This is a genomic window from Alcanivorax sediminis (assembly GCF_009601165.1).
GTDB classification, from domain to species: domain Bacteria; phylum Pseudomonadota; class Gammaproteobacteria; order Pseudomonadales; family Alcanivoracaceae; genus Alcanivorax; species Alcanivorax sediminis.
Genome location: NZ_WIRE01000001.1, coordinates 2061143 through 2118813, shown reverse-complemented (window position 1 = coordinate 2118813; position 57671 = coordinate 2061143). Strand labels below are relative to the sequence as shown.

Below are 57671 nucleotides of genomic sequence, written 5' to 3'. Positions count from 1 at the left end.
CAGCATCACTGCGATGAGAACTCTCATGACATTGCTCCCTAATAGTAAATTCGATATTCCAGTGCGGCACGGTAACTGTCTTCATTGCTACCGCCGGTATTCAATTGCCGTTCAAACAAAAGCTTCCAGGCATCGCGGCCAATCAGCGGGCCCTCAATGCCGATTCGTCCATTGATGCCATCTTCAAACAGATTGTTCTCGCTATAGCCAATCTCAGCCCAGGCCTGCAGGCGATGAGGGCGAATATGAAGATCCCCCGCCCCTAACATCAGTACGGCTTCTGTCTGGTAATAGTCCTGCGGAATAGCCGACGTGGACTCCCCTGCCGGAATAAACGCCCTGACCTCCCCCATGCTTTGCCGCACTTCGGTAAAGTCAGCCCGTGTATGGATCACTCGGATGCCGGGAGAAAAGCGGGATAGCCAAGGGCGCCAGCTCGTCTCGATATTGACGATGCGCCCATCACCGAGAATCTGGTCATTGAGGTCACGATACTCGTAATCAGCCACATCCAGGCGGTTCTGCCAGTAGCTGGAGGGGTTCCAGTCCAGGGCAAAACGGCTACCGGTGCGCGAGCCCCCCAGAATCAGCAAGGAGGATTCATCCGCCGGCATATGCCACTGGTAATCCCAGCCCAGCGACCATTCCCGGGCCAGTGTCGCAGTCAGATCCAGCGATGCCATAGTTTCCGTGTTTTCAAGCAGGCTGCGCTGACCAACATACAATGCGTGCTGGTAACGGGCGCGTCGATACTGCCAGAGCACCGCCGCACGACGCTCATCCTCATCAATCACCAGCAGGGTTTCATCATTGCTGCTGAACGCTCTCTGATTGAATTGCAGGGCAAACTGGCTGAAACGGCCCACCGGCTGATACTGGGTGAACGCCCACTCCTCGATGTCCAGTGCGCCAATACGTTGTAAACCCGCATTCACTTGCGATGAGCGGGCAAAGGGCAACAGCAGGTCTTCCTGCATGGGGTGGGCACCCGCCAGTTCGGGAGCGCCCTCCTGCAAAGACGCAAAACGGGCAGCGGCCATGGCGGGTTCATCCAGCTGCAGGTGGGTATCCAGCTGTTCCTGAGTGGAGAGCTTCGGGCCATATTGATCCCTGGCGCGGGCAATACCATCGATATCGTTCTGCAGCGATGCATAGGTCAGCCCAGCACCCGCCTGTAGTTCTCCTTCTGCCTGCATCCTGCGCAAATACCAGCCCAGTGCCAGCTCCTGACTGGTTTGCAGCAATGACCACTGCGCCAGCCAGTCGGATTTATTGCCTTCTTCAAGCTGACCGCGAGACCGCGCAACCGCATTGGCACGGTTGAGTGAGGCATCACCATTTTCAAAGTACTGGCTGAGGGCCTGCATCATGTACAGGTACTCAGCCTTCTGCTCGTTCTCCACCTGCGCGGGCAGATTGGACCAGAGGTGACGCAGCACCGGCCAGGCCTCATCGCTGCGCCCGGCCGAGATCAATGTCTGGGCGTACTGCCACTGACGCGACCAGTCATTGGGCGAGCGTTGCAGCAATGCCTTCTGGTAACGCAGCGCCTCATCGGTATCACCCAGCACCAGGTAAGCCGCCGCACACACTTCCCAGTAGCCGCTGCTGCGGCGTGTGTCTTCTTTCCATGCCAGCAGGCTGCGGCGCAGGATGGCCTTGTTACCCGCAGCCACATGCAGCCATAGCCAGCTGATGCGGGAGTCGCGATCGTTGGGAGCCAGATACAATGCCTGTTGCAGGGAGCGACGCGCCTCACCGTGACGCTTGTTGCGCTGCTGAAAGGCAGCCTGGAATTGCATGAATTGCGGGTACTGCTCCAACTTCTGGCGCTGTTCTGCGCTTAACTGATCCAGGAACACCTGCACCCCGATCGAGTCCCCGCGCTCCTGCAATGCATACAGCACACCCACTGCCAATGCCGGGTCTTCCAGCTTCTTCCAGGCGCGGGACATCAACGCCACCATTTCATCTCGGTCGCGGTAGCGGATCAGGTTGATGTAGGTGTAGAGGTCCGCAATGGTGTCGTCGTCATTGGCGATGAGTTGCTCGTAATGACTCTGGGCCAAGTCCCAGCGCCCCTGCTCTGCCGCCATTACCGCCAGCTGGCGGGTGATCTGGGGGGAATAATCCAGCCCCGTGGCATCGCGCGCCAGGTTGTCCACGGCCGCATTGCGATCACCGTGGAGCCACTGGATGCGTGACGCATGCAGGGCCATGTCATGCTGTGGCCCATAGCGATCCATGTATTGCCGGGCATAGCGCACAGCCTGCAGATCCGCGCCCTGATTGAGTGACAGCAGCATCATCTGCCGCAAAGCAGGCCGGCTCGGATAGCGACGATGCCAGTCACGAAAAAACGACACGCCTTCAGCCGGACGCCCCAGCAACTCGTATTGGCGAGCTATCTTTTCGATCAGGTCCGCATCACGAGGACGGTCTCGCAGGGATTTCTGGTGCGCTTCGAGCACCAGTTCATCGTTGTAAACCGCAGGCGCCAGTGCCATCACTTCATCCCAGGCCTGGCGTGAATCCGACAGCTCTGCCACCTTCTGCCAGGCTTGCAGGGACGTTTCAGCATCGCCCTGCCAGCGCGCCACCTGAGCCAGTCGTTCCCACCAACGTACATCGGACGGACGCCAGTACAAGGCGTTGTCAATTACCTGCCGTGCACGCACCAGATTGCCGGCGCCGACAAACACCTGATAACTATCGTTGTAATAGGACTCTACGTAAGGTTCGGGCTTCGTTTCTGCATGGGCCTGGCCAGCAAACAACAGAACCGCGAACACTGCCCCCTGCCATTTCATCAACTACCATCCTCCGGCAGCCGAAGCAGCAGCACTGCATAGTGTTGTGCCTGGGGCACATCGGCACAGGCCAGTGACAGATTCATCAACCGGTAAAGCACGTCCTTGTCTCCGAGGAAAGCCTGGTCTCGCTCACGCATCACACGTACGGCTTCCGCATAGAGTTCACCAGCCTGGAGCACTTCTAGAGCGGCCAGAAAGGAACGGCGGCGCACAGCATAGCTGTCACTGGCATCCATGGCGGCAAGATGCTCTTCTGCCGCATCCCGGTAACGACCATTACCCAGTAACAATCGCGCGGACAAGGCATGGAACTTTTCCGCACCTTGACCCTGGCCTGTTGCTGCTTGCTGGCGATAGAGACGCACCGCCTGATCCACCAGTCCCATGGCCATGGCCATTTCGGCCGCCTGTTCGCTGTGTTGCGCATCCAGCGAGGCAACATCCAGCGCCTTGAGACGATCACGGGTTTGCGGATACAACGCAGAGCTCGGCCGTTCCGCCGGCTGCAGTGCCATCAGCTGGATGAAATCACGACGCAATTCCAGCCAGGCCAGCTCCGCAGCGAAACCGAATCGCTCGCCACGCGGGATCAATTCCATCTGATAGGCTGCCTGCTGATACTCACCCAACTCAACCAGTTCGCGGGCCAGCAACATGCGCAGCTCATAATCATCCGGCTTGGCCCGCAACCAGGCCTTCATGTAGCTGAGGCTTACCGCATCAAGCCGCGAGTTGCGCAGGGTTTCAGAAAGGTTGCGCGGAAACACCAGCCAGAACGCCACCAGTATCACCACCATCAGGATGGCGAGCTCCGGCAAGCGAGCCACACTCAGGCGCTCAGTGCGAACATTGTAGCCGTAGCTCTTCGAGCCCATGCCGCGCACTCCTGTAGTGATATAGGCCGCCACTGCGTCGGGCGGGAGAAATGACCTTGCCGTTCTGGCGCAACTGACAACCTGTCATGTTGGCCAAGCTGAATGACAAGCCTTCATGGCCCTGCAGGGAAAAACGCCATCCCTCTGGCAATGTCTCAAACGCTGTCAGGCGGGCATTGGCCTGTTGCAGGTAGGGCGCCCGCGGTTGCTCCGTTCCCGTCCAGCTAGCCTGCTTGCCGGTGAGATGCAGATAGCGACCTGGCTTGTCTTCCCGGTAACCGGCAAGGCCTTCGCTGCTGGTCAGATCCGGCAAGGGTAGCGATGAAGGAAGACGCAGGGTGCGCAGCTCGCCACCACCCCGCACCAGCCAGCGATCGCCGTCGCGAGCGATGACCATCTCGTTGAAATCCAGCACCTTGCGCACATACTCCGAGGCAAATACCGGATGCAGGTCCTGCTTGCCGGCCCATCGATACACATCCAGGAGGGACTGCAGGGAGGCATTCTTGCTGGCAATGTAGGTGTGGTAATAGATATCCACCGGCTTGAAGCGATGCGGGCTTTCGGTCAGTTCAAACGTCTCGATGACCCGATTGAATCCATAAAAGGGCCCGGTCCACTCATTGGTATAAATGTTTTCATTCTGGTTGGGCGCATACACCTGATACTCGCCCCCCTTGGGAAGACCGATACCTTTTATAAGCGTCCATGTTGGCTCACTGCGAGTGATGACGGTGTCACTGCCATTCATGTTCAGCAGGCCATGCTCTCGGGCAACCTTCAACGCTTGCGGCGTCGGGATCGTATCGCCACTCCACAGCACCATGCGGGTCTTCTTGCCCGGCGGCAGCAGATTGCTATCAATGTAACGGGCGGAACCGGCCACTTCCCGTTCCGGTGTCATGCTGTAGTTCGGTAATGGCAGGCGCAGCTGCCCTTCCTCACCGATCAGGTCCGCAGGTTGCGCTTCAGCGTCATACCAGAAGAAGGGGTGGGAATAGGTGTGCGTCGCCGCCTCCACATGGGACAGGGCAAAGATCTGACGGGCAATGTGCTCCAGGCGCGGCGCCATTTTCGGGTACAGCCCCTGCGGAGAAACCTCACCTTCGATGATGGAAACCGTCGTCGGGACACTGTACTTCTTGAGAACCTCTTCCAGCAGCACAAGCGCATCCGGCTGCCCCTGATAACCCTCCACTTCGGCCAGGCTGGGAAAGCCATCACCATCAATGTGCGCGAACAGCAGGCGCTTGCCATTCTCGGTGGTGACATCCGGGATCGGCATCTGCGGAAGCTTCAGGGCATCGCTCATGAAGGTCAGCGGATTGAGCATCCAGCGCTCCAGTCCCTTGCCCTGAACAGTAGGCAAGGTGGAACGAATCACGTAAGGGTTGAAGGCATACCCTCCCCACTCTGTCATCGCTACCGGCATATAACGCTGCTGACCGGACATCAGCTCCAGCCAGGGTACGGTGGCCTGACTGTTGTAGAGGGGTTCACCCACGGGCATGTAGGCTGGCAACGGCGCCTCAAACCCCATCGCCGGGTGCTGGGTCACTGCTTCAGGCAGCTGACGGGGATTATTGCGCCCCTCAAAACCGAAGACACTGCCATTGGGTCCCAATGGGTCCACCGCCGGGTAGCCGATCATGGCGATGGGCACCCCGGCTTCACGCTGGGTAACCAGCCAGTCTTCAAACGCCGGCGTGGTGATGTTGTCTTTCTCCAGCCAGATCACGATACCCGCATAACGGCCACGCAGTAGTCCCGACGGCATCGCCTCGTCAATGCTTCTGATCTCCGGCACCAGTCCCTGAAACTGCAGCGGCATCAATCCGTAGCGAACCGCATCAGCCAGCTCCCAGGTCCGCTCGTCATTGCCGCCATGAATGACCAGCACATCCCGTGGCAGGATCTCCCTAAGCCCCAGCCCCATGCCATCGATGGCCGGATTAGTGACCCACGGAATGATCCCGTGGGCGGCAATGCGCCCGGCCAGCTCACGGGCCTGATCACGATTGGCTAAAGGCGCATAGTCAATGGCAATGCTCTCGATACCATAGGTTTCCCGGCTTTTACGTAACTGCTCGATCAACCAGGCGCGATCGGCTTCCGGCACGCTCTGATACGCCTGAGTGTCCGGTTGCCAGCTCTGGTATAGGGACTCGGCCGCGATGGCGTCCACCGTGGCCGACACCATGGGCATCAGCTCAAAGCCACGGTTAAAGATGAAGCGAGCGTCGGGGTAACGCTCGCCCACCGCATTGATCAGCGCCGCCAACCCCTCGCGCTGGGCCTGCCGGCCGGCCTCGTCCGTCACTGCCAGCTGATAACTGTCCAGAGTATCCAGAAAGAAACCGCGGTAGCCCTGCTCCCACAACGGAGCAAACACCAGATCCAGGAAAAGGTCGCGAAGCGGCTGAGAGGATTGATCCAGAATGAAGGAGCCCCAGTTGGGGTTCTTGCCCAGTCTCCACTCCGGCTGGATACGGGAGAAATAAGAGCGAGAAGCGAGCACCTCACCCAGGCTCACGTAGGCATAAAAGGTTTGATCACGAAAGTCAGTCGGCACCCCATTCGCCTGCCCGGGTTCCACCACCGGATACTCGTATAGGGATAGTTCAGCCCAGGGAATGGCTGCCCCATAGTAGAAAGCGGCTGCGGAAGGAGGAGCTTGTGCAGCGAGCCCCCTGCCCGCAAGTGCAAGAAGCACTCCCGCTATTAGAATAGCAAACCGATACAAACGTGCATTCCTTCACATTATTTGTGTGACGTGACCGGCTTTATACATGATGTAACAGAAATACTGCAGTGGCACTTGTAGAACAAAAGCAAAAAGTTGTTTAAGCATGAAGAAAATTCATGCTTTCTTCTTACGCTAATCGACTCTCTTTGCCAAACTGAGGCCGCAGGAAGTCCATCTGATCCCCGCGAATGCGGTGGCTGTTAATCAACGCCAGATATTCCGCCATGTTGGGCACATAAGGCAGTGCCAGCAAATCCATATCGATCTCTTCCAGTCGCCGACTCCCCTTGCGCTGATTGCAGCGCCGGCAGGCCGACACCACATTCGACCAATGATCCCGACCGCCCCGGGAAGTCGGCACAATATGATCACGGGTCAGAGCACTTTCGGGGAAGGGCTTGCCGCAGTAGAGACAAAGTTGCTGATCACGCCGAAACAGGGCCCGGTTGGTAAGTGGTGGCGCGATACGTCTGTGGGTGTGAATCGCCCCATCACAGGCAATAATGGAGTGCAGCGCCAGGGTCGAACGCTTACCGGTGTGGCGACAGATTCCGCCCTTGGGGCGATAGATCACCTCCCCCAGCGTCCAGGTGACCAGATCGCGGGCATACAGCGTGGCCGCCATTTGCCAGTCCAGCCATTCAATCGGGGTTCCCCCCTTGTCCAGCCGCAGGATCCGTTCACTCATGGGCATGTTCTCCAGTGCAATCGTGTAATGAGGTAAGAGTAATCACGAAGCGATGACGGTTCGGCGACAAACCAGAACGGATGAAGAGACGCAAGAAACGGGGGACAAGGGCGCTGGCAGACGGTGTCTGAAGAGTGAAACACTGGTTTCCGGGTACCCAAGAACACAATCACCCTGCCCTGGCTATGAGATCTTTGCTTAACCTGCCTCAACAGGCTAAGCAAAGATGCTCAAATAATAACCAGCAGAGACGGCAAGCCGCAACCCGAGCCCTATGGCGGCGTCTGAAAGGTCGGCAGACGGTAACAGGCGGACACTGTTGCCCCGGTGTTATCGCCATCCGTCATGATCGCAACCGCATCGACCTCCTCCACATCCAGCTGGTGATAGCGGCGAAAATCGTCGCGCACATTACGTGAAAAGGATTGCCACCCCGTCACGGGATCCGGGCCTTGTACCACCACCATATGTGCCTGACTGGCAAACGGGTTTGGCCAGTGAGCACCAACGGGATACTGTCGAGACCACACATAATTGATGGCCCGGGTTTGCCAGGGCATCCACCCCTTCTTGATCACATAGACCCGAGCGACAAAATCGTCTCCCTCCTTGCTCTTTTCTTCTTTGCCGGGCCAATCCGGCTGTTGATCTGACCGCCATTGCCAACGCAGCACCGGTGTTGCTCTCAGATCGACCGAATGCTTCCTTGCCAACCCGGAAGCGGTTCCTTTGGCCAGTGCGTGCCAACAATCTGATTCAAGCCGATACTCCGTTTTCCCCTCGAAATACACAGGCTCCCAACCCTCCGGGACCTGTGAAACCGCCGCTTGCGGCCAGAAAGCCAACGACAAGCAAGCTGCAATTAGTAAACATTCGACCACCGGGTCGGTCACAAGCCTCGTGTTCATCGGCTTTTTTCCTAAAATAGACATACTGTTTACGCGGAACAGGACTCCTGTCATCTCGCCAGGGCCTTGTGTTTTCCGTAAGTCACACTGTTTGAGGGCTATCCATGGAGTTTGATTACATCATTGTCGGTGCCGGATCTGCCGGCTGCGTACTGGCCAACCGCCTTTCCGAAAACCCGGATAACCGGGTTTGCCTGCTGGAAGCCGGGCCTGCGGACAACAGCCTTTTTATCCGTATCCCCGCCGGCATCATCCTGATGATGCGCTCCAATGCCCGCAACTGGCGTTATTACACCGTACCGCAAAAAGCGCTCAACAACCGCCAGATCTACATTCCCCGCGGCAAGACCCTTGGCGGCTCTTCTGCCGTCAACGCCATGTGCTACACCCGCGGTCACAAGTGGGATTATGACCACTGGGCAGAGCTGGGTAATGAAGGCTGGAGCTACGATGACGTGCTGCCCGTGTTCAAGCGCTCCGAACACTACGAAGATGGTGAAAACGCGTTTCACGGCACCGGCGGCAAGCTCAACATTGCCAACCTGCGCTATTCCCACCCTGTGAGTAATGCCTTTATCAAAGCCGGAGTTGAAGCCGGTCATCCGCAGACAGATGACTTTAACAATGACGTTCAGGAAGGCGTTGGCCTGTACAAGGTCAATCAGAAAGACGGAGAGCGCTGCGGCGTGTCTCGCGCATTCCTGCACCCGGTGATGGACCGCCCCAACCTGACGGTGATGACGAACTGCCTGGCCAACCGCGTGTTGTTCGAAGGCAAACGTGCCGTCGGCGTCGAAGTCGAACACAACGGCCAGATCCGCACGCTCAAGGCCAGCCGGGAAGTCATTCTCTCCGGCGGTTCCATTAACTCTCCACAGCTGCTGAAACTGTCCGGTGTGGGCCCGGCGGCAGAGCTGGCAGAGCACAATATCCCTCTGGTGCATGAATTGCCCGGCGTCGGTGAGAACCTGCAGGATCACCCGGACGTGTTGGTCGTTCACAAGAGCCTCAAAAAAGACACGCTCAGCCTCGATCCCGTCGCCCTGTTGATGACCGGCCTGAAAGGGATCTTTGATTTCTTTTATCGTCGCACGGGTCAGCTGACTTCCAACGTGGCGGAAGCGGGCGGCTTCATCAAGTCCCGTCCCGAAGAACCCATTCCGGATCTGCAGCTGCACCTGACTGCCGCCCGTCTTGATAACCATGGTCTTAATCTGGGCTTCAGCATGGGCCATGGTTACTCCGGCCATGTCTGTATCCTGCGCCCGAAAAGCCGCGGCAGCATCACTCTGCGTGATGCCAACCCTCGCTCACCAGCACTCATCGACCCTCGCTTCCTTGAGCACCCGGAAGACATGGAAGGCATGCTGCGTGGCCTCAAGGAAGTTCGACGAATCATGGGCCAGGATGCTCTCGCCCCATGGCGAGGAGAGGAAATCTTCCCTGGAGCCCATGTGCAGACTGACGACCAGCTGCGTGACTTCCTGCGCCAGAAGTGCGACAACATCTATCATCCCGTAGGCACCTGCAAAATGGGTAGCGACGATATGGCCGTAGTGGATAGCCAGTTACGTGTTCATGGCCTTGAAGGCCTGCGCGTCATCGACGCCTCCATCATGCCAACCCTGGTAGGCGGCAACACCAATGCCCCCACCGTGATGATTGCCGAGAAGGGCGCAGATTTCATTCTCGCCGACGCTGGCTGATCCCACCCCCTTCGTTGTCAGCGACATTGCTCCCGCAATTCGCTGGCAACGTTCACTCTTCTGTCATATTTATTTTCCACACTCCCCGCTCAATTCGAATTTTCGCCTACGGCGCCGCCACATCAGGAGGGCCGTAATCCAGGGGGGATTTATGGTGGATGCAGTATCATCTCCGCGCGCGCAACTGGTTGAGCTTCTGTGGCAACTCAAGCAGAACTTTGATCAGGAAAATGACAGCAGTCTGCGCTTTGTTCATTTCAATACATTACTCAACGACCCGGTCTATCGGGCCGAGATCATCAAGCGCGCAACGCAGAGCGAGAATCGCAAGATTCGCGCGCTGGGCAACAAGCTACAACAGGCGAATCGTGACGGTGTTCTGCTCAACAAAAAACCGGGCAGCAAAACAGTCAGTCCGTCGGTAACCAATCCAGATATTGCGGAAACGCTCAAGCAGCACAGCCCCATTGAGCAGCGCCGGCAGAGCCATCGCGGCACCTACACATGGCTGGCACTGGCCGCCGTTATGCTGGGCGTAATTGGTTTCTTCGGTTACAAGCCCCTTCACGAAGCCCTTGCCGGGCGGCATGTGGTCCAAGGCTCCTTGACCGGCAGCCACACCTGGACAGCGAACACGACATGGATCCTGGATGGCATCGTCTATCTGGAAGGGAACAGCAGTCTCACCATCGAACCCGGTACGCTCATAGAAGGCCGACCCGGGTCAGCGCTGGTCGTCACCCGCGACGCCACCCTGTTTGCCCGTGGCCAGGAAGGAGCCCCCATTGTGTTCACCAGCAACCAGGCTCCTGGCACCCGTACTCCGGGCGACTGGGGAGGTGTGGTACTGCTGGGAAGCGCCCCGGTTAATGTCGCCAACGCCCAAATTGAAGGGGTACCTTACGGCGACACCCGCGGACAGTTTGGTGGGCGCGATGCAGAATCCTCCTGCGGCGTAATGGAGTACACACGCATTGAGTACGCCGGCTTTGAGGTGTATGCCAATAATGAGCTCAACGGTCTGACGCTGGGTGGCTGTGGCAGCAACACCATCATCCGTCATGTTCAGGTTCACCGAGCCCTGGATGATGGTATCGAAGTGTTTGGCGGTACCGTCAACCTCAAGCATATCGTGATTACCGGAGCCGGCGACGACTCCCTCGATTGGGATATGGGTTGGCGTGGCAACGTGCAGTTTTTGATCGCCCAACAACATCCCAATCTGGGTGACAATGCGTTCGAGGGCGACAACCTCAAGGCCAACCCGGACGCCACCCCGATTTCCGAACCCACGCTTTACAACGTCACGCTGATCAGCCCGCGCAGCCATGAAAAACATCACCGGGCCATGACCCTGAAAGTCGGCACCGGAGGACACTTCCACAACATCATCATCGACGGTTTTTCAGGTGAAACCATCGACATCAAGGACACAGAAACGGTACAGCGCATCAGCAACGGGCAACTGACGTTCAACAGCATGATGGTGCACAAGATAGGCAGCCGCGGGCTGACGTTTTTTGAAACGGAAAATCTGGACGGGGATGACGATGGCGGCTTTGATGAGAGGCGCTATTTTCAGAGCAGCGCAGTGAATGCCCAGTTTGGCACCGACCCCCTGCTCACCCGAGATGCCTACAGCCTGTCACACCCTGACTTTGCGCCCAGCGCCCGCTCACCGGCACGCAATGGCGCAAGCAGTATTCCTCAGGGTGAATTCTGGGATGAGGCCGCCAGCTACCTGGGCGCCATTCGCCCTGGCAGCGTACAGAACTGGACGGATGGCTGGACGAGTTATCCGTTGAATTAATTCAGTGGCGAGGTACGGGTAACGAGTTTCGAAAGACAATTAAAACCATGGCAAAGTGATCCCTGTTTTGCTCTTCGAAACTCGTTACTCGAAACTCGCTTCTGATTTTAAACCCGCACCTGCGTCTGAACTCTCTTGGCTGCCTGCCCCATCATGTTAATGATGCGGTCACGTTCGCGTTTCTTGATGGCGCCACTGTCCACATGCAGGCTGAAACCTTCCGCTTCATAATCCACGGAAACGGCACTGTCCTTCTTCAGTTCGGTGGCTGAACGGGCCAGTGTCTTGAGGATGGTGTTCTTGTCGAAATTACGGACACGTTCCACATCCAGGTGAATGCCAAAACCTGCAGTCTGGGCGGACACATAGCGGTTCTTGGCGCCGCTATCCTTCTTCGCACCCATCGCCTCAAACACCGGGATCGGGCGGTTGAAACCCTTTACCTGGATATCGCCCATATTGCGACACTGGATTCGGTCTTTGACCAACTCCTGAGTTGCCTCGGAAATCAGCACCCCACCGGGTCGGCAGGCAGACTCCAGTCGGCTGGCCAGGTTCACATCGGTACCGAGGATGGTGTAGTCCATTCGTGAATCGGTACCAAAATTCCCCACCGTCACGTACCCGGTGTTGATACCGATACGGATTTCCAGCTTGTGCTCAATCCCTTCCCGCTTCCAGCGCTGGCGCAACAGCTTCATCTGCTCCTGCATCTCGATACCCATCAACACACACCGGTAGGCATCCTCGATGGCCCCTTCACTATTGGGGTCACCGAAGAACACCATCACCGCATCCCCGATGAACTTGTCGATGGTACCGCCGTGACGCAACGCAATCCGGGTCATCTCGCTAAGGTAGGTATTGAGCATGCTGGTCAACGTCTCCAGCGGCAGCTCTTCGGAGATGGCACTGAAGCCCTTGATATCAGAGAAAAAAACCGTGAGCCGCTTGCGGCGGGTTTCCAGTTTGGCATCCCGCTTGCCGGAAAAGATGGAGCCCCAGATCTGGGGAGGAAGGTACTTGGCCAGCTTGCGGGACAATTCCACCGCCTGTTGCTGCTGGCGGCGTACCAGTTCCTGAGCCTCGCGGAGGTATCGGGCCTGGTAATGCGCAAAGGCAGAGGACGCCCCCACATAAATTCCCAGGCCCAGCAGCGATACCACGATCATCACCACTGGAACCGGTTCGCCCAAGGGGATATAGGCAAAGCCGAGGATGGCCCCCATGACAACGGCGCCAATGGTGGTCATGAGCTGGTTCAGGAGCCAGGGCTTGAGACCGCCACTAGTGACGGCATTGGCATGGACGATGATCAGCAGCACCAGCGAAGGGACCAGGGCGAAGTGTAATAGCGCACAGGTCATGCCAATCAGCATGGCATCCAGTTGCATCAGGAACTGGTGAGCGGCCTTTTCTCGAATATCTCTGCGGTTGGCAATCACCAGAATGGTCTGGGCAATCAGTGGGTAGGCAAGCAGGCCAGCCACGCCCAGCAGATAGATTTCCGGATAGAGCCCCAGTTTCAGACCCACGATCAACATCATCACCGCCACCAGGAAGGCAAGCAGACGAATATAGTTGGCCTGTCGGCGTGCCCGCTCCATAGGACCGATCAGCGGCCGGCGAGCTTTCTTTTTGGACGTGGAGGTCATGTGAACCGATTCACGGGATTTTTGCGAAGCTTAGCGTTTTCCCATCTAAGAAAAAAGACTGGCCTGACAGACGCGAGCGAATTTGCCTCGGAATGTGGCGGGTGGGACTCATTTGCAATTCAAGCTACCATTGCCGCCACGTTACAGGAGCCTTGAATGGACACCATCACCGCCCTTACCACCCGCGTCTCCAGCCCCAGACTGCAGGAACCCGGCCCCAGCGATGAGCAACTCGACCTGCTGCTGCGCGCCGCCATCCGGGCGCCGGATCATGGCCTGCTGCGGCCGTGGCGCTTTATTGTATTGCGTGGTGACCAGCGTGAGCGTCTTGCCGATATCATGGAAGCCCAGCTGCTTGAAGAACAGCCGGAGGCAGATCAGCGCACCCGTGAGAACGCCCGCAACAAGGCGTTCCGCGCACCCACCATCATTGTCGCGGTAGCGGAGATTACCGAAAATCACAAAATTCCGGCCTGGGAACAGATGCTGGCCGTGGGCGCGTCGGTTCAGAACATGATGCTGGCAGCCTACGAACTGGGCATTGGCGCCATGTGGCGTACCGGAGCCATGGCCAACTCCGATCTGGCCAAAGGCATGCTGGGTTTTGCCTCCAAGGATCAAGTCATTGCCTATCTATACCTTGGCACCCCTGCCAGCAGCCTGAAAAGCCTGCCTGACGAGTCGCCGGCTGACTTTGTCCGCGAGCTGCCATGATCAATCTGGAAACCCTGGCCGAGCAGGTCCGCGAAGCCATCCCGCTTACTCGGCATCTGCACTTCCAGTTTGCCCGCTTTGATGGAGACAGCCTCACTGTCATCGCTCCCCTCGGACCAAACCACAACGATAAGGGTACCTTCTTTGCCGGCAGTCAGTCGGCCCTGCTCACCCTGGCAGGCTGGAGCCTGACAACACTGCTGAGTCATCAGTGCGGCCACCCCGCCGATGTGGTCGCCGTGGAGACACAGCTCAAGTACACCCTGCCTCTGGACACCGATCTGCGCATCACCGTCACTACCGAGCAACGACAGCGCTTTGAAGAGCGACTGGGGGCCCGCGGCAAGGCCTCCCTTCGTATCCGTGCCATCGGCTGTGGCGATGACGGCAAGACCGTCTGCGAGTTCGACGGCGCTTATCTGGCGAGAACCTGAGCCTGCCAGCAACCCCGGCGAGGCTCCCGGGCCCTGTATTGGTCAAACCCTGAGCAACCGTAACAGCAACACTTGCCAGCACCCCCACCCTCCGGTACTCTACGCGCCCTCAATAGTGAGCAAGCATTCGGCCCACAGGCTTGCTCCATCACTGCCCGCAGTGAAACCCGTTTTAAGGTGAGGTGTCCGAGTGGCCGAAGGAGCACGCCTGGAAAGTGTGTATACGGAAACGTATCGAGGGTTCGAATCCCTCCCTCACCGCCAATACGAAAAGCCCCGCTAATGCGGGGCTTTTTTTATGGCCGCTTGGCGGCACACTCGTGCAATGCATGGGTATCACTTCTGTCCGGTATTGCCATGCATCGCTGGCGGCTCAACGATTCTTCCAGATCCTGGCTACCGCCTGATCGCTTCCCAGCCACGCAACGATGACGCACACCAGCCCCGCACCACCAAAGAACAGGGTAGGAATCAGGCCACCCATCAATCCTGAGGACAACGTCATTGCCAGTGAGCCTGACGCCAATATCAGGAACAGGATCGCCACTGCCACAAGAATCTTTCGGTAGGATGGCCGATAGACGAAACCATGGTCATCGCCCCCCTCAAACAAATCGAGGATCGGTGAGCAGATTTTTCTCATCAATGTTTTCAAGCATATCTCCAGTGAAAGACGGTTTCCCTCAGGATGCCGAACAGCAAAAAGGCGCTGAGTGCGCCCTTTAGCCTTAGCAAATTTTGAGCCGAAAACGGCCAGCGGGGTTAGCCAGCTGCCGCGTCTTCTTCCGCTTTCAGCTTGCGATACTCTATCGGGGTCATCCCTACCCAGCGTTTAAACGCGCGATAAAAGGTAGAGGGCTCGGAAAAGCCGGTAAGATAAACGATCTCGTCGATGGATTCGTCAGTCCCCGCCAGCAGACGTTTGGCCAGGCGACAGCGGTAATCCGCCACCAGCTGATTGAAGTTGGTTCCGGCATCGGCAAGACGGGTGCGTAACTGACGCGCCTTGATGCCCAACCGCTCCGCCACTTCTTCCAGGTTGGCGTGCCCGGATTCCAGTAACTCGCCAATCAGACGATTCACCTGGGCGACCAGATCCTGCTTCTCCAGTCGTGCCACCTGCTCGCTGGCCAACTGCTCATGGAGCTGCAGCAGCTCCGGCTCATGGTGCGCGGAGGGCAGGCTCATGACATTGGCATCGAAATACATGCCCACACTGGGCATGTCGAACTTCACGCTGCAATCGAACAGCCGTTGGTATTCGCTGAGATTGGCGTGCGGCGAATGACCGAAATGGATTTCCAGTGGCTCGAACGCCCCATCCGTCACGAAGCGGAAAAACTTGATGATTCCCATCATCATGCATTCGTTAAGATGACTGAGCCGCTTGCTCCAGATCATTTGCTTGAGGAAGACACGCTCCCCCTCTTCAAACAATTCACCCTGAGCGGCATCCGAAAGCAAGCGCTGGTAATCCAGAGCCCGCTTGATGCCCTCCCCGAAGGTTGGACTGGAAAGGAACAGGTACTCAAGCACCTGGCCTTTATAAACAGGAATATGTTCACCCAGATGCAGCCCGATGAGCTCATCGCCAGACACCTTTTCCAGTGCCTGCCAGAACCACTCCTGAGCATCGTGGGGGGTGCGCAGATCCGGCACCTGAAGAATCGATTTGTCGAGCCCTACTTCTGCCAAAACGGCATCGGCATCAATACCGGCGTTGACCATGGCTTTATAGGCCATGCGTAACAGCACACCGGAATCCGTCATTTCTGCCATGCGTTCGCCTGTTCCCCTCAGGAAAACCGGATCATGCCACGACGAACCGCAAAGCACCGGTTTCCAAATAAAAAAAGCTACTCTCGAATGGATCGAGAGTAGCATAAGGATGGCAGGGCCGGAACCAGCTAACCGGCCGCTACCGGGTGCTCGGGGGTGCTGACTGGCAGGTCACGCGGCCTGACGTGCTTCTGATTTGGATTCAGAGATCAGAGACACAACTTTTCCGCGCAACCCTTTCTTGTTGGCGCCACCTTTACCGGGCAGGGAAAGCTTGAAGATTCGCTTCCACACACTCGCAGACTGGCGCAAGAAAGAACCCGTGTTATAAGGCAGGCCATACTTTTCACAGATCGCCTTCACCTCTGGCGAAATGTTCGCGTAACGATGCGCCGGGATATCGGGGAACAGGTGATGCTCGATCTGGAAACTCAGATTACCGCTCATGATGTGCATCAGGCGGCCACCTTCGAAGTTGGCTGAACCCAGCATCTGGCGTACATACCAGTGACCACGGGTCTCGTTTTCCAACACGGATTCCGGGAACTGCTCCACTTCTTCAGGGAAGTGACCGTTAAAGATCACCTGGGATGACCACAGGTTACGCGCCAGGTTGGCCGTCACATTACCGGCGAACACAAACGGAGCAAACGGGCCTGCCAGTGCCGGGAACAGCAGGTAATCCTTCACCAGCTGCTTGCGCATCTTCTTCCAGGTAGGCTTGAACTCTTCCTTCAGTTCTTCCTTGGTTTTGGTCTTGTAGATCAGGTAGTCCTCAAGCTTGAGGCTCTGAATTGCTACAAAATGCTGGAAGAAAGTGGCCAGAATGGCGGCCTGAATCGGGTTGAGAAGGAAACGAGGCTCCCATTCCTGCTCTTCAGACATGCGCAGTATGCCGTAACCAATATCGTGGTCCTTATCGAGCACATTGGTAAAAGTATGATGCTCGAAGTTATGAGTCTGCTTCCACGCGGTATTGGTACAGGTGTTATCCCAGTCAAACTGCTGTGAGCTGATTTTCTTGTCGCCCATCCAGTCGTACTGGCCATGCATGACGTTGTGGCCAATTTCCATGTTGTCGAGAATCTTGGCAGCGGACAGACACGCCACACCCGCCAACCACGCCGGTGGCAGGAAACCTGCCATGAGCAAGCCTCGGCCAGCCACTTCGAGCTGACGCTGACGCTTGATCAGGGTGCGAATGTACTTCTCGTCTTTTTCACCCAGGTCTGCGATCTCGCGGTTGCGGATGGCATCCAGCTCCTGGCCAATAGATTCGATCTGTTCGGGGGTCAGATTACGGTAAATACTCATGGTGCTGACTCCTATCCTTTAGATGTCGAGGGCCACCGTGCCTACCGGCACGCTGACGCAAAGTTGAATGTCTTCTTCATCGCCGCTGCTGATCACGCCGGTTCGCAGGTCCCTGACCTTGCCGGCGGTCTTCTTGCAGGTGCAGCTGTAGCAAATGCCCATACGACAGCCAGATTGCGGATTCAGACCGGCCGCTTCTGCCTGCTCGAGCAAAGTCTTGCCATCATTGGTCACCTGGGCTTCGCTGCGTACAAAGCGCACTTCGCCTTCCGCAGACTCGCCGTCATCTACAGCCGCAGTAGCGAGGGTGAACTGCTCCTTGTGAAGCTGATCCGTAATACCCTGCTCTTCCCAGACCTTCTCGACGGCAGCCATCATCGGCGGCGGCCCACACAGAAAAGTCGTTGCCTGTGCAAAATCCGGGACAGAATTGAACAGATGTTCACTAGAAAACAGGCCGCTCAGCTCGCCGCCTTCCTGCTCGTCAGCGAAAGCGCGCAGCAGGGTGACATTGCCAAATCGAGCGGCGATGTCAGCGACTTCCTCAGCATAGATCATGTCTTGCGCACGGTTGGCGTAATGCAGGAAGGTGATCTCGCCCTTGAAACCTTCATCACACAGGGTGCGCAGCATGGACATCACCGGGGTGATACCACTACCACCACTGATCAGCAAAACACGCTCGGGACGCTGTTCCGGCAGGGCAAACTCACCGCCGGCCTGTGACAGGGTCACCACATCACCAACTCGTACGCAGTCACGCAGATATCGGGAAACAAAGCCGTCAGCATGGGCCTTGGCGGTCAACTCAATTGTGCCGTCTTCACGATGCAAGGAGTTGGCCGGAGAGTAACAACGGGTGTGAAGCTTGCCATTGATGCTGACAGTCAGCTGCACAAACTGGCCAGGGACAAAGCCCTGCCAGTTGCTATTCGGCTTCAGCGTCAGCGTGACGCTGTCAGCAGTAAGGTGCTGAACGTTTTCCACTTTGGCGCGTACTTCCTTTACGGACCACAGCGGGTTAAACACTTCCAGGTAACGGTCTACGCCGTGCGGGTAGCCAAGCACCTCGGCAACACGGGACTGCAGCAGGCTATTCAGGCCCTGCTGAAAACGTCTAGGAGTCGAAGTTGTTGCGCTCATGGGATAATCCCTTAAAGTGAACAGGTGTGCTCATTTTTATTCGAACCGACTTTTTTGTCAACACTTGTTCACTATAAAAATAAAGCCCTTCATTTTCATGTGGTTACAAGTGCGTCTCAGGAATTTGTTGCATCACCGGCTGACAAAAGAGAGAATTTACGGCGTATTTTTGGAGAATCGCCTACATGACCAGAGAAGCCACCAGCAAAACCCGCAAGCCAAAACGGGGGCAAACCCGCGAGGCATTGATGGCGGCAGCGCTGGATCTGGTGGTCAAGAAGGCCCCCTTCTCCAGCCTCAGCCTGCGTGAAGTCACCAAGCGGGCAGGCGTGGTACCCACCGCCTTTTATCGTCACTTCCCCGACATGAGCGCCCTGGGCCTCACTCTTCTGGATGAATCCTTCCGCACCCTGCGCCAGATGATGCGCCAGGTACGCCAGGAGCAGAGCCCCGGCGAGAACATGCTGCGCGGTTCCATTGAGACCTACTTCAATTATGTCCGCGAGAATCGTGCCCATTTCCTGTTCGTGGCCAAGGAGCTGTTTGGTGGCACCCCCACCATGCGCAACGCCATCCGCCGTGAAATCCGCATGTTCACCAATGAGCTGGCCATGGACATGGCCCGTTTTCCTTTCCTGAACCATTTCAGCTCTGAAGACCTGCAAATGATGGCCGCCCTGGTGGTAAACAACGTCACCGCCCTGACCCAGGAAATGCTGGAGCTGGAAGAGACCGATGAGTTCGGCCAACAGCAAGTGCTGATCGCTGCCGAGAAGCAGCTACGGCTGATCTTTCTTGGTGTTGCGCACTGGAAATCCAACAAGTCCTCCAGCTGACTCTCTGCAGTCCAGCCATGTGATTACCCTGCCGTGGAGCGTGGCTGCACGGCCAATAGCAGCCCTATTCCCCTGCTCTATACTGCCTTCAATTCAGACTTCAACGTCTGGCCGCTACTTTCGTCCACTACGAAATGTGAAAGGAACAAGTAATGAGCGAGGTCACCTTCCGCGAACTGCGCAACCCGCCCCCCATGGTCGTTAATTTTGCCAAGGCCGTGCTGCGCGCTACCGTCAAACCGGGCAAGAACCCGACCCTGCCCGATGTAGGACTGCGTCTGAATGACGTCGCGCTGGACGAAAAGCACCTGGCGGCCTACCGCAAGGTGTGTGGCTTCGCCGCGGACGGCAAATTGCCAGTGACTTACCCCCATATGCACGCCTTCCCGCTGCACATGGCACTGATGATGACCGACGGCTTCCCGTTCCCGGCCATGGGCCTGGTTCATGTTCGCAACAGCATCACCCAGTACCGTCCGATCAGCGAAAAAGAGCAACTGAACGTGAAGTGCTACCTGGGCAATCTGACCAAGGTAGATAAAGGCTACGAGTTTTCCATCTTCACCAGCATCAGTACTGGCGGTGAGCGGGTGTGGGAAAGCGAGTCCGTGAACTTCTTCCGTACTGGCGGAGGTGGCGGCAGCAAGAAGAAAGAAGCGCCGAAGCCCGAGCCCGCGGTGAATACGGTTGAGTGGAAAGTGCCAGGCGACACTGGCCGACGCTACGGCGCCGTTTCCGGTGACCGCAACCCGATTCACCTTTACCCGCTGTCCGCCAAGCTGTTTGGCTTCAAGCGCCAGATCGCCCACGGCATGTGGTCCAAGGCCCGCTGTCTGGCAGAGCTGCAAAACCAGCTACCGGATACCGCGTACACCGTGGATGTGCAGTTCAAACTGCCCATGTTCATCCCGGCCACCGTGAAGTTCGAGAACACCGAAGTAAAAGGCGGAAGCGACTTCCGGCTGCTGGCCAAAGACGGCATCAAGCCCCATTTGGCAGGCCAGATCCGCAAGGTTGAAGGCTGATTGACCAATACCTGACGCAGGATGTCAGGTGCCAAAGGCCCGCCCGGGTAACCCGGCGGGCCTTTTTTGATCCCGGCCGCCCCTGTGGTTGCGTGAGCTTGCCCGCAAAAGGGCCTCACCGCGCTACAACTTGCCCCTGAAACTCGCTCACGATGCCCGGATCACCGCCACTGGAGGAGCGCCAACAGATCGCTTCATGGCCATGAAGGAGGCCCCAACTGGCGAAATAACGTGCAATTCTCACCTCGTGAGCGTATGATCTGCGCTCTTCGCCGGCACTGCCCGGCACCCTCCCCCCAAATCATAGGTACACCATGTCAGATTCCCGTGCCGGGTTCGCCAATCTTGGCCTGCCCGAGGTTTTGCTCTCTGCGATTGCCCGACAGGGCTTCGAAGAGCCCTCGCCGATTCAGGCGAAAGCCATCCCGCTGTTGCTCGATGGTCATGATCTGCTGGGTCAGGCCCAGACAGGTACCGGTAAAACCGCTGCCTTCGCCCTGCCCTTGCTTGCCCGGCTGGACCCTAGTCTGCGTGAACCGCAGATGTTGATCCTTGCCCCCACCCGCGAACTGGCTATCCAGGTCGCCACCGCATGCGAAGAATTTGCTGCCGACATCAAGGGCCTGCAGGTCCTGCCTATCTATGGTGGCGGTGAATACCGCACCCAGCTCAAAGGCCTTCGTGGCGGAGCCCAGGTCATTGTCGGCACCCCCGGTCGCGTTATGGATCACATGGAACGCGGCTCTCTGAAACTGAACAATCTAAGAGCCCTGGTTCTGGATGAAGCCGACGAAATGCTGCGCATGGGCTTTATCGACGACGTAAAATGGGTTCTCGAACGCACCCCTGACGACTGTCAGCTGGCGCTGTTCTCCGCAACCATGCCCCCGGTGATTCGCAAGGTGGCTGACCAGCACCTGAAGAACCCTCAACGGGTGCAGATCGACAGCGGCAATGCCACTACCTCGACCACCATTCGCCAGCGCTACTGGCCTGTTGCCGGGCTGAACAAGCTCGACGCCCTTAGCCGCATTCTTGAAGCCGAAGACCACGATGCCGTTATCATATTCGTGCGCACCAAGCAGGCGACCCTGGAACTGGCCGAGCAGCTGAACCGTCGTAACCTGCGCGCTGACGCTCTCAATGGTGACATTCAGCAGCAGCAACGCGAGAAGACAGTCCAGCGCCTGAAAGACAAGCGTTTCGACCTTCTCGTGGCTACCGATGTAGTCGCTCGAGGTCTGGATGTGGCGCGTATCACCCATGTCATCAACTACGACATGCCCGGTGATCCGGAAGCCTATGTCCACCGTATCGGTCGTACCGGCCGTGCGGGTCGTCAGGGTGATGCCATCCTGTTCGTCAGCCGTCGCGAGCAACACGTACTGCGCCAGATCGAGCGCACCACCCGCCAGAGCATCGAAAAGATGGATCTGCCCTCCGTGGATGATCTCAATGCCAAGCGCGTTGCGGCCTTCCAGGAGCAGCTTGCTGCGCGTCTCAACGATGGCGACATCGAAGAAACCCGGGCGCTGGTCAAGCAGATCTCGGAAAGCATGGAGCTGTCCGGTGAAGACATGGCCGTTGCCCTGGCTGCCGCCATGTTCCAGCGCGAACCGCTGATCCTCAAGGAACCCAAGTTCGTCAAGCAGGTACGTGAGCCTCGCGAACCGCGTGAACGTCGTGAGCGTCGCGCCAACGGCAGTGGTCGAGATGACCGCGCGCCCCGAGGCAAGCGCAACGACAAGCCCATGCGCGAGTACCGCATTCAGGTTGGCCACGACCACGGCGTCAAGCCGGGCAACATCGTTGGCGCCATCGCCAACGAAGCAAAACTGCCCAGCCGCCTGATCGGCCCGATCAAGATCCACCAGGACCACAGCACTGTGGAACTGCCGGACGATCTGTCCCCGAAACAGCTGCACACCATCCGCACCGCGCGGGTATGTCAGCGGTCCCTGGGGCTTGAAGCGGTGTAACGGCATCAAGCTACACGCTGCAACGCGAAGCCAGGCTAGCAACATGCCCACAGGCTGATGCCTCGCGCTGCAGGCTTTAAGAAAACCGCGTCATTTGGCGCGGTTTTTTTTATTCCTTGTAGCTTGCGGCTTGAAGCTTGTTGCTGCTATTTCAGGATCCCGAAATCCGGAAACCCACCTTCAGGCACACCTGATAGTGGCCCACCTTCCCGTCAACGATATGCCCACGGGTCTCGGTCACTTCAAACCACTCGGTGAGTTCCAGGCTTTCACTGGCCGTGGTCAGGGCATTTTGAATGGCGTCCTCAATACTCTCCTTTGAGGAGCCCACCAGTTCCACTTTCTTGTAAACATGATGATCAGACATGAGCGCTCTCCTTATCGCTGATTGGTCAGCCATGTTTCCATCCTGCGCCTGCAAAGCCCCGCTTGCACCCTCGCCTTCCCGCTTCATGACGCTGATCAAAAAACAGACGAAAAAGCATTGAAACTCTCACCCCAGAAGCTCACAAAGGGAGGGCGACTGCCTCATTCTGGGAGCCAATACAGGAGGAAATGCGATGGATATGCACAAAATGACACCATGGAACTGGCTGAGCGACGAGAGCAACCGGGACCGCCCACTACCTCAACGGCAACCACGCCACCCCCTGTTGCGCTGGGAAAGAGAGTTCGACAACTGGTTCGAGCAAATGCTGGGCGACATGGCCTGGACCACCCCTGCCCCCCAGGCTCAGCCCAGCGCTCCCTTCCGCCCGAATCTGGATATTCTTGAACGGGAAGACCACTACCTGATCACCGCAGAACTGGCGGGTGTCGAGAAGCAGGATCTGGAGATCACCCTCGACAACGAACGCCTGCAAATCAGTGGCCACAAGCAGGACATCCAGGAATCAGAGCGGGATGGCTACCACTACAGCGAACGCCGATATGGTCAGTTTCAGCGCATGCTGTCCTTGCCGGCAGACGCGGATGGCGAGCAAATGAACGCGGTCTTTCACAACGGGGTGCTGTCCCTGACCATACCCCGCCATGAGCAACATGGTCACGGCCGCAGGAAAATCGAGATCCATTGAAAACAGGAACCGGGTAACTCGTCCGCCCCGGATGAAATCGCTACCATGGGCCTCCCTCTGGAGGCCTGTTATGCGATCCGTACTCGTTTACCTGACCCTGCTGCTGTTATCTGCCTGCCACCATTTCGATTCTGGCGGTCATGACTTTACCTTGCAGACTGAAGACCTCCAGGTTTACCCCCTGAATGACCACGTTTGGGTGCATCGCTCATGGGCGCGGGTGGAGGGGGAACGCTACCCGGCCAATGGGCTGATTATCCTTGACGACGATCAGCTCATCCTGGTCGATACCGCTTGGGGGAATGCCCTCACAAGCGAGCTACTCACCTGGATCGAAGACTATTTTGGCAGGAAACCGGACATGGCCATTCTGACTCACGCCCATGCGGACAGAATCGGTGGGCTGCCTGCTTTGGCTGAGCAGCACATTGCGGCCTATGTGCACCCCATGACGCGAACCCTTGCCGCGGCAAAGTACCCTCGCGAGCAGCTTCCCAAGGCCATCGACGAACTGGAGCAAGATACCTCCGCCCAGCTCGGATCACTGGAAGTCTTCTACCCCGGCCCGGCCCACAGCCCTGACAACATCGTCGTGTGGTATGACGACATGAAGCTGCTTTTCGGCGGCTGCGCGGTGAAGTCTTCCAGCGCCGTTGATATTCACTACGTGGAGGGTTCCAGCCCGGCAGGCTGGGGGGCCGCCATCAGCCGTATCCAGACACGCTATCCCTCCGCAGAGATAGTGGTGCCTGGCCATGGCCCGGTAGGTGAAGACCCGCTACTGAATCACACCCTTGAACTGGCCCGGCAGGGATACCGTCCGTGACGCTGCCGGCCGGGTGACAAACCTTTATTTCAACGGCACCAGCAGCTCCTCCAGCGGAGCACGCTCAGGCTTGAACCGGTTGATGGTCTCATCTGCTTCATAGCCCAGCGACAGACCGCACAGCAGTTTGTAATGCTTCGGAATGTTGAAGTGTTTTTCCAGCGGCGAACGCCACAGCGCCAGAGCCCCCTGCGCACAGGTTCCCAAACCGGCATCGGTGGCCGCCAGCATCAGGCTTTGCAGGAAGATGCCGGCGTCCAGCGGGCTGTACACATCCAGCCCCTCATGGACAAAGATGAACAGCGCCACCGGGGCGTTGAAGAAACGGAAGTTCTCGCGCATCTGCTGGTGGCGGCCCGACTTGTCAGCGCGGTCGATGCCCAGCAATTTGTATAGTTCATGCCCCGTGGCATTGCGTCGCGGCTGCAGGTCTCTGGGGTAATCGGTCACCGGCCGGAAATCCCCATCGGGAATGCCGTCATTGGTGAGCTTCGCCTTGATCTGCTTGATCTTTGACCCCTTTGCCAACGCTATCAGCTCATCAAACATGGGCGGCAGGGTTTCACGGAGATCTTCCAGTACCGCGCCTTTGGCAACAGCAATCATGTACGGTTGGGTATTGGACCAGCTTGGGGACGTGGTCGCGGTGGTCAATAACTCCGTGAGCAGCTCGTCGCTCACCGGCTTGTCAGAAAAGGCTCGCACACTGTGGCGCTGGGCCATCGCGTCCTTGAATTCCATGGGATCACTCCACTGTTAGTGAAACGACTATGCCAAACTCTGGCTGCCCCCGGCCATGACCAAGACCTCCGATAGACTGAAACCCAACGCCAGTTGATCCCCTGCAGGCACCTCCGCCACGCCCTGACAAGGCCCAGCGCGGGCAGGGCCACTCTCAGGCTGCGGGCCAGGTCAGGTAAACTGACAAACCGCCTTGTCCCAACCTTCACTTCCGCAGCGGATAATAAGAGGTTCTTGATTAAGGAATTGCCGTGTCCAAACCCCATATTGACAACGTGCGCCGCACCCGCACCCTCACTCTGGCCAGCCTTGCCCCGATGTTTGTCCTGGCAGCGTTGGCCTGGGCCGAGCCCTGGCGCGATATCGCATTGTCGGGACTGGTAGGCTACGCCGCCATTTCGCTCACCTTTGCCGGTGCCATACACTGGGGTCGAGTGCTCAGCGAGTTCCATCAATCCAATCAGTTTCCCACCCAGCTGTTTGGAGTGCTGGCCGCTTTCCTCGGCTGGACCGGGTTATTGCTGCCCCGCGAACTGGCCTTACCCATGTTGGCCGCAGGCTTGATGTTCCTGTGGGGAACGGAACAGATGCTCTTCAATGAAGAACTTCCGCGCTGGTACAGAAAGCTTCGCACCTTGCTTACAGCGGGTGCCGTGCTTGCCATGTTGATCGGTTGGGCAGCGGCCATGCTACCAATGTTTTGAAGATTGCGAATGCGTTCTTGCGTCACGCACAGCAAAACTGAACTAACCGATTTTACCCTGTTTTTCCTCAGTCCCTTGTCACCCCATAGCCACTCCAGACTGCGCCCGCTAGACTCATCGGACACTGATCAGGAGGAAGCGACGGATGCGGCTGGCAAAACAATGGATCACCCTGACCCTGATCTTCATGGGCACCTCCGGCCTTGTCATGGCCGCTCCGCCAAGCTACCAGAAAGACATTCGTCCAATTCTTGATCAGAAGTGCCTGGCCTGCCACGGCTGCTACGATGCCCCCTGCCAACTCAAGCTGGAAAGCGTAGACGGTCTGGATCGCGGCGCCAGCAAAATCCCGGTCTACAACGGTGGCCGGGAAGAAAGCATTCCGCCTACCCGCCTCGGCACCGATGCCCAGAGCACCGCCCAGTGGAGGGAAAAAGGCTTCTACTCGGTGATCAACAGCGCCTACGGTATGCGGGGTTCCCTGCTGTTCAAGATGCTGTCGCTCGGCCATGAGTACGACTTCCCCGCCAATCAGAAGCTGCCAAACAAGATCCAGCTCGGGGTGAAACGCGAGAACACCTGTCCGAACCCGGAAGAGTTTGATGACTATGCCGATAATCATCCTATGGAAGGCATGCCACTGGCTGTCACCGGACTCACCGATCAGGAGTTCAATACCCTCAAACAATGGATGCAAAACGGCGCCCCTCTTGAAGAAGAGCCGCTGACGCTGTCTGCCGATGAGCAGCAACAGATCCAGCAATGGGAAAACCTGCTGAACCGCAGGGACAACCGCCATGCCCTGGTGGCACGCTGGCTGTACGAGCATTTGTATCTGGCGCACCTGTATTTCGGCGAAGAAGAAGGGCCACGGCCAGCGCACTTTTTTACTCTGGAGCGCTCATCGACTCCACCGGGACAGCCCCTTGTGCCGGTCGCCACCGTCCGCCCCAATGACGAGCCTGCCCACCCCTTCTGGTATCGGCTGCGTCCGGTCAGCGGCACCCTGGTGCACAAGACACACATCACCTTTGCCCTGAATCCGCAGAAGCTGGCACGCACCCGACAGCAGTTCTTCTCCGGTCAGTGGCAGGTCAATACCCTGCCGGGCTATGCCTATGAAAACCGGGCTAACCCGTTCATCACCTTCGAAGCTATCCCTGCCGAAGCCCGCTATCAGTTCATGCTCGATAATGCGGAGTACTTTGTTCGCACCTTTATCCGCGGGCCGGTCTGCCGTGGCCAGATTGCCACCGATGTGATCCGTGATCAGTTCTGGACCGTATTCCAGGATCCGCAACACGACCTGTTCATCACCGATGCCCGCTATCGTAATCAGGTCAGTCCGCTACTCGGCCTGCCAGGCCAGGATGAAAGCCTGCTTGAAGCCGGGGCCGCCTGGTTCCGCTACAGCGGCGATCGCAACGACTATCTGCGCATTCGACAGCAAGCCTATGCCAAAGCCGAACCTGCCGGCCCCGGCTGGGATTCCATCTGGGCGGGCGAAGGCCACAACCGCAATGCATTGCTGACCATTCTGCGCAACCATGACAACGCATCGGTACGCAAAGGTTTACTGGGAGACTATCCGCTGACCACCTGGGTGATGGATTACCCACTGTTTGAGCGCACCTATTACCAGCTGGTGGTGAACTTCAATGTGTTTGGTGCCGTCTCCCACCAGGCCCAGACGCGCCTCTACTTCGATCTTATTCGTAACGGCGCCGAACAGAACTTCCTGCGCTATCTGCCTCGCGAACTGCGTGAGCCGGTTATTCATCACTGGTATCAGGACGGCGGGAAAGTTCGCCTGAAGATCAGCTATGCGAGCATTGATACGGAGCACCCCACCGCCATCCCGTTCAAGACCAGCACCCCGGTTAACGAATTTAATGCCAACCTGGTTAAACGCTTTGCTGAGATTAACGCCAGACCCGACCCGTTGAATCGTTGCGACAGTGAACGCTGTGCCCGCAACGATGTGGCAGCCTGGCGTCAGCAGGCAGACAGCAATCTCAGCAAACTGGCTTCACGGCGCCTGGGCAACCTGCCAGCCATCCGGTTTCTGCCAGAGGTGACCATGCTGCGTGTTGAGAATGAGGCAGGCGAACAGGAAATCTATACCCTGTTCCGCAACCGCGCCCACAGTAATGTGGCGTTCATGTTCAACGAAGATGGTCGCTTCCAGCCGGAGCTGGATACTCTCACCCTTTACCCCGGTGTGCTGGCCAGCTACCCCAACTTCATGTTCAACCTGACGCTGCCGGAGTTGGCCACCTTCGTTGCACGCGTGGAGGGAGTGGAAGACGAGGAGGGCTTTACCCAACTGGTGAATGATTACGGCATCCGCCGCACCCACCCGCATTTCTGGGATTACTTTCATGCACTCACCCGCTACATGGAACAACATGAGCCCAGCCAGGCCGCGGTGCTGGACATGAATCGCTACCAGAATCTGTAGTAACGCTGAAAGCTGAACGCCTGAAGCCTGACGCTTACCGCAAGGCGATGTTCACTACAGAAGACACGGAGACCACTGAGTGCAAGGCGGGGATTCGTTCAGTAAGCGGAATCTCCCGCAACACTCAGGCTTTCCATTGCGGCTTGACGCTTGTAGCTTGCTCCTGTTGCTCGCCTTGCCCCGTCGTTCATTGGTCAACGCCCAAAGCTGTTTTCCCTGCCCCCCTTCGATATAATTGCCCGGTCGTGTATCGCCGGGCCCGCGACGCTCTTCTCCCGCCCGGTAAGCCTCCCTATTGAACGGAGCTGACAATGCGTTTCAAAATTCTTGCCGCCCTGCTGGCAGCGGTGCTGCTGTCTGCATGTTCTGAAGAGCCCGATACGGCCACCTTCACTTTCACTGCTATTCCTGACCAGGACGAATCCCAGCTACAAAAGCGTTTCGGCGTGGTGGCGCTCTACCTGGAAGATCAACTTGGCGTGCCGGTTAAGTATGTACCGGTGAAATCCTACGCTGCCGCCGTTACCTCTTTCCGCAACGACGAAGTGCAAATGGCCTGGTTCGGAGGTTTGTCCGGCGTGCAGGCCCGTCGTCTGGTACCAGGTTCACAGGCGATTGCCCAAGGGCAGGAAGATACCGCGTTCAAGAGCTATTTCATTGCCAACACCGCTACCGGCCTTGAAGCAACCGACACGCTCACCGAGGCGTTCATCACCCCGTCCTCGTTCACCTTTGGCTCCAAAGGGAGCACCTCCGGGCGTCTGATGCCGGAGTTCTATCTGCGCGAAACCTTCAACAAGGCGCCGGAAGAGCTGTTCGAAAAAGTGGGTTTCTCCGGCGATCACAGCCGCACCATTGCCCTGGTACAGACAGGCGCCTACGCCACCGGTGCAGTGAACTACCAGGTGTGGGAACGCGAACTGGAAGAAGGCAAGATCGATCCCACTAAAGTCAAAGTAATCTGGGAAACTCCGACCTACCCCGACTACCACTGGACCATCCGGGGTGATCTGGATGCCAAATTCGGAGAAGGCTTCAGCCAGCGCGTCACCGAGGCCCTGCTGGCCATCGAAGATCCGGAGTTGCTGAACGCCTTCCCGCGGGAAAAGTTCATTCCTGCCAGCAATGCGGGCTACGCTCCAATCGAAGCAACCGCCCAGAACATCGGCCTGCTGGACGCTCCCTGATCGTGTTTCAGTTTGAACAGGCACGGCTTGGCCATCCCGGCCAGGCCGTGTTTGAAAATCTGACCCTGCACATTGCTCGGGGCGAACAGGTTGCCTTGCTGGGTCCTTCCGGTTCCGGCAAGTCCACTCTGCTTGCGGCCCTGCGTGAGCAACAGGCTGACAGTGTGGCCTGGTGTCCGCAGAGTGCCGATCTGGTGCCCATGCTCAGCGTGTTTCATAACATCTACATGGGCGCACTGGATCGTCAGCACAGCCTCACCAACCTGCGTAACCTGATCTGGCCAACCCGCGCGCAAAAGCATGCCATTGGCGAACTGGCAGACAGCCTCGGACTGACGGACAAGCTTTTTACCAGCGTCGATCGCCTCTCCGGCGGACAGGCACAACGGGTAGCCCTGGGGCGCGCGATCTACAGCCAGCGTCAGGTCTTGCTGGCCGATGAGCCGGTTTCCAGCGTAGACGAGCATCACGGGCTGACCTTGCTCCAGCAGTTACTTGGCCGTCATGACACCGCCGTGGTCGCACTCCACGATCGTAGTCTCGCCCTGCAGTGTTGCAGCCGGGTAATCGGCCTGCGCGATGGCATCATTGCGCTGGATGCGCCCTGTCAGTCGCTGACACTGGCGGACCTGGACGCCCTCTACCAATGACAACAGCGCTCAACACCACCGCCAGTGGCTGGCGACGCACCAGTGGCATGCTGGCTGCGGTTGGCGTGCTGGCGTTGCTGTTTGCCGATCTGGAAATTACCCAGGTCTCCCCCGGCCACGAATTGCTGTGCATGGCGCAGGGTTTTCTCGGCCCGGATTTCTCTTCCACTGAGTTTCTCTGGCAAGCCATTGCCAACACCCTGGCCTTTGCCTGGCAGGGGACCGCGCTGGGAGCACTGGGCGGTTTTCTCATGGCGGTGTGCTGGCAATGGCGCGCAGTAAGAGCCGTGGCCGCCAGCCTGCGCGCAGTGCACGAACTGTTCTGGGGCTTGTTGCTGCTGCAGCTCACCGGCCTCACCACCGCCACGGCAGTGCTGGCTATCGCCATTCCCTACAGCGGCATTTTCGCCAAGGTGTTCGGGGAGTTTCTGGAAGAAGCCAACCCGGCACCGGCTGCGGCTTTGCCACAGGCCAGCTCTGCTATCAGCGTTTTTTTCTATGCTCGTCTGCCGCTGGTGTGGCAAGCCTTTAAGGCCTACGGCGGCTATCGGCTGGAGTGCGCCATCCGCGCTTCCGCCATTTTGGGTTTTATCGGCCTGCCGACCCTGGGCTTTCACCTGGAAACCGCCTTTCGTGAAGGTCACTATGATCAGGGCGCAGCGCTGCTGTATCTGTTTTTCCTGATTATCTTCACCCTGCGCGGGTGGCTGCGTCCGGTGTTGATTCCTGCTTACCTGATTGCTGCCATCGCCTGGGCGCCACCGGTCATTCATATCAAACCGGATATTCTGATTCGCTTTGTGACTCAGGATCTGGTGCCGGCGCCACTACGCCATGGCGGCGGACTCAACGAACTCATGCCGTGGCTGGCCAGCCTGTGGCAGCAACAGTTGTGGCCGGGTCTTTGGCAAACACTGGTGCTCGGCATGGGCGCCCTGTTGATCACTGCCCTGCTTTCGCTGCTGTTGTTCCCGCTGATATCCCCCTTGTTTGGCACCCGTGCCTCCCGCGTCGGGGGACATGGCCTGCTGGTCATCCTGCGCACCACCCCGGAATTTTTTCTCGCTTTCTTTTTCCTGATCCTGCTCGGCCCCTCCATGTTGCCGGGCATTCTGGCACTGGCACTGCACACCGGTGCCATCGTGGCTCACCTCACCGGTCGGTTCAGCGAAAGCCTGCAGTTGCGTGCCGACGCGCCAACCGGGCTCAATCGTTATGCCTGGGAAGTGCTGCCACGAATCAGCCCCAACCTGCTGGCGTTTCTGCTTTACCGCTGGGAAGTGATCATGCGAGAGACTGCCGTACTCGGTATCCTTGGCATTCATACGCTCGGCTTCTACATCGATTCCAGCGTGGCCGAGTTCCGCTTTGACCGGACTCTGATTCTGATCCTCGCGACAGTGATGCTGAATCTGCTGGTGGATGCCCTGTCACGGAGTATCCGCAAGCGGCTGCGGTTAAAACCGGGTCATGGCGTGGGCTAGCACGCCAGACGCAAGACGTCATCGTCAGAAAGGTTGGAGCATGACCCAAGGGCCTTTATCCTGTAGGCGGTCAAACTTATTTGGTTTTCAGATTTTAGCGTCCGGCCACAGGCGTCTGGCGTCCAGCCTCAAACAAGGACCCTCATGAAGCTTTATCAGGTCGATGCCTTTACCTCTTCACTGTTCGGTGGCAATCCCGCTGCGGTGGTACCGCTTGATGGGTGGCTGGATGACTGCCTGCTGCAAAACATCGCTCTGGAAAACAACCTCTCTGAAACTGCCTTCATCGTGCCCGATGAACAGGGCTATGCCCTGCGCTGGTTTACTCCCACGGTGGAGGTGGATTTGTGTGGGCATGCCACCCTGGCGGCCGCCTGGGTGGTTTTCAACGCCCTCGGTTTTCCCGGTGAACGGGTTCGCTTCAGCTCTGCCTCCGGGCCCTTGTTTGTCAGCCGTGACGGCAACCGGCTAACGCTGGATTTTCCAGCGCGCCCCGGCACACCCATCCTCGATCGCCAGCCGCTGGAGGCGGCGCTGGGTATCCAGATTGCCACCGCCCTGCAGGCACGGGATACCTTGGTACTGCTCGACAGCGCCGAGCAAGTCAGCAACTTTCAACCTGACCTGCACGCTATCGCCCAATTGGACACCTTTGCCGTGATGATCACAGCACCGGGCGACGACTGTGATTTCGTCAGCCGTTTCTTTGCTCCGGCAAAAGGCGTACCTGAAGACCCCGTTACCGGTTCCGCCCATTGCACCCTGGTGCCTTTCTGGGCAGAAAGACTGGGCAAGACGCAGCTCCATGCCAGGCAGGTTTCTGCCCGGGGAGGCGAGCTGTTCTGCGCGTTGAATGGGGACCGGGTCAGCCTCAGCGGCGACGCCTGCTGCTACCTGAAAGGCGAATTGTTGCTGTGATGACCTCTGCTGCCAATCTGGATCTGGTGCTGGTGGGCGGTGGCCACAGCCACTGCCTGGTGCTGCGCATGCTGGCCATGGCGCCCATACCGGGAGTGCGCGTCACGCTGGTGTCTCCGGAGCCGCTGAGCGCCTATTCCGGCATGCTGCCAGGACTGATTGCCGGTCATTACTCACTGGAAGAGACCCACGTGGATCTCTACCGGTTATGTCTGGCCACCCACACCCGCTTCGTACAGGCCGCCGTCACCGCCATCAACAGCCAGCAGCGAAGACTGGAACTGAACGATGGCAGCCAACTGGAGTACGACTGGCTCAGCCTGGATGTGGGCGCCACCCCGGACCTGTCTCCACTGGGCTATTCCCTTCCCAAACAGGTGGTACCGGTAAAACCCGTCAGCGGCTTTTATGCCCGCTGGCAACAGTGGGTCAACGATAACCCCTCTGCCTCACTGGCCGTGGTGGGCGCCGGTGCCGGCGGTACCGAGATGGTACTGGCCATCGCCGAATACGGCCGCCAGCAGCAACGTCCGCTTTCCCTGTCGCTGATCTCAGGCAGCATCCTGCTACCCGGTTATGCCGCCAGCGTTCGGCGCAAGATGCAGGCGCGGCTGGATGACTACGGCATCCGCTTTCTGGAAAACACCCTGGTGGAAAATCAGGGCGGACAGGTCATCGCCAACGGGCAGCCGCTGGATGCTGATCAGGTGTTATGGTGCACCGGCGTGCGGGGTATTCCGTTGTTCGCGAACAGCGATCTGAACTGCGATAAAAAAGGGTTCGTGAAGATTAACGATACTTTGCAAAGCCATAGTGATGCGCGAGTGTTTGCTGCAGGTGATTGCGCCGCGTTTCCGCAGCCTCTGCCCAAGGCTGGAGTCTATGCAGTTCGGCAGGCCATGACCCTCGCCCGCAACCTGCGTGCCGCCATTCAGGGCCAGCCACTCACGCCCTACCGCCCGCAGTCGCGTTTTCTGTCACTGCTATCGGCAGGCGGCAAGGATGCCGTGGCCAGTCGCGGCGGCAGCCTGAGCCTGGGAGGCCCGCTGATCTGGCGCTGGAAGGATCGGATTGATCGCGCGTTCATGCGCAAGTTTCAGGATCAGCTGCCCCGCATGGCCCCCGCCCTCTCCGATCCCGATACCCTGCACTGTGCCGGCTGTGGCGCCAAAGTGGGCAGCGATGCACTCGGAGAAGCGCTGTCTGCCTTGCAGCCTCAAATCAATCCGGGGATTGAAGCCGGCGTGGATGCGGCCGATGACGCCGCCGTGATCCAATGGCCCGAAAACCGCAAGCTGGTCCAAAGCCTGGATTTCTTTCCTGCCTTTATCGATGAGCCTTATCGCTTTGGTCGCATTGCAGCCCTTCATAGCCTCAGCGATCTGTACGCCATGAACGCCACGCCTCATTCCGCGTTGGCCAACATCACCCTTGGCTGGAATCATCCGCGCCTGCAAGCCCGTGATCTACGGCGATTGATGGCTGGTGCCGTCCATGAATTGAATCAGGCAGGCTGCACCCTGGTGGGTGGCCACACGATTGAAGGCCCGCAGATGGCCGCAGGCTTTACCGTGAACGGCGGCGCAGATTCTGACACCCTGTGGCACAAGAAAGGCGCCACACCCGGCGATACGATTATCCTCACCAAACCGATAGGTAGCGGCGTACAGCTGGCCGCCATGATGCACGGAGCCAAACTGCGCGGACGCTGGCTGGGTTCCACGTTGGACACCCTGCTGCAAAGTAACGGTCCGGCAAGGGACGCTCTTGCCAGCACGCCAGTGCATGCCTGCACCGATATCACCGGTTTCGGCCTGCTGGGCCATCTCCAGGAAATTTGTTCGCAAAGCCAGGTGGCCATTGCGCTGGAGACTGCAGCGGTGCCACTGCTACCGGGCACCATTGATCTGATAAAGGATGGTGTCACCAGCACTCTCAATGAGGCCAACCGCAGTGCACTGCTTCATTGCGCCCATGACGACACCATTGACGATGCCATGCTCACCGCCCTTTGCGATCCGCAAACCAGTGGCGGACTGGTGTTCTGTGTGCCTGGCGAGCACACCAGTGATGCACTGCAACGATTGGCGATGAACGGCGTGAATGGTGTCGCTATCGGTAAAGTCCTTGTAAAAGATGAGAAAAACGCGGCATCAATTTTTATTAAGTAACGTCAAACTGATAGCTTAGTTTTTATATTCCCTAGCCATCAGGAGAACATTCATGACCAAGCGTCTGACAGGCCTTGTTACTGCATTCGTGCTGCTGTTCATGCAGCTGCTCGTTGTCCCTGCCGCCCACGCGGCCATGGTCGGCAACGACGCCGTGGTCCAGCAAATGGATCGTGCTGAACTCAAAGCCAAAGTGATGCAGGTGATGGACCACAAGGCCGCCGCACAAACCCTGGAAAAATACGGCGTGGACAAGGAACAGGTCAGCCAGCGTCTGGATCGCCTCACCGATCAGGAACTGCAGCAACTGGCCCAGAAAGCCGATGAGCTGCCCGCAGGCCAGAGCGTACTGGGAGCCATCCTGCTGATCATCCTGATTCTGATCATTCTGGATCTGCTTGGCGCGACCAACGTCTTCCCGGCGATCCATCCAATCAGCTAATTCGGGAGATATTCGTGTCCCCGATCCTGGCGATGTGGCAACGGGCTCGCCCCGTCGCCACCGCCGCTCTTTTCATGATGCTGGCAGCTTGCCAGACGCTCCCCCCTCCCGAGCTTGCGCGGCAACAACCCGAGTATCAGATCCGCGTGCCCTTTATAGCGCAGGAGAAGTATCAGTGTGGGCCCGCCGCGCTGGCCATGATGCTGCAATGGGCTGGCAAGACCGATACCGCCGATGCGCTGGTAGACGAAGTCTGGTTGCCGGAACGGGAAGGAAGCCTTGGTATTGAATTGAAGGCCGCCGCGCGTAGTCGTGGTCTGCTTGCCTACCCCGTTGAAGATGAAGAAAGCCTGTTTCGGGAGATTCAGGCTGGCCGCCCGGTACTGGTATTGCAGAATCTGGCACTGGAAAGCTGGCCGAAATGGCACTTCGCTGTGGTCACCGGTTATGACAAGGCCGGCAAGACGATCATCCTGCACAGCGGTACTACCGAGAGCGCAACCAGCCACTGGAATCGTTTTATCCGCACCTGGGCCCGTGCAGATCGCTGGGGCTTTACTCTGGTTCAACCGGGAGAACTGCCCGCCAGCGCCACCGCCCACGGTTTATTCCGGGCGATATCGGCGGCACCGAATGGTGGCAGTTATTGGCCGGTGGCGGTGGAGACCTTCCCGCAAAGCGGAGAGCTGTGGTTTGGTTATGGCAACAGCCTGTGGGCTGAGCAGCAGCGTGACGCTGCCCTGCACGCATTCGAGCAGGCGGTGAAGCTCAAGCCGGATTTTGCTGCGGCCTGGAATAACCTGGCCTATGCACAACATGCCCTGGGACAGGAAGACGCTGCCCGGCACAGCCTGTGTCAGGCATTGGCGCTGTCACCGGAAGATCCCGGCTTGCAGGACAGCGCTCGCGATCTGGGCTATTCCTGCGCTGCGGAGCCTGCGGACGCAGACTGAAGTGTCTCCGCCACTTCCGGATGCGCCTGCAGGATTTCATCCCGCTGGTTGCGCAACCCTTCCAGTTTTTCCCTGCCTTCCTGAATCTGCTCAGGCGGCAGGCCGTCCGCTTCCGCGCGAGCGATCATCGTTTCCAGTTCAGTGATTTTCTGGGTGGCCGCTGAGGCAAAGGAGGCATAGACCTTCTGGTTCTGACGTTGCTCGTACTGCTGGTAGAGATCCGGGTCCGCCAACTCGGCGGCGCTGGGCAGCTCACGCAGATCCTCGCTACGCACCAGAGGCGGCGTTCGCGGATCACCGTTTTCCATGCTTTCGCGCAACGCGGTGACCACGGCCTGCGAAGGCACAGGCACCTGGGAAGGATCGCGATTCTGCTCCGCCAGCAACGCTTCCGGTGCCGCCACATAACGCTCCCCAATGATCTCAACCATCGGCAACGCTGGGGGTTCCTCGCTGGCAAGCTCACGGTGCGCTGAAGGCTCGGATTGGGGCACAGACAACGCCACCGGGCTTTGCTCGGCAGCGTTTTCTTTCGCCTGCCACCAGACGGCTCCGGCGCCGATCGTCAGACCAAGACCAGCAACCACAGCGAATACCACCCGCATTACAGCACCTCCGGATTCACTCGCAGGGATGCCGCATCACTGGCGGCCGCCAGCCGCGCCTTGAACGCTTCCTGGAGCTGCACCTTGGCAATGGCCATGGCTGCGCGATAACGCACTGACTCACTATCCACCGGCTGGAAGCCGGTGATCTTTTCATCTACCCAGAGAATCTCCCAATAGGCATCGTTGCTATCGGTGGGGCTTCGGAACGACGCAGAAACGCGCCCCTGTGGCTGCACGAAGGCCAGCGCACGGATCCAGTCACCGCTGCGGCTGTCGCGATCCACCCAACCGAGATCACCACCCTGTTGGGCATCGTCAGCCACGGAGTAACGGCTCACGGCCTCTTCAAACGACAGTCCCTGTTTGATTTCAGCCACCACCCGGTCGGCTTCCTGCTGGCTATTCACCCGCAGGTGGCGAGCGCGCACTTTTTCCACCCGTACAAACTCGTCACGATGCTGCTGGTAATACTCGCCCACCTGTTGCGCGGTCACCGTTTCCGCCTGGGCTCGCAGGGCCGGGTTGTCGTCATGGATGTCGTGCATCAGACCATACTCATGCAACATCACCTCCCGCTGGCGTGCATCCTGGATGCAACGATCCATGGCCGCCATTGAGGCGGGAGCCACGCCGGATTCATGTTCGAACCAGTGAAACACGAATTCCATGTTCAGCTGCTGCTTGATGGCTTCACGGATAAATTCGCGATTGAGATTATGCATCTGCACCTTGAGCTGAATATTCTGGCGACGGTACAGATCCCACAACGAAAGCGTCTGCTCAGGCGCGCCGTCCGCAAAGCGGTAACGGGCAATCACATGGGCCGCGGCCTGAGCCTGCTGCGCCTCGGTCATGGTGGTGTAAAGATTCTGCTGCAATGCCAGCATGGGCTGCAGCGTTTCGGCGGACAGATCCAGTGGTGCGGTCAACCAGGCAAGGCTGTCACTGACACCCGATTCGCGCACAGCTGCCTGAATCTCGTTGGCATAAGCGGTACGCAACAAACGAAAGCGATGTTGTTCGTGCAGGCTTTGCGCGCTATAGCCCACGCGGCCCTCGTTATCTTCCCGGGCATGATCCTCATGGCCATGCTCGCTTTGCGCCATATCCGCCAACAGACGGTTTTCGATCAGCCCCTTGAGCACCGCTTCCCGGCTGGCCTGGGGATTGGCGCGGCGGCTCGCCGCCACAAAGATATTCAAGGTCTCGGCAGGAATCACCTCACCGTTGACCCGGGCGGCCACGGAATCCGGTAGCGGACCCCACTGTCGCCAGCCCAGCAGTGCCAGCGCTGAAAGCACCGACGCAGCAAACAAAATCGAGATAAGACGTTTCATTCTGGCCCACCCTCTTATTGTGGTTATGGAGGTAGACGAGGCGGCCCCGCAGGGCCGCCGGTGTTGTGCTTACGGATTCACTTTCAGTGCCGCATGGTTCAGCACGTGAACGACCATGGCAATCGCATGGGGAATCACGACCTGAGCCACCTGCAGACGGTCAGAGTGATCGGTGCTGGACAACACGATACCACCATTGCCATAGGCCAGCGCACCGCCCTGGGTCAGCAGCGGACGGATGTCATTGCTGGACGCCGAGAGCGGGGTGTAATCCTGAATAGCCGCCGCCACCATGGCCGGGTTGTTCAGGCTCTCGCTGTCATAGTAATCCGCCACCCAGGTTTCCCAGCCGCTGTGGTTCAGGGCAGAGGTAGTCCAGACGTGGTGCGGTTGCAGCAGGTCAGTGGTGTGCATCACGAAACCCAGCGTCTGGGCGGTGGGGTTGGCCAGGAACTGGCTGTACCAGTACTGACCCAGGTTATCGATGGGCTGGAACGGCATTTCCTCAAAGTCATCGTACATGGACTTGCTGGAGTAGCTGCCCTGACGGTAGTTGGCTTCGGTCACGCCGTAGGTGTTGTACTCGGAATCGTCAGACCACCACCAGCCGGTCATGCCGCCTTTACCGTCATCCATGTAATCGCCGTACAGCCAGGTGGCGGCCAGGTTGTCGATGTCACCCCACACGGTCAGCAGGTCATAGTTGTAACCGCCGAAGTCGTTGCCGTGCACGTCAGAACCGCGAGTATGATTCTGGAAGTGCCAGTAGGAGGTGTAGTTCACCAGTGAGGAACCGGCATTGAATACCGGCGCGTAAACGCAATCACCGGTGGTGGCGCCACACAGGTAGGTGTCCTGGAAGTCGTCCACGTCGTAGGCACCCTGCCCGATCACTTCGGCAAACTGGTCCATGGTGTAGCCAGCCGCGTTCACCCAGGCCTTCAGACGGTTGTACTCAGTGGTGGTCGGATTGGCCTTCATGTAGTTCACCGCATCAATGGCAATGCGCTTGTGGGTGATCTGCTGGAAAGCCTGGGCCGGTGAGGCCAGTACAGCGGCGCTCAGAACGCCTGCAATAGCGAGCTTCTTCATGGGGGGTCCCCTCCCTGTTTTATTGTTGTGTAACTTTTTGTTATTGCTGGTTAAACAATAACCAAACGAGCGTACCAACCCTAGGACGCCCCGGGACAATTCATGGACATTTTCTGCCACAGGCCGAAGAGCGGGTACAATGCCGCCTTTCAGGCTAACCATCAGATATGACAGCCCATGGACATCGCGTTTGTACTGGTAGAACCCGCAAGGGGTGAGAACATCGGCGCTGCTGCCCGCGCCATCAAGACTATGGGCTTTGACGATCTGCGGCTGGTACGTCCCGGCGACATGACGGCCGCTAACTGGGTGGCCCACCAGAGCCAGGACATTCTCGCCGGTGCCCGCCAATTCGACTTCCTGGACGAAGCTCTGGCCGATGTGGACCTCAGCATCGCTTGCACCGCCCGCCAGCGAATCCAGAAAGAGCGCTATGTGAATGCGGACGAATGCGCCGCGCTGCTCTCCGCCAAACCGGGCAGCCTGCAACGCGCCGCCATTGTCTTCGGCCGCGAATCCAGCGGCCTCACCGGTGAAGAAGTCGCACGGTGTGACCTGGGCAGCAGCATTCCCCTGGCTCACCCACAGCCCTCCCTGAACCTGGCCCAGGCGGTGATGGTCTATGCCTGGGAGCTACGCAAGCACCGCCCTGAAGCGCCCGCCACCGCCAGCGACAGGGACACTTACCGGCACACCCGCGACGCCCTGCAGGGGCTGCTCAGCGCACGAGGCATCGAAGAGCGCGAAAACCTGCACCAATGGCTGCTGGAACTGCTGCCGCTGGCGGATGACCGGGCACTCGGACTCATCCGCCAACTGATTCGCCGCCTGACAAAGCCGTAGCAGCCAGCCTGCAAGCGTTCCGAGCCCAGCGAGGAAACAAAACAGTGTCGAGTGACGAGAAGCGAGTTTCGAAGGTCAAAACCTGGATGCCTGGGATGTTGGGTTTTCGCAACTCGAAACTCGTCACTCGCTTCTGCCCCTCCCTACCCTCGCTGTCGCTCGGATCGCCTTGCGAGCAAGGCTCCTACAAAACACCGGCCCCGTGGCGATCAAACCGTAGGGCGGAGATCGGCTCACGCCCATTTCCGACCTACGCTTTGCCGAAACACCTGTGGGAACGTAGCGTAGCGGAGTAACGCACGGAGTGCGGCCCGGAGGGTGAGCGAAGCGAATACATTGCCTGCAAGCGATCCGAGCCCAGCGAGGAAACAAAACAGTGTCGAGTGACGAGAAGCGAGTTTCGAAAGGCAAACCTGGATGCCTGGGATGTTGGGTTTTCGCAACTCGAAACTCGTCACTCGCTTCTGCCCCTCCCTACCCTCGCTATCGCTCGGATCGCTTGCAGGCAAGCTCCTGCAGAAGACCTCTCGCAAGCTGACCCTGCCCCACGCAGCGTGTTGCATGTTGTGTCCAGCATGAGGCGTGCCGCGTCTCCCTATGGTACAAATAGCGCAGATTCCCCCAGGAGTGATTTTTGTTATGGATCGACGTCTTCCCCTGATCCTGTTGCTGTTTCTGCCAGCACTGGCATTTTCCCAGATCTCGCAAACGTCCTTTTCCCTGCCCGGCGTCGGCGACCTGCAAAAACAGCTCACACAAACAGACAGCAAGAAAGAAGACGGCACCCCGAACCTGGACAAGGCACGGCTGGAGCGCACCCTTGCCTTGCGCAAGGAGATTGATCTCAACGAGGAAAAGATCAAGTCACTCCAGGCCTTCTCTGCCAAGGCCCCCAGTGAGCGAATCCGTCTTGAAGCCGAACTCACCCGCGCCCGCAACGACAAGGAAACCAACTGGTCAGAGCAGTACGCCGACCAGAGCCTGGAAAGCCTGGTGCAGACGCTGGTGGCAAAGCTCGATGATCTGGAGAAAAACCAGCAGGGTCTGGCCGAAGCCAGCAGCAACCTGACCCGCGCACAGACATTGCCCGAACAGGCACAGAGCGCCATCAGCAAGGCCATGGATCGCATGGATGCAATCCGGGTAACCCTCAACCAGGGCGAGGATGATCAAGGCGAGCCACTGTCCGATGTACACCAGATCATGCTCAACACCGAGCTGCAGGCCCTGGAGTCGCGCATCAACCGGTTCAACCAGGAACTGGCCGTGGTGGACAAATCCCAGGACATTGCGCGCCTGCAGCAACAGCTCTACAAGCTGGAACAGAATCGCATTGAAGCCCAGCTGGATGCCCTGCAGCCGCTGATCAACGCGCGTCGCAGCAATCAGCTGGAAGCACTGGCCAATGCCCCCGATGCAGAGCTGCCGGAAGACGTGCTCAATCAGCCCCAGGTACTCAAGGCGCGGGAAAAGAACCGGGCACTGCGCGAACAGCTGGCCAAGCACAATGCCGCCACCAACGAGCTGTTGCGAACCGCCGTCAACACCAAGACCGAACTGGACAAGGCCCGCGCCCTGTCCACCACCGTCAACGACCAGATCCGCATGCTCGAGGGCAGCCTGCTGCTGTCACGCATTCTCTATGAGCAACAAAAGAGTCTGCCGCAGAGCGACATGTCGCTGGATCTGAAAAAAGACATCGCCAATATCCGCATCAGCCAGTTCGAGCTGGACAAGGAAATACGAGCCCTGGATGACAGCCCGCTTCCTGCCCGCAAGGAACTGGAAGACAACCCTTCGCCGGAGCTGGAGAAAGCCTTCAGCATTCTGCGTGAAGAACGCCTTGCCTTGTACGACCAACTGGACCGGGAAATCAGCCGCCAGCTGGCCATCCTGACCCGCACTCAACTGAACCATCAGCAGCTGGAAAAAATCAGCCGCAGCCTGCATACCACCATCTCTGAGCAGACCTTCTGGATGCCCAGCACCCAGCCGCTCAGCCTGGAGTGGCTGGCAAAATTACCACGCCAGATCGTGGAGCAAGTCGCCAGCACCCCATGGGAGGAATTGCTCCAGCTGGGCAAGGAGCTTCTCACCAGCAAATGGCCATTGCTGATCGCCATTCTGGTGCCCTCCGCACTGCTCCTCATCCTGCGCAGACGTCTCAAGAAACACATCGCGACCATGAACAAGGACGTGGGCCACCTGCGCAGGGACAGCCAGCTACACACGCCGCTGAGTCTGCTCTATACCGTCCTGATTGCGTCTCCGATACCGCTGTTCCTGGTGCTGTTCGGCACAGCCCTCTGGCAACTGGAAGGCAACCTGACCAGCGTATTCGGCTCAGCTCTGGTCCAGTTGGCGCTACTCTGGTTTGTGTTTGAATTTCTCTATCGGGTGCTCAAAACCGATGGCATCGCTCAGCGGCATTTCCGCTGGAGTAAGGAAGGTAATCACGTCATGCGTCGCCGGCTGGTGCTGACCGGCCTTGCGCTGATTCCGGTGCTGCTGATCGTTTCCTTTGGCGATTACTGGCCCGCCCTGCTCAGCAACGACCGCGTCGGCCTGGTCATCATGCTCGCCTGCATGCTGGTGATTGCCATCAGCCTGCCCAGCGTGGCCCAGAGCTACCCGGCACGTAACGTGAGCCGCACCATGAAAGGCCTGATCACTGCCGTGTGCGTGCTTGCCCCTATGGCACTGGTGGTGCTCACAGGTATTGGCTACTACTACACATCGGTGCGACTCGCCGGGCACATGATCTACAGCCTCTATCTGATCGCCCTGTGGGTGGTACTGGATGCCACTGCGGTACGTGGCCTGGCAGTGGCGGCCCAGCGTCTCTCCTACAAGCGTATGCTCGCCCAGCGAGAAGCCGAGCAGAAAGAAACCACCGTGTCAGAAGCAGTGGAAGTGGAAGAACCCAAGCTGGATCTCAAGCAGGTTAACCAGCAGTCCCTGCGCCTTATTCGTCTTGCCCTGTTCGCTGCCATCGGCCTGCTGGTCTACTGGGTGTGGGCAGAAGTCCTGCACGCCTTCGCCTACACCGACAGCATTGTGCTGTGGGAAACCACGGACATGGTTGGCCAAACCGAACAGATGTCTGCCATCAGTCTCGGCGATGTGATGGCAGCGTTGGTCATAGGTGCGGTGACCTTCCTGTTGGCCAGCAACCTGCCCGGCCTGCTCGAGGTGCTGGTGCTGTCTCGGCTTGATCTACGTCAGGGCACCAGCTACGCCACCACCACGCTGCTCTCTTATGTGATCGTCGCCAGCGGCATCATCATTACCCTCGGGGCACTGGGGCTGAGCTGGGACAAGATGCAGTGGCTGGTCGCGGCGCTGGGTGTGGGGCTGGGCTTTGGTCTTCAGGAAATTTTTGCCAACTTTATCTCCGGCATCATCATCCTGTTTGAACGGCCGATCCGCATAGGTGATGTGATCACCATCGGCAACCTGGATGGCACCGCCAGCCGCATCCGTATCCGCGCCACCACCATCATTGATTTTGACCGCAAGGAAATCATCGTGCCCAACAAGGCCTTTGTCACCGAGCGGCTCATCAACTGGTCTCTGTCCGATACGGTGACCCGCATCATCATCAAGGTGGGCTTCGCCTACGGCTCGGACCTGGAAAAATGCCGCGAAATCCTGCTCAAGGCCGCCCACGAAAACAAGCGCGTACTGGGCGATCCGGAACCGGTGGTGTTCTTCCTCACCTTTGGTGCCAGCACCCTCGATCATGAACTGCGGGTCCATGTCCGCGATATCAGCGACCGACTGGCGGCCACCGACGAACTGAACCGTCGCATCGATGCCCTGTGCAAGGAAGCCGGTGTGGAAATCGCCTTCAGCCAGCTGGATATCCATATCCGCCGCGACGATGGCGAGACCCTGTGCATCGAAGGCGAAAAGCAGCCCCGCAAGGACGACAGCAAAGACAGCAACAGCGACGAGCAGAGCTAAGCTGACGTGCTCGGACTCCCGTTAAAGCATTCGCTGCATCGCAAACGCAACAAGCCTCTCGGCATCCTGGAGCTGATCGCCATCGCGCTGGGCGGCATGGTCGGCGGAGGCATTTTTTCCGTGCTGGGCATCTCGGTGGCCATGATTGGTGTCTACACGCCGGTGGCCATTGCCCTCGGCGGTGGGGTTGCCGCCGTGGCCGCTTACTCCTACATCAAGCTTGCACTGTACTATCGCGACGAAGGCGCCACCTATTCGTTCTTCAAGCGGACCTTCCCGGGCTCACGCTTCGCAGCCTCTCTGATTGGCTGGTGGGTAGTGTTTGGCTATATCAGTACATTGGCGCTGTATGCCTATACGTTTGCCTCCTACGCCATCAGCAGTGGCGACCATGGGGACAACGAGTGGCTGCGCAAGGGCGTGGCCGGCGCGGTGATCATGGCGTTTGCCCTGATCAATATCTGGAGCGTAAAAGGCATGGGCAAGCTGGAAGACCTGATGGTTTACGCCAAGCTGGTGATCCTCGGCCTGATTTCGTTTGTGCTGATTCGCAACGGCCAGGCCACCCTACCCGATCTGCTAAACACACAGGAGCCGGTCAGCCTGGTGTCCATCCTGATCGTCGCCTCACTCACGTTCGTGGCCTACGAAGGCTTCCAGCTGGTGATTCATGCCATGAACGAAATGGACGAGCCGGAACGTAATATTCCCATCGCTATCTATGCGGCGGTGGGGGCCGCCATTGTGATCTATGTGGTCATTGCTCTGGGCGCCATCTTCGCCATTCCGTTCGAGGATATTATCCGTAACAAGGAATACGCCCTGGCCACCGGGGCCGGCGAAATCCTTGGCAACCTTGGTGCAAGGTTAGTGATACTCGGAGCCCTGCTGGCCACCAGCAGCGCCATCAGTGGCACCCTGTTTGGCGCTTCACGCCTGATGGCCGTGATAGCCGGCGACGGCTATTTCCCGAAAGCATTGGCCACGCGAAAAAACCACATCCCGGTGAACGCCATCATTATCATGGCGGCACTGGCGTTTGCCCTGATCCTGATTGGCGGCCTGGAGCTGATTCTGGAGTTCGGCAGCATCACCTTCCTGCTGGTTTCCCTGCTGATGGCCTGGGCCAACTTCCGCATCCGCGACAAAACCGGTTCGTCCCTCACCCTCACACTGCTCGCCTGCCTGGTCCTCGCCGGCGGCACCGGCATGATTCTCTACTACGAACTGACCCACGAAATCGGCCAGATGCTGTTCGTGGGCGGACTCTATGTCGCCCTGATGATCGGCGCCTGGGGTTATGCCAGAACCGTCCGTTAGAAAAAAACAGACCTTGCCCTGCAGGGGCCATGCTCGCATGGCGAAACCGAGCCCTGGCGAGGGAAAAGCAGCGACTAGCTGAGAGCTGCGAGAAAAATCCCTTAACAAGCCAAGGCGCGTCGCGCCTTTCGCGGTGGAACCACCGCTCCCACGGTGCAGAGCACTGGCCCTCTCGCGTCAGACATCCAGCGTTACAGCACCGCCTCAAAGCATTCCAACCGGGGCGGCCCCATGGTGAACCACCTGAACCACGCTGCACTGACGGTAACTATCTCAACACGCCGCATGCATCAGGCAACACTCCCAACCCAACTTCTGCTGTAGGAGCTATGCTCGCATGGCGATCCGGCCGCAGCGAGGCAAAGCCAAAGACCGAGTGACGAGTTGCGAGTGTCGAAAACCTGATCCCGACGCCCCATTCTTTTTCGCCTTTTGCTCCTCGAAACTCGCCACTCGCTGCCACCCCTACCCTCGCTGTGGCTCGGATCGCCTTGCGAGCAAGGCTCCTACATAGAACTTTCCCTCTTCTGCTGTGGGAACGTAGCGTCGCGGAGTAACGCACGGAGTGCGTCTCGAAGGGTGAGCGAAGCGAATAACTTGCCTGCAGGCGATCCGAGCCCTGGCGGGGAAAACCATTGCTAATCACGAGAAGCAAGTTTCGAACCCCAAAACCCGGAAACCCACTATGTTTTGCCTTTCGCAACTCGAAACTCGAAACTCGTCGCTCTCCCCCGCCCACAAAGACACACTCCCGCCAGTTGTGTCGCGTGAAGCGTGATGCATCTCTTTTCCAAACTTTAGTCTAATTCACTGGCCAACCTGCCCGTCTTAGCATCCAATGAAGACACCCTTAACTGCCCCGTGCCGTTGCCCGCCTTTACCTGCAGGCACTCCAGGATGCGACGGGCCAGACCTACCACCACAAGTGGAAAGCGACACGGAAAGAGGTCCGCTGCGATGAGCTACGAACAAGAATATTCCGCCTCCATCAATAACCCCGAATCCTTCTGGGCTGACAAGGCCCGCCAGCTGGACTGGTTTACCTTCCCAAAGACCATCCTCGGCAAAGATGAAAACGGCATTGACCGCTGGTTTGTGGATGGCGAAATGAACACCTGCCACATGGCGCTGGATGCCAACCTGGCGGCAGGTCGTGGTGATCAGGTGGCGATCTACTATGATTCCCCGGTCACCGACACCAAGCAAACCATCACCTACGCCGAGCTCACCGAGCGAGTAGCCCGCTTCGCCGGCGCCTTGCAACAACAAGGCGTGGAAAAAGGCGATCGTGTGCTGATCTATATGCCCATGATTCCGGAAGCGGTGGTGGCCATGCTGGCCTGCGCACGGCTGGGCGCCATTCATTCCGTCGTGTTCGGTGGTTTTGCCGCCCACGAACTGGCGGTGCGTATCGATGATGCCCATCCCAAGGTCATCGTCTCCGCCTCCTGCGGTGTGGAAGTCAGCAAGGTCATCGAATACAAGCCGCTGGTAGATGCCGCTATCGAGCAGGCCACGCACAAGCCCGCACACTGCATCGTGTTCCAGCGCCCCCAGGTACAGGCAACTCTGATTGCCGGCCGTGATCTGGACTGGAATACCGCCGTCGCCGCCGCACCGCTGGCCGACTGCACCCCGGTGCTGGCCACTGATCCGCTGTATGTGCTTTACACCTCCGGAACCACCGGCAAGCCCAAGGGTGTCGTCCGTGACAATGGCAGCCACGCCGTGGCCATGCGCTACAGCATGAAAGCCATTTACAACATGGACCCGGGCGATACCTTCTGGGCCGCCTCCGATGTGGGCTGGGTGGTGGGTCACTCCTACATCGTCTATGCCCCTCTGCTCAGTGGCCTCTCCACCGTGCTCTATGAGGGCAAACCCGTGCGCACCCCGGATGCCGCTGCCTTCTGGCGTGTGGCCGAAGAGTACAAAGTGAAAGGACTGTTCTCCGCCCCCACCGCCTTCCGTGCGATCAAGAAAGAAGATCCCAACGCCGAAGGCATCAAGCGACATGACCTGTCTTCGCTGGAAACGATCTTCATGGCGGGCGAACGACTGGATCCGCCCACCTATGACTGGGTGCGCGACATCACCGGCCTGCCGGTGGTGGATCATTGGTGGCAAACCGAGACCGGCTGGGGTATCTGCGCCAACCTGATGGGCATTGATCCCAAGCCCTGCAAACCCGGCTCCGCGACGCTACCCAGCCCCGGTTTTGATGTGCGCATTCTGGATGACAACGGCAACGAGGTTGGCCCCAACGAGCAAGGCAATGTGGCCATCAAGCTGCCCCTGCCCCCCAGCTGCCTGCCATCCATCTGGGGCAACCACGCGCGCTTCCTGGCCGGTTACCTGGAACAGTTTCCCGGCTATTACACCTCCGGCGACGGCGGCTACAAGGATGAGGAAGGCTACGTCTTCATCATGGGGCGCACCGACGACGTGATTAACGTGGCAGGCCACCGCCTTTCTACCGGAGAAATGGAAGAAGTGCTTGCCGGTCACCCGGCCGTCGCCGAGTGCGCCGTGATCGGCATCGCCGATGATCTGAAAGGTCAGGTTCCTATCGGCTTGGTACTCCTCAAGGATGGCGTGGATATCGAGTCAGACGCCCTCAACCAGGAGCTTGTGGCCCGCATCCGCCAGGACATCGGCGCCGTCGCCTGCCTGAAGAACACCCTCATTGCCCAACGTCTACCCAAAACCCGCTCCGGCAAGATCCTGCGCAAACTGCTACGGCAGATCGCCAATGGCGAGAGCTACAGCATCCCGTCCACGATTGATGATCCAGCGAGCATTCCCGAGATTGAAGTGCTACTGCGGGAAAAGGAATTGGTGACGGGTTAAATCAAAGCGGCCCCTTACGGGGCCGCTTTAAATGTGCACAGAACTTACTCTGAAACCGCCATCGCCTGCACTTCTTGCTGGTGATGAAATTTCGCCATAGTGGCGATGTATTCCACACAATGCGCAACCGACTTGTCGAGCTCGCGCTTCAGGCCCTCACCGCTTTTCAGATCATCATAGGAAGGTGCGTCATTCGTATCCTCGAACTCCGGCTTGAAGTTACAAAGCTCTTCCGCAATCACTTCCTGGCTGCTCGCATCAATCAGTCGTGCGTGAGCTGAATACATCACCCGGTAGCTGTTCCAATCCGTAGGGAAGTAGATGGAGCCCCAACCCAGAGTGCGCACGTCGAGGATATAATCATAACCTTGATACACCTCAACCAAACTGGTCAATTTCTTCGAATTGGCGACCAGCTCTTCGTTATTAATGACCTTGATATTGAAATTTCTCTCAAGCCCTTCTGCCAGTTGGCGAGAGATTTCCCGGGCAGGATCCTGAATACCATTTTCCTCAATCATGGCATTCCCATTCGAAACGGCGGTTGCAAACCCGATCATACCGAACTGTACGTTTGTCGCTGTCTGAGCCGGAAAATCCGGCAATTGATCATACTGACTCAGCACTACCGTTTTGTCTTCAAAGCCAACGGTCTCTTCCACTGTCAGCTCGTCCGTTTTGACAGTGGCACAGCCCACCACCAGAAGACCTACAGAGGCCAGCGATAGTGCTCGAGTGAATGTGTTCATGTTTCCCCCAACAATATTTTTCTATATGTAGTAACCCACGCCGTCCCGGCACGGGAATAAATCAGGAGGGAATTCTAGCGAAAGGGAAGGCAAACGGATGTAAGCCAAAACGTACATCCACTCAGAAAATTCGAGAGCTATCGCTCGGCAAGAGGAGTGATGCGATGACCTTTATCGACTCCCTCATTGAGCGCAGCCAACTTCGTCAGAGAAATCTGAAACTGGCCATTCGAGGGCATCGTTTTACCCTGAAACTGCGCCCAGATCACATCGCCCGGACCATTATAGATTTCGGAGAAAGTCCCATCCGGGTGGATCTTGATCACAATGGTGTGCTCAGGCTCGCTGCGAAACGCTGCCGATCGACTTTGCGTCGCCTTGATCTCCACCTGCTTGCCGCAGGGGGAAAGCGCATCAAAGCCCTTGTTGGAAGCCGTCATCAGCGTCAGCCCATAGGCATCCGCCACCAGACACTCGCCGATACTGCCGACCATATGGCCATCCGGAGTGAAATGCCGGCCGGGGAATAAGCTCTCCAGTTCATGCACAGTGGCATAGAGCTGCTTGACCAGTTGCTGAAATTTTTGGTGATTCATGAAGAGTTACCGGGTGAACATCGCAACGACAAGCCAAAAAATGCTGCACTCAAATGCAAGACACAAGACCTTACCACGATGTTTCGGGAGGGATTGTCCAAGAGGAAACCGGCATTAAGGAGTGCTTGCTCGCTAACCCTGTTTCCCTGCCTCCCAATAACCTCTGGAAGCGGTTACTCAATTCCCAATCTTTTTTTGGTCAGATCAATGGCGCTGTCACCCACCGCTACCCAGAAACAGGCCACATCCTCTACCAGCTCATCCAGCGACAGTTCCAGATAGCCATCCAGCCAGCTGACAATAATCTCGATGGTGCCGCCAATCAGTAATGCAGAGCCCACCTTGGCGATGGCATGGGGCTCATCCGCCTTGTGGTACTCGATGCTGAACGCGGAGAGCGTTTGTGCCAGTTTGCGGATGACTTCCTGGCGATGCTGCAAGGCTTGCGAGTTCTCACTGGCCACACTGAAGAGCATCCGCGTGCGGCGGGGGTCGTCCACCAGCCAGCCGATGGTGGCCTTCAGGGCATGACGGGCCAGCGCGGAGGTATCCAGACCCTGCTGAATACCCGCTATTGCCGCCGCCTGGCCGGTCTCAATCAGTTGTTCCGCAAGATCATTCACCAGCGCCGCAGCCAGCGCGTCCAGGCTCTTGAAACTCTCATAGAAGTAACGCTTGTTGAGCCCCGCCTGCTGACATAACTGATGAATGGAGAGTCCACTCCAGCCCACCTCGGAGGCCATGGCAAAGGCGGTATCAAGCAAGGTTTGCCGGCGAGCGTTGATGCGGGAAGCGGCGGGCTCACCCTGAAAAGGACGTGTTGGCTGTGTCATGAATCTGGCCTGGCTGGGGTTGCGCCATCTTATAAAGAGAGCAACGCGGCCAGCAAGCCGCTATTGACTCTCTTCAAGCTTCAATCCTACTATTGGTACAGACCTGTACCAACTATTGTTTTACTCACTCCTGAGGAGCCTGCTACATGAGCACCAGCGCTGCGGCCACATCGTCCTCCGCCCCCCTGTCTGACCAGGCCTATATCGAAAGCCTGCGCACCCTGTATGCCAAATCCCCGGCCAAGGCCAAGGCGCAAGCCTGGGCACTGTTCCAGGAACTGCAAAAGCCCAGTCAGCAATACCGCCTGGCGGGCGTCTTTGCACAAGGCACTGCCCCGGAATCCCCCCATGGCGATTGCGAGGGGATCAACATGAACCTGTACGGCAACCCGGTGCTCCGGGGGCTGGATTATTTGATCCGACTGGGGCAGATGCTCGGCGGCATGGGCTGGGCCGGGAAAACCTTCAATGCCAACGGCACCGGCTACAACCGCCTCACCCCCAGCACCAAATTTGCCGCCATGGCGGTGATGCCGCACTACAAGCTGCGCAAGATAAACGGCGAACTGATTGGCTTTGATTTTTACCACTGCATTGATAACTCCCCCGTGGCCCCGAACATTCCGGTGCGTTCGCTCAACTACGCGTCCCCCGAGCACAACAACCCGCTGATCCTGCCCAGAACCCGCGACGAAATCGTGGAAATTGTCCCCGAGGTGTATCTCGGCCGTGTGCTGATCCGGGACAATTTTGGCTGGAACCTGTCCGGCTACTTTGGTCTTCGCTATCCGGTGGGAGGCTGAACCATGAGCATCAATCTCAATGGCGCCATCGCCTGTGTCACCGGAGCCGCACGAGGTATCGGGTTTGCGACAGCAAAAGCTCTGGCCGACCAGGGAGCCCGTGTCGTCGTTGGCGATATCGATGAGGCAGAAGCACAAAAAGCGGCGGACACTATTGGTCGCGGGGCCCTGGCCGTTAAGGTCGATGTGGCAGACCCGGCGTCCTTTAACCACTTTATTGAGCAGGCAAAATCCCTGGGGACCATCGCCCTGCTGGTCAACAATGCCGGCATTCAGCGCACGGGCCGTTTTATCGATCAGTCCCTGGACAGCCAGCACCGTGAAATCGCCATCAACCTTGGTGGCGTGATCAGCGGCATGCGCCTGGTGCTGCCCGACATGCTGGCGGCAAACTACGGCCACATCGTCAATGTAGCCTCCATGTCCGCCAAGATGACCCTGCCTGGCGTGGCCGTGTACACGGCAAGCAAATTTGGGGTCGCCAGCCTGTCCCGTTCAGTACGTGCGGAAATTGTCGATTCCGATGTCACCATTACCACCGTGATGCCTTCGGCAGTGCAAACCGAACTGGCCGCCGGCCTGAATATACGTGGCGTGCCCAAGGCCAGCCCGGAAGAGGTGGCAGAAGAGATCCTCGCCAGCTGCTCCCACTGCAAGGGAGAGATCACGGTTCCCCGCTGGCTCACGCCGGTGAAGGCCATCGAAGAAGTCCTGCCGGAAAAAGTCGGTAGCTTCCTCAAGAAGCTGGCCGGCGCCCAGGAACGGCTGCTGCATGATACGCCCGCGTCTCGAGCCTATCAGGAGCGGGTGTCCAAACACTGACCCCGTCCGCACCGCTCCGGTAACACCCAAATGCCCGCAAGCCTGGCGTTTGGGTGTTCAAATGAATCATGAGGTCAGGAGGGGTTTCCCATGGCAACCGTGGATCTGGACAAAATGCTGGACAAGGTGCGCACAACCCAGTGGGCCCTGCAGGATATCGACTGGGACGCCCCGGGCGCAGAGCTGATCACCGATGAGCAGTTGCCCAAACTCCGCGACTTCATGGCCGATCTGGTGTGGATAGAACACATCGGTGGGCGCGGTTTTGCAGCCATGGCCAAGAGTGCACCCACCGACACCTTGCGCCAGCTTTACACCTACTTTTGTGCCGAAGAGCAGCGCCATGCCAATGCAGAAATGGCGCTGATGAAGCGCTGGGGCATGCTGGATGAGAACGGCAACATGCCACCGCCCAACAACAACATTCGTCTGGTAGTGGACTGGATGGAACGCTATGCCGATGATCTGGATTACCGCGTGCTGGGCACCGTTACCCCCGCACTGGAAGTCGCCCTGGATGGCGCCCTGTGCCAGTTCCTCCTCGACACCGTCAAGGACCCGGTCTGCCATCAGGCCTTTGCCAGAATCAACGATGACGAGTCCCGGCATCTCGGTGTCGGCTTTGCCGTCATGGAACGCTACAGCCACAGCCGCACAAGCGCCCGGATCAACATGGCCTCCGTACGGATGCTGGGGCGCATCCTCAAACCCCAGATCATCCTGGGCGCCGCCGTCCACTTTCCGCTCATGAACAAGATGCGCGATAACGTGATCCGTGCCGGCCTCCCGGAAGAAAAGCTCTACCAGGCCATGGCCAAATTCGAAAAGATCGGCGGCCGCACGAAAGCCGGCCGCAGCAACCCACTCTTTCGCATGGTCAGTGCCCACATGAAAATGATGGCAGATCGCAGCAATCGCTATTATCACGTGCCTGTGGACCTGATGGTCAAACTCACCGACCGCATTCCCCAATGGGCCCTGCCGAAGAAACCGAGCTGGGTCGGCGAGGTGACATGGAAATCGTTCGACAAAGAATAAGGCTTATCCCCAAAGTCCGTCGGGGGTCTGGTAGCCAATGCACACCGACCTTCAGCTTTGGGAAATGGGAGACCTGACCCTACTGGTGACGCTTGACCCCACTGCTGACGCTCATTTCTCTAGTGGAGCCTTGTTAAATATTCAGCCGGCCACCTTTGGTGGCAAATAAATCGTAAACTCATTCAAGGGCTCTATGAGTACGCTATACGGGTTGCATTGCTCGGCCTCTGGAACAATCCCGAGTTCGGATAGAAGTCGAAACTTTGCTGACTTAATAGCCGCTGGCTTTACTAGTAATTCCTTGTGCCAAACCCTGTACGTACCGATTTTCCTGTCTCTACGATAATAGAAACCAGCTAGAGGGTGCGTCAGATAAACAAGTGCTGACTCCGTATCGGGAAATCCTGGGAAATCAAAAGCATCCTCTTCCGATTGGCGTAGCTCAACAGCTGCTTCCGCCCAGTTGGATTTGGTGTTCATCTCATACTTTTCGTATAACCCTGTCGAGGGATTAAAGCTGCAATCGAATTTCACCTTCCCGGCATGCCAGGGAAGATTCCATAAATATCTAGGAACCAGCAGAGTCCACGAATCGAGGGTGGTACCAAGAAACCATACGCACCTTTCACCTGTCTCCCTATCTTTGATGTATATGCGATAGTTGGTTTGACCCATCGTGAATTTTGGAAATGGAAACACTGCTGACGTAAAATCAACATCCACGAACGGCACAACTGAAATCAAACCCAGAGTTCGCCCATCCAATTGAATAGTGTCTAGCTGGAACCTATCTGGGAAAACTCCCTCAAACCTCTCGGCGGGAACAGCATAGGTAATGATTGCAAAGTGTTTTAGCCCACAAAGCACGTCAATACCTTTAGGCTTTGGCCTCTCGGTCAGGCAGTCTTCAAACTTTCTCACTTCCTGCAAAGTAATTTCCTAAATTTTAACGCCCAGCACAGCCGCCGAAGGTCGGCCTGCTGCTTATTGTTACGTTTTACACAGATACGGCATGGATATTGAGCCGTGTCTTTGTGCGCAATTTAATAATGCTTCCTTTGCCCTCAAAATCAGTTCGTATTTCGAGGCCATCATGCTTTGGCAGTTTCATCCAAACGCTCTCGCTAGGCATCAGCTCAAAATTATCTAGCTCTGCGCATGTGATGGAGCCTTCCTCATACTCGCAACCAGCCGCAGACGAGAACAAGACCAACTTAGCAATACCTTCCGACGTGTTCCTAACTCGGACGGAGCGATCCCGCTCGATATCGTAAGAAAGCCTTCCTCTGGAAAATTGCGGCCAGATTGGCACAACGACACCAATCATTAATGATTTGCTCTTGAAGGGGCGCGAGCAAACCTCCAAGCCTTCAGTTTCATAGCAATCCAGTTGCTCGAAATCATAGTGCTCATATCCAGCGGGATCGGAAACAGCCATGTACTCATCCTTGGCTAGAACAGTACACCCGCACAACATGACAACCACCAAAAGCACCCAGATTCTCATGATCTAATCAACGTAACGCCCCCCTCAGCCACCGAAGGTCGGCCTGGAGGTACTTGTTAAGTGCCTGACAGACTCCAAAAGCCAAGCACACGGTAATCATTACTTCCCAACGCTTTAAGCCTCAAACCTATACCACCTGAAGCTCCGCACTCTACGAGTGAATGATGGGTGGCCTCTCCATCACCGATGGGGTATTCAGCATCGCCAATAACCACTTCAACTGAGCAGTTATCAGGCAATGAATCAATCTTGGCTTGCAGACTGGGCCCAACATGTTCGATAACAGCGGCTTCCCCAGCCAACAAGCTTCTCACTGCACTCTCAATATCAGGCTCTGCAAATACAGAAGCTGAAGCAATGAGAAGCATAGTTATTGGTATCAGCCTCATAGCACTTAACGACAGGGCTCAGCGGCCGATTTGGAGGCCCACCGCGCCAGAAAAGCGGTCCGCTGCAGCCCCTTGTTAGCAGCTACGTCCAAAGCGCCCACCTCACCTTCACTAAACGCACCAACATCTGCGTTTCTTGTTCATAGTCTTTTTCGTTAAGAGCTTCCGGCTCAGTATAAGAAACCCACCACTCGTATAAATTTTCTATCTCTTTCTTTGCCAAACGGTGCTTCTCGTCAGCATCCCAATCCACGTGCCCAGACAATAAATTTTCTTTCTCTATGCTGTCCTTCAGTAGCTGGAAGCACGCATGGAGCATTACTGAATCCTTATCACGCCAACCCTCATCAAGGGATTCAATCTTTAGGATATTACTCGGATCCATTGGCTCTTCCTTGCCTGCTAACGCCCGCCTCAGCCGCCGAAGGTCGGCTTGCAGGCCCTTGTTAGCTGTCGCAGCGAAGAACTACGCCGTGATCTCGTATGCGGTTAACTGATCGTTCACTACCAGGCTTAAACATCGATGGCGCACGAACCATTACAACAAGCTGAGCTAGCTGGTGGCAATTTAGAGAATCAAGGTCATTCTCAAAATGGAACTGAGCCGCATCCTGCATACCCCTACCACCCCCATATGGAACCATGGCCAACCACAAACGAAAAATCTCATCTTCTGAATAGAGCAAACGAATCCAAAGCTGCCAATGCAAGCCCAGCAGATGCCAAGCCCCCCTAAATCCAGAACCGACATTACTTACGGCCAATGAGTGCCCCACGTAATTTCCGATACCATCAATACCTTCCTCAGCTACGGCCATCGACTTGATAGAAGAGTAATTGAGCGAATCTGTCTCATACTCTCTGATCATTTCATCCATTTCTGACACGTGAGGACGAATCTCTACAATAAAATATATTCCTATATATATAAGAGATAGAGCCAGCAGAATAGCAACAGTGCGAATAATGAACTTCAAGCAGCCACCACTCAGCTAACAGCGAATTAATTAGAACGTTCCTTATAACCCGGTTCCGTATAACTCCGAGCCACCCTCCACGTTCACACTATCAAAATACTCTCATATCAATCAGTTAGAGTGAAATAGCCAATGTCTTACACGGAGTTCAAAGGAACGTTCCTTTGAACTCCTTTCCTGCTATCCCGTTTTCAGTCATTCGAAATGCAATTGAAATCAATGAGTTGGCTTTTCACTTCCAGAGTTATAAGGAACGTTCCGTTGAAAACGGACACTGCCTACACTCCAACGCCATGTCTCCACGCCCAATCAACGTCTGATGTACAATTCCCCCCTCATTCTCCAGAGCCCCAGAACATGCGTACCTTCGTCCTCCGCGCCCGTGCGGCCTCCGTCAACAGTCAGACCCTGCTGGCTAATGTGGGCGGTGATGCCCATAGCGAGATCCTCGCCCACACCCTGATGAATGCGATCTTTGTGGCGCAGTCGCATCGGGAGGATGTGGTGGTGCATCTGGTGCTGGAGAGTACCCAGGACTTTTCTCGCACTATCACCTTTGTGGCCGCTGAGATGCGCGATATCGGTGGTTTTCATGAGCAGGCGTTGCTGGCCAAGATGGTACGGGCGCTGGATGCCTCTGCCGGTATGGGCAAGGAGCACAGGAGCGAACCCGGGGTCAGGTCTTGCCTTTTCCATCTAAGGCACGCGGCAAGAGCTGCCCCGTATCGCATCAGAATATACCGAAGCGTTTCTTGGCAATATTTCTACGGTCGATTTCTATAAGGTCGCTAATTGCGTATTTGTCGAACCTATCCAATAGCGAATCGGTGCCCTTACGAAGTTTTAAATTCATTTCCTCGTCATACAGCGGGACGACACTATAGAACTCAATGACTTTTTCCTTGTTAATTTCAAGAGATCTAAACTCTTCTGTAACATTGACAGAAGGAAGAATAATGACGCCGGATAAATCCGTATTCTCAGAAAAGGGTTCAGCGGGGTCACCGTTCGGAATTGTATGTCCCCACCCTAGCCAGGTTTCAAACTTATGAGGAAAACGAGCCAGAAACTTTAGCTGCCTTACGGGCCAATACCATATTTCATCTCTAAACGATTCATCATCGATCCTCCAACCCTCCGGCAACGTCACCATTAGCTCCATATAGCGGGTAGCGTTAACCCCCTCAGGAACATTCATTTGCCGATCGCTCATACCGGAGGTTACCAAGGTGTGGAACGGCCTTTCCCTTGTTGGTTTCACATGATGCACATCGATATGCACTGTGTCAGAGATTAATTCATGAAACACACTACTGACATCGCCTATATGACGCTCAATATGATCCGAAATTTCTTCAATACATTCTTCACCATCAGGTGCCTCCCATTCCTTTTCCCCATCTGTGTAGCGAAAGATGGGTGCACCTGACAGTGATACCAACTGATCATCCTTGCTCATTTTGACTCCGATTTTATTATTTTAAACGCTTGAATAAGATCACATCGAAGGCGTGCCATTGCCTTTACTAGTTAAATGACCTACCGACGCCCGAATTACTGCAGCACATGCCTCTGGCTCAGCTTGCAACACGAAATGGGGGCCTCTCACCTCAACCACCTTCAGATTTGGAAAGGCTGCGGAGATCTCTTTGGACCTGTCACTGACAAGCAGATCACCCGAGGGGCGAATATAGGTAGAACCGATTTCAAAGGTTTTGCCAGCTGAACCATATTCCGCTATTTGACGTAGCCGCATGCTTAGAACTCTGGAATCAACCTCTCGCAGCGCTTTTCTGAACAAAGAAATAGTTTCAGGATTGGCAGACCAGCCCAACATGAGAGCTTTCAATGCAAATGGGGCCAGAATAGGTATTGCCGCCAAAGCCTTAATGGGCAGGAAAGC

At 57.4% G+C, this 57671-nt stretch carries 52 protein-coding genes and 1 tRNA gene (2 of these 53 running past the window's edge); 27 read left to right on the top strand and 26 right to left on the bottom strand.

Going from position 1 to position 57671, the window contains the following annotated elements; genetic code table 11:
- The 6 genes from GFN93_RS09700 to GFN93_RS09675 all read right to left on the bottom strand — a co-directional run.
- Positions 1–27, bottom strand: partial view of a hypothetical protein gene (locus GFN93_RS09700; RefSeq protein WP_153500905.1) — the beginning only. It extends 486 nt beyond the left edge of the window; 27 of the gene's 513 nt are visible here — the first part of the coding sequence; the start codon lies at positions 25–27; the stop codon falls past the left edge of the window.
- Between the two features lie 11 nt (positions 28–38).
- Entirely contained in the window at positions 39–2810 is a 2772-nt protein-coding gene (locus GFN93_RS09695; RefSeq protein WP_153501935.1) for a tetratricopeptide repeat protein, read from the bottom strand.
- A complete protein-coding gene (locus GFN93_RS09690; RefSeq protein WP_153500904.1) occupies positions 2810–3688 on the bottom strand; it encodes a tetratricopeptide repeat protein in 879 nt (292 codons plus the stop codon). The genes GFN93_RS09695 and GFN93_RS09690 overlap by 1 nt, the downstream gene beginning before the upstream one ends.
- Positions 3651–6260 carry an endo alpha-1,4 polygalactosaminidase gene (locus GFN93_RS09685; RefSeq protein ID WP_328594480.1) on the bottom strand — a complete coding sequence of 870 codons (2610 nt, stop codon included), beginning with the start codon at positions 6258–6260 and terminating at the stop codon, positions 3651–3653. Before GFN93_RS09685 ends, GFN93_RS09690 begins: the two co-directional genes overlap by 38 nt.
- Positions 6261–6561: 301 nt before the next feature.
- Positions 6562–7122, bottom strand: a complete 561-nt coding sequence (locus GFN93_RS09680; protein WP_153500902.1) for an HNH endonuclease — start codon at positions 7120–7122, stop codon at positions 6562–6564.
- Between the two features lie 272 nt (positions 7123–7394).
- On the bottom strand, positions 7395–8030 hold the full coding sequence (locus tag GFN93_RS09675; RefSeq protein WP_153501934.1) for a DUF3047 domain-containing protein: 636 nt from the start codon (positions 8028–8030) through the stop codon (positions 7395–7397).
- Between the two features lie 104 nt (positions 8031–8134).
- Here GFN93_RS09675 and GFN93_RS09670 point away from each other — a divergent pair, with 104 nt between their 5' ends.
- Together GFN93_RS09670 and GFN93_RS09665 are read left to right on the top strand one after the other, a co-directional pair.
- Positions 8135–9736 carry a GMC family oxidoreductase gene (locus GFN93_RS09670; RefSeq protein WP_153500901.1) on the top strand — a complete coding sequence of 534 codons (1602 nt, stop codon included), beginning with the start codon at positions 8135–8137 and terminating at the stop codon, positions 9734–9736.
- Between the two features lie 151 nt (positions 9737–9887).
- Positions 9888–11546: a hypothetical protein gene (locus GFN93_RS09665; RefSeq protein WP_153500900.1), complete on the top strand. Its 1659-nt coding sequence runs from the start codon at positions 9888–9890 to the stop codon at positions 11544–11546.
- Positions 11547–11653: 107 nt separating this feature from the next.
- Here GFN93_RS09665 and GFN93_RS09660 read toward each other — a convergent pair whose 3' ends face one another.
- A complete protein-coding gene (locus tag GFN93_RS09660; protein WP_153500899.1) occupies positions 11654–13201 on the bottom strand; it encodes an adenylate/guanylate cyclase domain-containing protein in 1548 nt (515 codons plus the stop codon).
- Between the two features lie 156 nt (positions 13202–13357).
- Between GFN93_RS09660 and GFN93_RS09655 the strand changes: the two genes are divergently transcribed.
- The 3 genes from GFN93_RS09655 (at position 13358) to GFN93_RS09645 (ending at position 14613) form a co-directional block, all read left to right on the top strand.
- Complete coding sequence (locus GFN93_RS09655) at positions 13358–13915, top strand: nitroreductase family protein (protein WP_153500898.1); 558 nt, start codon at positions 13358–13360, stop codon at positions 13913–13915.
- A complete protein-coding gene (locus GFN93_RS09650) occupies positions 13912–14349 on the top strand; it encodes a YiiD C-terminal domain-containing protein (protein WP_153500897.1) in 438 nt (145 codons plus the stop codon). The genes GFN93_RS09655 and GFN93_RS09650 overlap by 4 nt, the downstream gene beginning before the upstream one ends.
- Positions 14350–14525: 176 nt before the next feature.
- Positions 14526–14613 (top strand) — tRNA-Ser (locus GFN93_RS09645).
- 109 nt (positions 14614–14722) lie between these two features.
- Here GFN93_RS09645 and GFN93_RS09640 read toward each other — a convergent pair.
- From GFN93_RS09640 to GFN93_RS09625, 4 genes are all read right to left on the bottom strand, one after another.
- On the bottom strand, positions 14723–15004 hold the full coding sequence (locus GFN93_RS09640; protein WP_153500896.1) for a hypothetical protein: 282 nt from the start codon (positions 15002–15004) through the stop codon (positions 14723–14725).
- A 107-nt stretch (positions 15005–15111) separates the two neighbouring features.
- Positions 15112–16128 (bottom strand): AraC family transcriptional regulator, encoded by a 1017-nt coding sequence (locus GFN93_RS09635; RefSeq protein WP_153500895.1) that lies wholly within the window; start codon positions 16126–16128, stop codon positions 15112–15114.
- 171 nt (positions 16129–16299) lie between these two features.
- Positions 16300–17442 (bottom strand): fatty acid desaturase family protein, encoded by a 1143-nt coding sequence (locus GFN93_RS09630; protein ID WP_153500893.1) that lies wholly within the window; start codon positions 17440–17442, stop codon positions 16300–16302.
- A gap of 18 nt (positions 17443–17460) precedes the next feature.
- Positions 17461–18585, bottom strand: coding sequence for a ferredoxin reductase (locus GFN93_RS09625; protein ID WP_153500891.1), 1125 nt, complete (start codon positions 18583–18585; stop codon positions 17461–17463).
- Positions 18586–18770: 185 nt separating this feature from the next.
- Here GFN93_RS09625 and GFN93_RS09620 point away from each other — a divergent pair, with 185 nt between their 5' ends.
- From GFN93_RS09620 to GFN93_RS09610, 3 genes are all read left to right on the top strand, one after another.
- The gene (locus tag GFN93_RS09620) at positions 18771–19421 is read left to right on the top strand and encodes a TetR family transcriptional regulator (protein WP_153500889.1); all 651 of its coding nucleotides are present in this window, start codon (positions 18771–18773) and stop codon (positions 19419–19421) included.
- A 152-nt stretch (positions 19422–19573) separates the two neighbouring features.
- On the top strand, positions 19574–20446 hold the full coding sequence (locus tag GFN93_RS09615) for a MaoC family dehydratase (RefSeq protein ID WP_153500887.1): 873 nt from the start codon (positions 19574–19576) through the stop codon (positions 20444–20446).
- A gap of 314 nt (positions 20447–20760) precedes the next feature.
- Positions 20761–22425: a DEAD/DEAH box helicase gene (locus GFN93_RS09610; RefSeq protein ID WP_153500885.1), complete on the top strand. Its 1665-nt coding sequence runs from the start codon at positions 20761–20763 to the stop codon at positions 22423–22425.
- 151 nt (positions 22426–22576) lie between these two features.
- On the opposite strand, the gene GFN93_RS09605 is transcribed toward GFN93_RS09610, so the two are convergent.
- Positions 22577–22792, bottom strand: a complete 216-nt coding sequence (locus GFN93_RS09605) for a dodecin (protein ID WP_153500883.1) — start codon at positions 22790–22792, stop codon at positions 22577–22579.
- Between the two features lie 193 nt (positions 22793–22985).
- On the opposite strand from GFN93_RS09605, the gene GFN93_RS09600 reads away from it, so the two are divergent.
- Together GFN93_RS09600 and bla are read left to right on the top strand one after the other, a co-directional pair.
- Positions 22986–23501 (top strand): Hsp20/alpha crystallin family protein, encoded by a 516-nt coding sequence (locus GFN93_RS09600; protein ID WP_153500882.1) that lies wholly within the window; start codon positions 22986–22988, stop codon positions 23499–23501.
- Positions 23502–23571: 70 nt separating this feature from the next.
- Positions 23572–24327, top strand: a complete 756-nt coding sequence (gene bla / locus GFN93_RS09595) for a subclass B1 metallo-beta-lactamase (RefSeq protein ID WP_194285781.1) — start codon at positions 23572–23574, stop codon at positions 24325–24327.
- 24 nt (positions 24328–24351) lie between these two features.
- On the opposite strand, the gene GFN93_RS09590 is transcribed toward bla, so the two are convergent.
- The gene (locus GFN93_RS09590) at positions 24352–25068 is read right to left on the bottom strand and encodes a nitroreductase (RefSeq protein ID WP_153500878.1); all 717 of its coding nucleotides are present in this window, start codon (positions 25066–25068) and stop codon (positions 24352–24354) included.
- 251 nt (positions 25069–25319) lie between these two features.
- Here GFN93_RS09590 and GFN93_RS09585 point away from each other — a divergent pair, with 251 nt between their 5' ends.
- From GFN93_RS09585 to GFN93_RS09545, 9 genes are all read left to right on the top strand, one after another.
- Positions 25320–25772, top strand: coding sequence for a DUF3429 domain-containing protein (locus GFN93_RS09585; RefSeq protein ID WP_328594477.1), 453 nt, complete (start codon positions 25320–25322; stop codon positions 25770–25772).
- Between the two features lie 145 nt (positions 25773–25917).
- On the top strand, positions 25918–28233 hold the full coding sequence (locus GFN93_RS09580; protein WP_153500876.1) for a fatty acid cis/trans isomerase: 2316 nt from the start codon (positions 25918–25920) through the stop codon (positions 28231–28233).
- A 311-nt stretch (positions 28234–28544) separates the two neighbouring features.
- A complete protein-coding gene (locus tag GFN93_RS09575) occupies positions 28545–29420 on the top strand; it encodes a putative selenate ABC transporter substrate-binding protein (RefSeq protein WP_153500874.1) in 876 nt (291 codons plus the stop codon).
- Positions 29421–29422: 2 nt separating this feature from the next.
- Positions 29423–30070, top strand: a complete 648-nt coding sequence (locus tag GFN93_RS09570; protein ID WP_328594475.1) for an ATP-binding cassette domain-containing protein — start codon at positions 29423–29425, stop codon at positions 30068–30070.
- A complete protein-coding gene (locus GFN93_RS09565) occupies positions 30067–31554 on the top strand; it encodes a PhnE/PtxC family ABC transporter permease (RefSeq protein WP_153500871.1) in 1488 nt (495 codons plus the stop codon). Before GFN93_RS09570 ends, GFN93_RS09565 begins: the two co-directional genes overlap by 4 nt.
- 144 nt (positions 31555–31698) lie before the next feature.
- Complete coding sequence (locus GFN93_RS09560; RefSeq protein ID WP_153500869.1) at positions 31699–32472, top strand: PhzF family phenazine biosynthesis protein; 774 nt, start codon at positions 31699–31701, stop codon at positions 32470–32472.
- Positions 32472–34643, top strand: coding sequence for a selenide, water dikinase SelD (gene selD / locus GFN93_RS09555; protein ID WP_153501932.1), 2172 nt, complete (start codon positions 32472–32474; stop codon positions 34641–34643). The genes GFN93_RS09560 and selD overlap by 1 nt, the downstream gene beginning before the upstream one ends.
- A gap of 52 nt (positions 34644–34695) precedes the next feature.
- The gene (locus GFN93_RS09550; protein ID WP_153500867.1) at positions 34696–35085 is read left to right on the top strand and encodes a PA2779 family protein; all 390 of its coding nucleotides are present in this window, start codon (positions 34696–34698) and stop codon (positions 35083–35085) included.
- Between the two features lie 14 nt (positions 35086–35099).
- Positions 35100–36038 carry a PA2778 family cysteine peptidase gene (locus GFN93_RS09545; protein WP_328594473.1) on the top strand — a complete coding sequence of 313 codons (939 nt, stop codon included), beginning with the start codon at positions 35100–35102 and terminating at the stop codon, positions 36036–36038.
- Here the strand turns inward: GFN93_RS09545 and GFN93_RS09540 are convergent.
- From GFN93_RS09540 to GFN93_RS09530, 3 genes are all read right to left on the bottom strand, one after another.
- Positions 36002–36643 (bottom strand): hypothetical protein, encoded by a 642-nt coding sequence (locus GFN93_RS09540; protein ID WP_153500865.1) that lies wholly within the window; start codon positions 36641–36643, stop codon positions 36002–36004. The genes GFN93_RS09545 and GFN93_RS09540 overlap by 37 nt on opposite strands.
- Positions 36643–37983 (bottom strand): peptidylprolyl isomerase, encoded by a 1341-nt coding sequence (locus GFN93_RS09535; RefSeq protein WP_153500863.1) that lies wholly within the window; start codon positions 37981–37983, stop codon positions 36643–36645. The genes GFN93_RS09540 and GFN93_RS09535 overlap by 1 nt, the downstream gene beginning before the upstream one ends.
- A 69-nt stretch (positions 37984–38052) precedes the next feature.
- A complete protein-coding gene (locus tag GFN93_RS09530; RefSeq protein WP_153500861.1) occupies positions 38053–39075 on the bottom strand; it encodes a phospholipase C/P1 nuclease family protein in 1023 nt (340 codons plus the stop codon).
- Between the two features lie 177 nt (positions 39076–39252).
- On the opposite strand from GFN93_RS09530, the gene GFN93_RS09525 reads away from it, so the two are divergent.
- From GFN93_RS09525 to GFN93_RS09510, 4 genes are all read left to right on the top strand, one after another.
- Positions 39253–39918: a tRNA/rRNA methyltransferase gene (locus GFN93_RS09525; RefSeq protein ID WP_153500859.1), complete on the top strand. Its 666-nt coding sequence runs from the start codon at positions 39253–39255 to the stop codon at positions 39916–39918.
- 639 nt (positions 39919–40557) lie between these two features.
- Positions 40558–43884 (top strand): mechanosensitive channel MscK, encoded by a 3327-nt coding sequence (mscK, locus tag GFN93_RS09520; RefSeq protein WP_153500857.1) that lies wholly within the window; start codon positions 40558–40560, stop codon positions 43882–43884.
- Between the two features lie 6 nt (positions 43885–43890).
- Positions 43891–45204: an APC family permease gene (locus GFN93_RS09515; RefSeq protein ID WP_208993732.1), complete on the top strand. Its 1314-nt coding sequence runs from the start codon at positions 43891–43893 to the stop codon at positions 45202–45204.
- 957 nt (positions 45205–46161) lie between these two features.
- Positions 46162–48054 (top strand): propionyl-CoA synthetase, encoded by a 1893-nt coding sequence (locus GFN93_RS09510; RefSeq protein WP_153500855.1) that lies wholly within the window; start codon positions 46162–46164, stop codon positions 48052–48054.
- Positions 48055–48098: 44 nt separating this feature from the next.
- Here the strand turns inward: GFN93_RS09510 and GFN93_RS09505 are convergent, their stop codons facing one another.
- The 3 genes from GFN93_RS09505 to GFN93_RS09495 form a co-directional block, all read right to left on the bottom strand.
- The gene (locus tag GFN93_RS09505) at positions 48099–48803 is read right to left on the bottom strand and encodes a hypothetical protein (RefSeq protein ID WP_153500854.1); all 705 of its coding nucleotides are present in this window, start codon (positions 48801–48803) and stop codon (positions 48099–48101) included.
- Between the two features lie 137 nt (positions 48804–48940).
- Complete coding sequence (locus GFN93_RS09500) at positions 48941–49399, bottom strand: DUF6998 domain-containing protein (RefSeq protein WP_153500852.1); 459 nt, start codon at positions 49397–49399, stop codon at positions 48941–48943.
- A 173-nt stretch (positions 49400–49572) separates the two neighbouring features.
- Complete coding sequence (locus tag GFN93_RS09495; RefSeq protein ID WP_153500850.1) at positions 49573–50232, bottom strand: TetR/AcrR family transcriptional regulator; 660 nt, start codon at positions 50230–50232, stop codon at positions 49573–49575.
- A 146-nt stretch (positions 50233–50378) separates the two neighbouring features.
- Here GFN93_RS09495 and GFN93_RS09490 point away from each other — a divergent pair, with 146 nt between their 5' ends.
- The 3 genes from GFN93_RS09490 (at position 50379) to GFN93_RS09480 (ending at position 52895) form a co-directional block, all read left to right on the top strand.
- Positions 50379–51035: a hypothetical protein gene (locus GFN93_RS09490; RefSeq protein ID WP_153500848.1), complete on the top strand. Its 657-nt coding sequence runs from the start codon at positions 50379–50381 to the stop codon at positions 51033–51035.
- Positions 51036–51038: 3 nt separating this feature from the next.
- The gene (locus GFN93_RS09485) at positions 51039–51857 is read left to right on the top strand and encodes an SDR family oxidoreductase (protein WP_153500847.1); all 819 of its coding nucleotides are present in this window, start codon (positions 51039–51041) and stop codon (positions 51855–51857) included.
- 90 nt (positions 51858–51947) lie between these two features.
- Positions 51948–52895 carry a ferritin-like domain-containing protein gene (locus tag GFN93_RS09480; protein WP_153500845.1) on the top strand — a complete coding sequence of 316 codons (948 nt, stop codon included), beginning with the start codon at positions 51948–51950 and terminating at the stop codon, positions 52893–52895.
- Between the two features lie 141 nt (positions 52896–53036).
- Here GFN93_RS09480 and GFN93_RS09475 read toward each other — a convergent pair whose 3' ends face one another.
- From GFN93_RS09475 to GFN93_RS09455, 5 genes are all read right to left on the bottom strand, one after another.
- Positions 53037–53816 carry a DUF2071 domain-containing protein gene (locus tag GFN93_RS09475; RefSeq protein WP_328594729.1) on the bottom strand — a complete coding sequence of 260 codons (780 nt, stop codon included), beginning with the start codon at positions 53814–53816 and terminating at the stop codon, positions 53037–53039.
- Positions 53817–53892: 76 nt separating this feature from the next.
- Complete coding sequence (locus GFN93_RS09470; protein WP_153500841.1) at positions 53893–54333, bottom strand: hypothetical protein; 441 nt, start codon at positions 54331–54333, stop codon at positions 53893–53895.
- A 125-nt stretch (positions 54334–54458) separates the two neighbouring features.
- Positions 54459–54770 carry a hypothetical protein gene (locus GFN93_RS09465; RefSeq protein ID WP_153500839.1) on the bottom strand — a complete coding sequence of 104 codons (312 nt, stop codon included), beginning with the start codon at positions 54768–54770 and terminating at the stop codon, positions 54459–54461.
- Between the two features lie 103 nt (positions 54771–54873).
- A complete protein-coding gene (locus GFN93_RS09460) occupies positions 54874–55176 on the bottom strand; it encodes a hypothetical protein (RefSeq protein ID WP_153500838.1) in 303 nt (100 codons plus the stop codon).
- Between the two features lie 61 nt (positions 55177–55237).
- Positions 55238–55768 (bottom strand): transglycosylase domain-containing protein, encoded by a 531-nt coding sequence (locus GFN93_RS09455; protein ID WP_153500836.1) that lies wholly within the window; start codon positions 55766–55768, stop codon positions 55238–55240.
- A gap of 357 nt (positions 55769–56125) precedes the next feature.
- Here GFN93_RS09455 and GFN93_RS09450 point away from each other — a divergent pair, with 357 nt between their 5' ends.
- Positions 56126–56551, top strand: a complete 426-nt coding sequence (locus tag GFN93_RS09450; protein ID WP_235901778.1) for a hypothetical protein — start codon at positions 56126–56128, stop codon at positions 56549–56551.
- On the opposite strand, the gene GFN93_RS09445 is transcribed toward GFN93_RS09450, so the two are convergent.
- Positions 56499–57227, bottom strand: a complete 729-nt coding sequence (locus GFN93_RS09445) for a suppressor of fused domain protein (RefSeq protein ID WP_153500834.1) — start codon at positions 57225–57227, stop codon at positions 56499–56501. The genes GFN93_RS09450 and GFN93_RS09445 overlap by 53 nt on opposite strands.
- A 39-nt stretch (positions 57228–57266) precedes the next feature.
- On the bottom strand, positions 57267–57671 hold the 3' portion of the coding sequence (locus tag GFN93_RS09440) for an alpha/beta fold hydrolase (protein WP_153500833.1). Its footprint extends 303 nt past the window's final position; the window shows 405 of its 708 coding nt (coding positions 304–708); the start codon falls outside the window, past its right edge — the gene reads right to left on this strand; its stop codon occupies positions 57267–57269.

Coding starts and splice junctions, on each gene's coding strand:
- GFN93_RS09450 (WP_235901778.1), top strand. CDS start 56,126: ATGCGTACCTTCGTCCTCCGCGCCCGTGCGGCCTCCGTCAACAGTCAG.
- bla (WP_194285781.1), top strand. CDS start 23,572: ATGCGATCCGTACTCGTTTACCTGACCCTGCTGCTGTTATCTGCCTGC.
- GFN93_RS09445 (WP_153500834.1), bottom strand. CDS start 57,227: ATGAGCAAGGATGATCAGTTGGTATCACTGTCAGGTGCACCCATCTTT.
- GFN93_RS09575 (WP_153500874.1), top strand. CDS start 28,545: ATGCGTTTCAAAATTCTTGCCGCCCTGCTGGCAGCGGTGCTGCTGTCT.
- GFN93_RS09480 (WP_153500845.1), top strand. CDS start 51,948: ATGGCAACCGTGGATCTGGACAAAATGCTGGACAAGGTGCGCACAACC.
- GFN93_RS09460 (WP_153500838.1), bottom strand. CDS start 55,176: ATGGATCCGAGTAATATCCTAAAGATTGAATCCCTTGATGAGGGTTGG.
- mscK (WP_153500857.1), top strand. CDS start 40,558: ATGGATCGACGTCTTCCCCTGATCCTGTTGCTGTTTCTGCCAGCACTG.
- GFN93_RS09560 (WP_153500869.1), top strand. CDS start 31,699: ATGAAGCTTTATCAGGTCGATGCCTTTACCTCTTCACTGTTCGGTGGC.
- GFN93_RS09490 (WP_153500848.1), top strand. CDS start 50,379: ATGAGCACCAGCGCTGCGGCCACATCGTCCTCCGCCCCCCTGTCTGAC.
- GFN93_RS09610 (WP_153500885.1), top strand. CDS start 20,761: ATGTCAGATTCCCGTGCCGGGTTCGCCAATCTTGGCCTGCCCGAGGTT.
- GFN93_RS09690 (WP_153500904.1), bottom strand. CDS start 3,688: ATGGGCTCGAAGAGCTACGGCTACAATGTTCGCACTGAGCGCCTGAGT.
- GFN93_RS09465 (WP_153500839.1), bottom strand. CDS start 54,770: ATGCTTCTCATTGCTTCAGCTTCTGTATTTGCAGAGCCTGATATTGAG.
- GFN93_RS09650 (WP_153500897.1), top strand. CDS start 13,912: ATGATCAATCTGGAAACCCTGGCCGAGCAGGTCCGCGAAGCCATCCCG.
- GFN93_RS09635 (WP_153500895.1), bottom strand. CDS start 16,128: ATGGCAGAAATGACGGATTCCGGTGTGCTGTTACGCATGGCCTATAAA.
- GFN93_RS09615 (WP_153500887.1), top strand. CDS start 19,574: ATGAGCGAGGTCACCTTCCGCGAACTGCGCAACCCGCCCCCCATGGTC.
- GFN93_RS09625 (WP_153500891.1), bottom strand. CDS start 18,585: ATGAGCGCAACAACTTCGACTCCTAGACGTTTTCAGCAGGGCCTGAAT.
- selD (WP_153501932.1), top strand. CDS start 32,472: ATGACCTCTGCTGCCAATCTGGATCTGGTGCTGGTGGGCGGTGGCCAC.
- GFN93_RS09600 (WP_153500882.1), top strand. CDS start 22,986: ATGGATATGCACAAAATGACACCATGGAACTGGCTGAGCGACGAGAGC.
- GFN93_RS09680 (WP_153500902.1), bottom strand. CDS start 7,122: ATGAGTGAACGGATCCTGCGGCTGGACAAGGGGGGAACCCCGATTGAA.
- GFN93_RS09675 (WP_153501934.1), bottom strand. CDS start 8,030: ATGAACACGAGGCTTGTGACCGACCCGGTGGTCGAATGTTTACTAATT.
- GFN93_RS09580 (WP_153500876.1), top strand. CDS start 25,918: ATGCGGCTGGCAAAACAATGGATCACCCTGACCCTGATCTTCATGGGC.
- GFN93_RS09500 (WP_153500852.1), bottom strand. CDS start 49,399: ATGAATCACCAAAAATTTCAGCAACTGGTCAAGCAGCTCTATGCCACT.
- GFN93_RS09525 (WP_153500859.1), top strand. CDS start 39,253: ATGGACATCGCGTTTGTACTGGTAGAACCCGCAAGGGGTGAGAACATC.
- GFN93_RS09535 (WP_153500863.1), bottom strand. CDS start 37,983: ATGAAACGTCTTATCTCGATTTTGTTTGCTGCGTCGGTGCTTTCAGCG.
- GFN93_RS09550 (WP_153500867.1), top strand. CDS start 34,696: ATGACCAAGCGTCTGACAGGCCTTGTTACTGCATTCGTGCTGCTGTTC.
- GFN93_RS09670 (WP_153500901.1), top strand. CDS start 8,135: ATGGAGTTTGATTACATCATTGTCGGTGCCGGATCTGCCGGCTGCGTA.
- GFN93_RS09695 (WP_153501935.1), bottom strand. CDS start 2,810: ATGAAATGGCAGGGGGCAGTGTTCGCGGTTCTGTTGTTTGCTGGCCAG.
- GFN93_RS09605 (WP_153500883.1), bottom strand. CDS start 22,792: ATGTCTGATCATCATGTTTACAAGAAAGTGGAACTGGTGGGCTCCTCA.
- GFN93_RS09485 (WP_153500847.1), top strand. CDS start 51,039: ATGAGCATCAATCTCAATGGCGCCATCGCCTGTGTCACCGGAGCCGCA.
- GFN93_RS09665 (WP_153500900.1), top strand. CDS start 9,888: ATGGTGGATGCAGTATCATCTCCGCGCGCGCAACTGGTTGAGCTTCTG.
- GFN93_RS09510 (WP_153500855.1), top strand. CDS start 46,162: ATGAGCTACGAACAAGAATATTCCGCCTCCATCAATAACCCCGAATCC.
- GFN93_RS09660 (WP_153500899.1), bottom strand. CDS start 13,201: ATGACCTCCACGTCCAAAAAGAAAGCTCGCCGGCCGCTGATCGGTCCT.
- GFN93_RS09495 (WP_153500850.1), bottom strand. CDS start 50,232: ATGACACAGCCAACACGTCCTTTTCAGGGTGAGCCCGCCGCTTCCCGC.
- GFN93_RS09565 (WP_153500871.1), top strand. CDS start 30,067: ATGACAACAGCGCTCAACACCACCGCCAGTGGCTGGCGACGCACCAGT.
- GFN93_RS09620 (WP_153500889.1), top strand. CDS start 18,771: ATGACCAGAGAAGCCACCAGCAAAACCCGCAAGCCAAAACGGGGGCAA.
- GFN93_RS09630 (WP_153500893.1), bottom strand. CDS start 17,442: ATGAGTATTTACCGTAATCTGACCCCCGAACAGATCGAATCTATTGGC.
- GFN93_RS09470 (WP_153500841.1), bottom strand. CDS start 54,333: ATGGCTGTTTCCGATCCCGCTGGATATGAGCACTATGATTTCGAGCAA.
- GFN93_RS09540 (WP_153500865.1), bottom strand. CDS start 36,643: ATGCGGGTGGTATTCGCTGTGGTTGCTGGTCTTGGTCTGACGATCGGC.
- GFN93_RS09530 (WP_153500861.1), bottom strand. CDS start 39,075: ATGAAGAAGCTCGCTATTGCAGGCGTTCTGAGCGCCGCTGTACTGGCC.
- GFN93_RS09655 (WP_153500898.1), top strand. CDS start 13,358: ATGGACACCATCACCGCCCTTACCACCCGCGTCTCCAGCCCCAGACTG.
- GFN93_RS09505 (WP_153500854.1), bottom strand. CDS start 48,803: ATGAACACATTCACTCGAGCACTATCGCTGGCCTCTGTAGGTCTTCTG.
- GFN93_RS09590 (WP_153500878.1), bottom strand. CDS start 25,068: ATGGAATTCAAGGACGCGATGGCCCAGCGCCACAGTGTGCGAGCCTTT.